The 56,981-nt window shown below is 68.9% G+C and carries 55 protein-coding genes, 2 tRNA genes, 1 other RNA gene and 1 pseudogene (1 of these 59 only partly in view); 32 read left to right on the top strand and 27 right to left on the bottom strand.

The window, feature by feature from the left end:
• Window positions 1-67 precede the first annotated feature (67 nt).
• The 7 genes from rnpA to TR33_RS19260 all read left to right on the top strand — a co-directional run bounded on the left by rnpA (window position 68) and on the right by TR33_RS19260 (window position 5,611).
• The gene (gene rnpA, locus TR33_RS19230; RefSeq protein WP_014911370.1) at window positions 68-541 is read left to right on the top strand and encodes a ribonuclease P protein component; all 474 of its coding nucleotides are present in this window, start codon (window positions 68-70) and stop codon (window positions 539-541) included.
• Window positions 538-852: a membrane protein insertion efficiency factor YidD gene (yidD, locus tag TR33_RS19235; RefSeq protein WP_014909391.1), complete on the top strand. Its 315-nt coding sequence runs from the start codon at window positions 538-540 to the stop codon at window positions 850-852. The genes rnpA and yidD overlap by 4 nt, the downstream gene beginning before the upstream one ends.
• Window positions 853-880: 28 nt before the next feature.
• Window positions 881-1,819, top strand: a complete 939-nt coding sequence (gene yidC, locus TR33_RS19240) for a membrane protein insertase YidC (RefSeq protein WP_014908764.1) — start codon at window positions 881-883, stop codon at window positions 1,817-1,819.
• Between the two features lie 146 nt (window positions 1,820-1,965).
• On the top strand, window positions 1,966-2,454 hold the full coding sequence (locus tag TR33_RS19245; protein ID WP_014910891.1) for a Jag family protein: 489 nt from the start codon (window positions 1,966-1,968) through the stop codon (window positions 2,452-2,454).
• Window positions 2,455-2,789: 335 nt separating this feature from the next.
• Entirely contained in the window at window positions 2,790-3,521 is a 732-nt protein-coding gene (rsmG, locus tag TR33_RS19250) for a 16S rRNA (guanine(527)-N(7))-methyltransferase RsmG (protein WP_017536084.1), read from the top strand.
• 203 nt (window positions 3,522-3,724) lie between these two features.
• Complete coding sequence (locus TR33_RS19255; RefSeq protein ID WP_187294547.1) at window positions 3,725-4,552, top strand: ParA family protein; 828 nt, start codon at window positions 3,725-3,727, stop codon at window positions 4,550-4,552.
• Between the two features lie 75 nt (window positions 4,553-4,627).
• A complete protein-coding gene (locus TR33_RS19260) occupies window positions 4,628-5,611 on the top strand; it encodes a ParB/RepB/Spo0J family partition protein (RefSeq protein ID WP_042284578.1) in 984 nt (327 codons plus the stop codon).
• Between the two features lie 102 nt (window positions 5,612-5,713).
• Here the strand turns inward: TR33_RS19260 and trxA are convergent, their stop codons facing one another.
• The 3 genes from trxA to TR33_RS19275 all read right to left on the bottom strand — a co-directional run bounded on the left by trxA (window position 5,714) and on the right by TR33_RS19275 (window position 7,590).
• Entirely contained in the window at window positions 5,714-6,037 is a 324-nt protein-coding gene (gene trxA / locus TR33_RS19265; protein WP_014912343.1) for a thioredoxin, read from the bottom strand.
• Between the two features lie 45 nt (window positions 6,038-6,082).
• Window positions 6,083-7,015 (bottom strand): thioredoxin-disulfide reductase, encoded by a 933-nt coding sequence (gene trxB, locus TR33_RS19270; RefSeq protein WP_014912754.1) that lies wholly within the window; start codon window positions 7,013-7,015, stop codon window positions 6,083-6,085.
• A gap of 137 nt (window positions 7,016-7,152) precedes the next feature.
• Window positions 7,153-7,590, bottom strand: a complete 438-nt coding sequence (locus TR33_RS19275) for a hypothetical protein (protein ID WP_042284579.1) — start codon at window positions 7,588-7,590, stop codon at window positions 7,153-7,155.
• Between the two features lie 174 nt (window positions 7,591-7,764).
• Between TR33_RS19275 and TR33_RS19280 the strand changes: the two genes are divergently transcribed.
• Window positions 7,765-8,928, top strand: a complete 1,164-nt coding sequence (locus tag TR33_RS19280) for a sensor histidine kinase (RefSeq protein WP_042284581.1) — start codon at window positions 7,765-7,767, stop codon at window positions 8,926-8,928.
• The gene (locus tag TR33_RS19285) at window positions 8,925-9,602 is read left to right on the top strand and encodes a response regulator (RefSeq protein WP_014911357.1); all 678 of its coding nucleotides are present in this window, start codon (window positions 8,925-8,927) and stop codon (window positions 9,600-9,602) included. The genes TR33_RS19280 and TR33_RS19285 overlap by 4 nt, the downstream gene beginning before the upstream one ends.
• On the opposite strand, the gene TR33_RS19290 is transcribed toward TR33_RS19285, so the two are convergent.
• From TR33_RS19290 to TR33_RS19315, 6 genes are all read right to left on the bottom strand, one after another.
• Entirely contained in the window at window positions 9,599-10,453 is an 855-nt protein-coding gene (locus TR33_RS19290; protein ID WP_084570289.1) for an anti-sigma factor, read from the bottom strand. The two genes, TR33_RS19285 and TR33_RS19290, sit on opposite strands and share 4 nt — an antisense overlap.
• Window positions 10,450-11,076: an RNA polymerase sigma factor SigM gene (gene sigM / locus TR33_RS19295; RefSeq protein WP_014912916.1), complete on the bottom strand. Its 627-nt coding sequence runs from the start codon at window positions 11,074-11,076 to the stop codon at window positions 10,450-10,452. Before sigM ends, TR33_RS19290 begins: the two co-directional genes overlap by 4 nt.
• 33 nt (window positions 11,077-11,109) lie before the next feature.
• Window positions 11,110-12,687 carry a protein kinase family protein gene (locus TR33_RS19300; RefSeq protein WP_014910689.1) on the bottom strand — a complete coding sequence of 526 codons (1,578 nt, stop codon included), beginning with the start codon at window positions 12,685-12,687 and terminating at the stop codon, window positions 11,110-11,112.
• A 246-nt stretch (window positions 12,688-12,933) separates the two neighbouring features.
• Window positions 12,934-14,724: a murein biosynthesis integral membrane protein MurJ gene (gene murJ / locus TR33_RS19305; protein ID WP_234305899.1), complete on the bottom strand. Its 1,791-nt coding sequence runs from the start codon at window positions 14,722-14,724 to the stop codon at window positions 12,934-12,936.
• 168 nt (window positions 14,725-14,892) lie between these two features.
• Window positions 14,893-16,776, bottom strand: a complete 1,884-nt coding sequence (gene murJ, locus TR33_RS19310) for a murein biosynthesis integral membrane protein MurJ (RefSeq protein ID WP_014913379.1) — start codon at window positions 16,774-16,776, stop codon at window positions 14,893-14,895.
• A 179-nt stretch (window positions 16,777-16,955) separates the two neighbouring features.
• Complete coding sequence (locus tag TR33_RS19315) at window positions 16,956-19,481, bottom strand: DUF6049 family protein (RefSeq protein ID WP_199806163.1); 2,526 nt, start codon at window positions 19,479-19,481, stop codon at window positions 16,956-16,958.
• A 351-nt stretch (window positions 19,482-19,832) separates the two neighbouring features.
• Between TR33_RS19315 and TR33_RS19320 the strand changes: the two genes are divergently transcribed.
• Window positions 19,833-21,335, top strand: a complete 1,503-nt coding sequence (locus TR33_RS19320) for a CCA tRNA nucleotidyltransferase (protein ID WP_026125280.1) — start codon at window positions 19,833-19,835, stop codon at window positions 21,333-21,335.
• Window positions 21,336-21,344: 9 nt separating this feature from the next.
• Here the strand turns inward: TR33_RS19320 and TR33_RS19325 are convergent, their stop codons facing one another.
• Complete coding sequence (locus TR33_RS19325; RefSeq protein ID WP_014909823.1) at window positions 21,345-22,070, bottom strand: class I SAM-dependent methyltransferase; 726 nt, start codon at window positions 22,068-22,070, stop codon at window positions 21,345-21,347.
• 157 nt (window positions 22,071-22,227) lie between these two features.
• Between TR33_RS19325 and TR33_RS19330 the strand changes: the two genes are divergently transcribed.
• Window positions 22,228-22,743, top strand: coding sequence for a GNAT family N-acetyltransferase (locus tag TR33_RS19330; protein WP_017536075.1), 516 nt, complete (start codon window positions 22,228-22,230; stop codon window positions 22,741-22,743).
• Here TR33_RS19330 and TR33_RS19335 read toward each other — a convergent pair whose 3' ends face one another.
• Complete coding sequence (locus TR33_RS19335; protein WP_036568564.1) at window positions 22,744-24,036, bottom strand: MFS transporter; 1,293 nt, start codon at window positions 24,034-24,036, stop codon at window positions 22,744-22,746.
• 66 nt (window positions 24,037-24,102) lie between these two features.
• Complete coding sequence (locus tag TR33_RS19340; protein ID WP_017536073.1) at window positions 24,103-25,179, bottom strand: inositol-3-phosphate synthase; 1,077 nt, start codon at window positions 25,177-25,179, stop codon at window positions 24,103-24,105.
• A gap of 862 nt (window positions 25,180-26,041) precedes the next feature.
• Here TR33_RS19340 and TR33_RS19345 point away from each other — a divergent pair.
• From TR33_RS19345 to TR33_RS19370, 6 genes are all read left to right on the top strand, one after another.
• Complete coding sequence (locus TR33_RS19345; protein ID WP_042284591.1) at window positions 26,042-28,852, top strand: transglycosylase domain-containing protein; 2,811 nt, start codon at window positions 26,042-26,044, stop codon at window positions 28,850-28,852.
• A 241-nt stretch (window positions 28,853-29,093) separates the two neighbouring features.
• Window positions 29,094-29,384, top strand: coding sequence for a 30S ribosomal protein S6 (rpsF, locus tag TR33_RS19350; protein ID WP_014910833.1), 291 nt, complete (start codon window positions 29,094-29,096; stop codon window positions 29,382-29,384).
• Between the two features lie 108 nt (window positions 29,385-29,492).
• Entirely contained in the window at window positions 29,493-30,077 is a 585-nt protein-coding gene (locus tag TR33_RS19355; RefSeq protein WP_042284593.1) for a single-stranded DNA-binding protein, read from the top strand.
• Between the two features lie 108 nt (window positions 30,078-30,185).
• Complete coding sequence (rpsR, locus tag TR33_RS19360; RefSeq protein WP_013155832.1) at window positions 30,186-30,422, top strand: 30S ribosomal protein S18; 237 nt, start codon at window positions 30,186-30,188, stop codon at window positions 30,420-30,422.
• A 27-nt stretch (window positions 30,423-30,449) separates the two neighbouring features.
• Complete coding sequence (rplI, locus tag TR33_RS19365) at window positions 30,450-30,896, top strand: 50S ribosomal protein L9 (protein WP_014908814.1); 447 nt, start codon at window positions 30,450-30,452, stop codon at window positions 30,894-30,896.
• A gap of 181 nt (window positions 30,897-31,077) precedes the next feature.
• Window positions 31,078-31,911, top strand: a complete 834-nt coding sequence (locus TR33_RS19370) for a peptidoglycan recognition protein family protein (RefSeq protein ID WP_017536070.1) — start codon at window positions 31,078-31,080, stop codon at window positions 31,909-31,911.
• Between the two features lie 44 nt (window positions 31,912-31,955).
• Here TR33_RS19370 and TR33_RS19375 read toward each other — a convergent pair whose 3' ends face one another.
• Complete coding sequence (locus TR33_RS19375) at window positions 31,956-33,305, bottom strand: MATE family efflux transporter (protein WP_017536069.1); 1,350 nt, start codon at window positions 33,303-33,305, stop codon at window positions 31,956-31,958.
• 348 nt (window positions 33,306-33,653) lie between these two features.
• Between TR33_RS19375 and dnaB the strand changes: the two genes are divergently transcribed.
• On the top strand, window positions 33,654-35,006 hold the full coding sequence (gene dnaB, locus TR33_RS19380) for a replicative DNA helicase (protein WP_014911375.1): 1,353 nt from the start codon (window positions 33,654-33,656) through the stop codon (window positions 35,004-35,006).
• Between the two features lie 246 nt (window positions 35,007-35,252).
• Here the strand turns inward: dnaB and TR33_RS19385 are convergent, their stop codons facing one another.
• The 9 genes and pseudogenes from TR33_RS19385 to upp form a co-directional block, all read right to left on the bottom strand.
• The gene (locus tag TR33_RS19385; RefSeq protein WP_017536067.1) at window positions 35,253-35,837 is read right to left on the bottom strand and encodes an NAD(P)H oxidoreductase; all 585 of its coding nucleotides are present in this window, start codon (window positions 35,835-35,837) and stop codon (window positions 35,253-35,255) included.
• Window positions 35,838-35,868: 31 nt separating this feature from the next.
• Window positions 35,869-36,879 (bottom strand): NADP-dependent oxidoreductase, encoded by a 1,011-nt coding sequence (locus tag TR33_RS19390; RefSeq protein ID WP_042284598.1) that lies wholly within the window; start codon window positions 36,877-36,879, stop codon window positions 35,869-35,871.
• Between the two features lie 41 nt (window positions 36,880-36,920).
• Window positions 36,921-37,316, bottom strand: a complete 396-nt coding sequence (locus TR33_RS27285; protein WP_234305900.1) for a helix-turn-helix domain-containing protein — start codon at window positions 37,314-37,316, stop codon at window positions 36,921-36,923.
• Between the two features lie 112 nt (window positions 37,317-37,428).
• Window positions 37,429-37,980: pseudogene (locus tag TR33_RS27290) on the bottom strand (AraC family transcriptional regulator ligand-binding domain-containing protein); the annotation flags it as partial.
• Between the two features lie 665 nt (window positions 37,981-38,645).
• Complete coding sequence (locus TR33_RS19400; protein ID WP_042284600.1) at window positions 38,646-38,876, bottom strand: hypothetical protein; 231 nt, start codon at window positions 38,874-38,876, stop codon at window positions 38,646-38,648.
• A gap of 291 nt (window positions 38,877-39,167) precedes the next feature.
• Window positions 39,168-39,677 (bottom strand): PH domain-containing protein, encoded by a 510-nt coding sequence (locus TR33_RS19405; protein ID WP_014911622.1) that lies wholly within the window; start codon window positions 39,675-39,677, stop codon window positions 39,168-39,170.
• A gap of 19 nt (window positions 39,678-39,696) precedes the next feature.
• Window positions 39,697-39,861, bottom strand: a complete 165-nt coding sequence (locus TR33_RS26955) for a hypothetical protein (protein ID WP_014913358.1) — start codon at window positions 39,859-39,861, stop codon at window positions 39,697-39,699.
• A gap of 364 nt (window positions 39,862-40,225) precedes the next feature.
• The gene (locus TR33_RS19410) at window positions 40,226-40,468 is read right to left on the bottom strand and encodes a three-helix bundle dimerization domain-containing protein (protein WP_017536064.1); all 243 of its coding nucleotides are present in this window, start codon (window positions 40,466-40,468) and stop codon (window positions 40,226-40,228) included.
• Window positions 40,469-40,906: 438 nt separating this feature from the next.
• A complete protein-coding gene (upp, locus tag TR33_RS19415; RefSeq protein WP_014911495.1) occupies window positions 40,907-41,560 on the bottom strand; it encodes a uracil phosphoribosyltransferase in 654 nt (217 codons plus the stop codon).
• A gap of 324 nt (window positions 41,561-41,884) precedes the next feature.
• On the opposite strand from upp, the gene TR33_RS19420 reads away from it, so the two are divergent.
• From TR33_RS19420 to TR33_RS19435, 4 genes are all read left to right on the top strand, one after another.
• Window positions 41,885-42,385 carry a tRNA adenosine deaminase-associated protein gene (locus tag TR33_RS19420; protein WP_036568550.1) on the top strand — a complete coding sequence of 167 codons (501 nt, stop codon included), beginning with the start codon at window positions 41,885-41,887 and terminating at the stop codon, window positions 42,383-42,385.
• A 41-nt stretch (window positions 42,386-42,426) separates the two neighbouring features.
• Window positions 42,427-42,915 (top strand): tRNA adenosine deaminase-associated protein, encoded by a 489-nt coding sequence (locus tag TR33_RS19425; RefSeq protein WP_017536063.1) that lies wholly within the window; start codon window positions 42,427-42,429, stop codon window positions 42,913-42,915.
• A gap of 49 nt (window positions 42,916-42,964) precedes the next feature.
• Complete coding sequence (locus TR33_RS19430; RefSeq protein ID WP_042284730.1) at window positions 42,965-43,417, top strand: nucleoside deaminase; 453 nt, start codon at window positions 42,965-42,967, stop codon at window positions 43,415-43,417.
• Window positions 43,418-43,427: 10 nt separating this feature from the next.
• A tRNA-Ser gene (locus TR33_RS19435) sits at window positions 43,428-43,512 on the top strand.
• A gap of 39 nt (window positions 43,513-43,551) precedes the next feature.
• Here the strand turns inward: TR33_RS19435 and TR33_RS19440 are convergent.
• On the bottom strand, window positions 43,552-44,106 hold the full coding sequence (locus TR33_RS19440) for a PadR family transcriptional regulator (protein WP_042284603.1): 555 nt from the start codon (window positions 44,104-44,106) through the stop codon (window positions 43,552-43,554).
• A gap of 64 nt (window positions 44,107-44,170) precedes the next feature.
• Entirely contained in the window at window positions 44,171-46,186 is a 2,016-nt protein-coding gene (locus TR33_RS19445; protein WP_014910775.1) for an NADPH-dependent 2,4-dienoyl-CoA reductase, read from the bottom strand.
• 188 nt (window positions 46,187-46,374) lie between these two features.
• Here TR33_RS19445 and TR33_RS19450 point away from each other — a divergent pair, with 188 nt between their 5' ends.
• The 3 genes from TR33_RS19450 to TR33_RS19460 all read left to right on the top strand — a co-directional run bounded on the left by TR33_RS19450 (window position 46,375) and on the right by TR33_RS19460 (window position 48,902).
• Window positions 46,375-46,737: a type II toxin-antitoxin system RelE/ParE family toxin gene (locus TR33_RS19450; protein ID WP_014910997.1), complete on the top strand. Its 363-nt coding sequence runs from the start codon at window positions 46,375-46,377 to the stop codon at window positions 46,735-46,737.
• Entirely contained in the window at window positions 46,734-47,060 is a 327-nt protein-coding gene (locus TR33_RS19455; RefSeq protein WP_014908786.1) for a helix-turn-helix domain-containing protein, read from the top strand. The genes TR33_RS19450 and TR33_RS19455 overlap by 4 nt, the downstream gene beginning before the upstream one ends.
• Before the next feature lie 102 nt (window positions 47,061-47,162).
• Entirely contained in the window at window positions 47,163-48,902 is a 1,740-nt protein-coding gene (locus tag TR33_RS19460) for a pyruvate dehydrogenase (protein WP_042284606.1), read from the top strand.
• Between the two features lie 68 nt (window positions 48,903-48,970).
• On the opposite strand, the gene TR33_RS19465 is transcribed toward TR33_RS19460, so the two are convergent.
• Window positions 48,971-49,058, bottom strand: a tRNA-Ser gene (locus TR33_RS19465).
• A 116-nt stretch (window positions 49,059-49,174) separates the two neighbouring features.
• Between TR33_RS19465 and ffs the strand changes: the two genes are divergently transcribed.
• The 3 genes from ffs (at window position 49,175) to TR33_RS19475 (ending at window position 51,963) form a co-directional block, all read left to right on the top strand.
• An RNA gene (gene ffs, locus TR33_RS26145) (signal recognition particle sRNA small type) lies at window positions 49,175-49,270 on the top strand.
• 116 nt (window positions 49,271-49,386) lie between these two features.
• Window positions 49,387-51,549: a DNA polymerase III subunit gamma and tau gene (locus TR33_RS19470; RefSeq protein WP_042284608.1), complete on the top strand. Its 2,163-nt coding sequence runs from the start codon at window positions 49,387-49,389 to the stop codon at window positions 51,547-51,549.
• 219 nt (window positions 51,550-51,768) lie between these two features.
• Window positions 51,769-51,963 carry a DUF6243 family protein gene (locus TR33_RS19475; protein WP_014909422.1) on the top strand — a complete coding sequence of 65 codons (195 nt, stop codon included), beginning with the start codon at window positions 51,769-51,771 and terminating at the stop codon, window positions 51,961-51,963.
• 60 nt (window positions 51,964-52,023) lie between these two features.
• On the opposite strand, the gene TR33_RS19480 is transcribed toward TR33_RS19475, so the two are convergent.
• Together TR33_RS19480 and TR33_RS19485 are read right to left on the bottom strand one after the other, a co-directional pair.
• A complete protein-coding gene (locus TR33_RS19480; RefSeq protein ID WP_026125277.1) occupies window positions 52,024-53,172 on the bottom strand; it encodes a methyltransferase domain-containing protein in 1,149 nt (382 codons plus the stop codon).
• 135 nt (window positions 53,173-53,307) lie between these two features.
• The gene (locus TR33_RS19485; RefSeq protein WP_042284610.1) at window positions 53,308-54,429 is read right to left on the bottom strand and encodes an alkene reductase; all 1,122 of its coding nucleotides are present in this window, start codon (window positions 54,427-54,429) and stop codon (window positions 53,308-53,310) included.
• 85 nt (window positions 54,430-54,514) lie between these two features.
• Between TR33_RS19485 and TR33_RS19490 the strand changes: the two genes are divergently transcribed.
• The 4 genes from TR33_RS19490 to TR33_RS19505 form a co-directional block, all read left to right on the top strand.
• Window positions 54,515-54,922 carry a MerR family transcriptional regulator gene (locus TR33_RS19490; RefSeq protein WP_014910327.1) on the top strand — a complete coding sequence of 136 codons (408 nt, stop codon included), beginning with the start codon at window positions 54,515-54,517 and terminating at the stop codon, window positions 54,920-54,922.
• A 61-nt stretch (window positions 54,923-54,983) separates the two neighbouring features.
• The gene (locus TR33_RS19495; protein ID WP_014910247.1) at window positions 54,984-55,322 is read left to right on the top strand and encodes a YbaB/EbfC family nucleoid-associated protein; all 339 of its coding nucleotides are present in this window, start codon (window positions 54,984-54,986) and stop codon (window positions 55,320-55,322) included.
• 175 nt (window positions 55,323-55,497) lie between these two features.
• Window positions 55,498-56,097, top strand: a complete 600-nt coding sequence (recR, locus tag TR33_RS19500) for a recombination mediator RecR (RefSeq protein WP_014912795.1) — start codon at window positions 55,498-55,500, stop codon at window positions 56,095-56,097.
• Between the two features lie 181 nt (window positions 56,098-56,278).
• Window positions 56,279-56,981 carry the 5' portion of an aspartate kinase gene (locus TR33_RS19505; protein ID WP_014910675.1) on the top strand. The gene runs 569 nt beyond the window's last position, so only the first 703 of its 1,272 coding nucleotides appear in the window; it begins with the start codon at window positions 56,279-56,281; its stop codon lies beyond the right edge, outside the window.

Below are 56,981 nucleotides of genomic sequence, written 5' to 3' on the forward strand. Positions count from 1 at the left end.
TGTCGTGGCATGACGGCGTCGGTCGAGGCGTCCGGCCGTGCCACCTTCCGCTCCCGGAGGAACGCCGATGTTGTCGCCGCGGAATCGGATGCGTCACAGCTCCGAGTTCGGATCGGTCATGCGTTCGGGCAGGCGCGCCTCGCGTGACGCCCTGGGCGTGGTCTATCTCGCTCCGAAGAAGGAGACCGACGCCGCCGACCCGCCACGTATCGGTTTCGTCGTGAGCAAGGCGGTCGGGGGAGCGGTGGTGCGCAAGCGCGTCCAGCGCAGACTGCGTCACCTGATGCGCGCTCGATCGGAGTTTCTGCCAAACGGTAGCCTGCTGGTAGTACGTGCCCGACCCTCCGCCGCGCATCTGCGGCAGGAGGAACTGGCTGTACAACTCGACAGCGCGATCGCCGCGGCCCGACGACCCCGTGGGGCCTCGCGACGCCGACGCGGACGCGGGGGAGACGAACCCGCGCCGACCGAGGCGACGAAGAGCGGAACAGACGGGAACCGCCGCCCCGACGAGGGCGCAGAACGGTGGACGAGCCGATGACCGAGCACAGACCGACGGCGTTCGCGCGGTTGCTGATCCTGCCGATCCGCGGCTACCAACGTTTCATCAGCCCGCTCTTCCCCCCGGTCTGCCGCTTCTATCCTTCGTGCAGCGCGTACGCCGTCGAGGCGCTCCGCGTGCACGGCGCGCTGTACGGGTGGTGGCTCGCCGTCAGGCGCATCGCCCGTTGCCACCCCTTCCATCCGGGGGGTCTTGATCCGGTTCCGCCGCCCAGGGGGCGCCGGAACGAGGAGTCCGAGGAGTCTACGGGCGGAACCGGGTCCACCGGCACCGCTTCCGGGGACCAGTAGCTGAACCGAATCACCGAGGAGTTGGCCGGTGCTGGACTGGCTTTACAACATCATCGGCCACGTGTTGGTCTGGATCCACTCGGGTCTGACCATCGTTGGCCTGAACCCCGACAGCGGGTGGGCGTGGGGCCTGTCCATCGTGCTGCTGACCTGCCTGATGCGTCTGCTGATGGTGCCGCTGTTCGTCAAGCAGATGAACACGCAGCGCAAGATGCAGGAAGTGCAGCCGAAGATCATGAAGCTTCGGGAGCGCTACAAGCACGACAAGGAGCGACTCCAGCGGGAGTCGATGAAGCTCTATCAGGAGAGCGGCACCAACCCGATCATGGGTTGCCTCCCGCTGCTGCTCCAGATGCCGGTCTTCTTCGCTCTGTTCAGCGTGCTGCGCAGCGTCGCCGAGGGCAAGGTGCAGTTCGGCTTCACCCAGGAGTTGGCCGACAGCGCGCGTGAGGCGCTGATCTTCCACGCTCCGATCGCGGCCCAGTTCAACACCTCGCCCGAAGAGCTTCGGGCCCTGGGCGCCACCGACCCGATCATGGCGAAGATCGTCATCGCGATCGCGTGTGTGGTCATGGGAACGACGACGTTCCTGACCATGCGTCAGAGCATCAAGCGCAGCATGGCGCAGCAGCCTGACAACCCGATGATGCAGACCCAGAAGATCATGATGTACATGGCGCCCCTCTTCGGGCTCTTCGGTCTCATGATGCCGATCGGTGTCCTCGTCTACTGGGTCACCTCCAACATCTGGACGATGGTGCAGCAGCACTTCCTCTACCGGAACCAGCCGCTTCCGGGCGAGTCCGACGCCTCCGCCAAGGGCACCCCCTCCAAGGGGCCGGCCAAGGGGATGTTGGGTCGCAAGAAGAGCTCCGAAACCACGCCGGAGCCGCAGGAACAGCCTAAGATCGAACGCAGGCAGCCGAAGAAGCAGTCGCGTTCCAAGCGCGGCGGTGGGTCCAAGTAGGGTCGAATCCGCTTCGTGTCGACGGCGGTGACTTGCGAGTGCGCAGGCGACAATGCCCCTGAGGCGTACGGCGGTCAGGGACTTGACGGATACGAGGAGACGGGATCGCTGTGGGAAGTAGCGCGGAAGAGAGCGGTGGAGTAGCGGTGGCTGAGGCACCTGAGGCCGGAATCGACGTCGAGGCCCTGGAGAACGAGGGTGACATCGCCGCGGACTACATCGAGGGTCTCCTCGACATCGCGGACTTCGACGGCGACATCGACATGGACGTCGAGGGCGACCGGGCGATGGTCTCCGTCGTCGGTGCCACCCTGGACGAGCTCATCGGCGAGGACGGCGAGGTCCTGGAGGCCCTCCAGGAGCTGACCCGGCTGGCGGTCCACCGCGCCACGGGCGAGCGCAGCCGTCTGATGCTGGACATCGGCGGGTACCGGGAGGGGCGCCGCAAGGTGCTCTTCCAGACCGGGACCGAAGCGGCGAACAAGGTCAAGGAGACCGGTGAGGCCCGCGAGTTGGAGCCGATGACCCCCTTCGAGCGCAAGGTCGTGCACGACGCGGTCGCCGCGGCCGGCCTGCGCAGCGAGTCGGAGGGCGAGGAGCCCAACCGCTACGTGGTGGTCCACCCGGCGGACTGACGTCCGCTCTTCGAGCGTCGGGGCGGTGTTTCACGTGGAACACCGCCCCTTTCGTATGCGCTCGATCGGCACGGGGAGGTGTTTCACGTGAAACCCGGGGGCGCCTCACACATAGGATCGAGCCGAGACCCTTCCCTCGTGTCGTCCCGCTCTCGGCAGTGTGAGGGCGACCCTGAACCGCGCACCGCGCGATCCCTCGGTGGGAGAGTCTCTGTGCGCGCGGACTGCCGTGATCCGCCGTGCGCTCCGCTCGTCGTCGACCGATGGACAGGTCGACATGACGACTCAACGGTTCATGGAAGTGACGATGGACGAGTTCCGACAGGTGGTGACCGATGACCTCGGGCGCTGAGGAGACCGGCGCTACGCTCCCCGCACCGCCCCCGCAGGCGGAGGCGGTGTTCGGCGACAGCCTGCCCGTGGCCATCCGCTACGCCGAACTTCTCGCCGACGATGGTGTGCGGCGTGGGCTGATCGGCCCCCGGGAGGTGCCCCGCCTCTGGGGGAGGCACCTCATCAACTGCGCCGTCGTCGAGGAGTTGCTTCCGGAGGGCGCGGAGGTGGTGGACGTCGGATCGGGTGCCGGCCTGCCCGGGCTGGTGCTCGGCCTGGTACGTCCCGACATCCGGATGACCCTCTTGGAGCCTCTGCTGCGACGGACCGTCTTCCTCGACGAGGCGGTCGAACTGCTGGGGCTGAAGAACGTGACGGTGCGTCGAGGGCGTGCGGAAGAGGCCCACGGGGAGCTCCACACCGACTTCGTCACGGCTCGTGCGGTGGCTCCGCTCTCCCGATTGGCCGGTTGGTCGCTACCTCTGTTGCGCAAGGACGGCAGCCTGCTGGCCCTCAAGGGGGAGCAGGCGGAGGCCGAACTCGCGGAGGCCGAGAAAGACGTTTCGAAACTGCGGCCCAGTGCGTGCGATGTGATCAGGGTGGGTCGGGGTAAAGTCGATCCCGCTACCACGGTCGTTCGCGTCACGGTGACATCCGACGGTGGTCCGTCCCGATCCGGAGGTTCCCAGAAGAAGAGACGGGGCGGCAAGAAGAAACGCGGACGGAAGAGGTGAACTCATTCGTGTCCCAGAACCCAGCCGACAACGCCGGTGTTTCACGTGAAACACCGGTAGGCGCCTATGGAGACCTGCTCGATGTTTCCCCTGGAGCACCGGCGGATCCAGCGGTGGGTCAGTCCCCTGTTTCACGTGAAACATGGGGGGCGGCTCACGGTGGCGCTCCCGAAACCCCCCTCGCCCAGGCGGCCCGTTCGGCCATGTCCGGCCGAGGACGCGAGGAGATCTGGCCTCGTCCCCGGTCCTGCCGGGTGATCAGCGTCGCCAACCAGAAGGGCGGCGTCGGTAAGACGACCACGACGGTCAACATCGCCGCGGCCCTGGCCATGCACGGCCAGCGTGTCCTCGTGGTCGACCTCGACCCGCAGGGGAACGCCTCCACCGCTCTCGGTATGGAGCGCGACGATCAGACCCGGTCCATCTACCACTGTCTGGTGGAGGACGAAGAGATCCGGAAGCTGGCCAAGCCGGTCCCGGACATCCCCGACCTGTGGTGCGCCCCCGCCACGATCGACCTGGCCGGCGCCGAGATCGAACTGGTCTCCCTCGTTGCGCGAGAGGCCAGGCTCAAGAGGGCCTTCAGCGCCTACGACACCTCCGACCTCGACTACATCCTCATCGACTGCCCGCCCTCGCTCGGCCTGCTGACGGTCAACGCGATGGTGGCGTGCGACGAGGTCATGATCCCGATCCAGTGCGAGTACTACGCGCTGGAGGGCCTGGGGCAGCTGCTGCGCAACGTGGAGCTGGTCAAGTCCCACCTGAACACGGGGCTCTCGGTCAGCACGATCCTGCTGACGATGTACGACGCGCGGACCCGGCTCTCCCAGCAGGTGGCCGACGAGGTGCGTTCCCACTTCGGCGACCTGGTCCTGAGAACCCAGGTGCCGAGGAGTGTCCGTGTCTCCGAGGCGCCGAGCTACGCCCAGTCGGTCATGACCTACGACCCCATGTCCACCGGGGCGATGGCCTACCTCGAAGCGGCGCGCGAGATCGCGCATCGGGCCGAGGGGCCCGGTGTCGGCTGACGCCGATTGTTTCACGTGGAACACCCGTTCTCCGGTCGGACGGACGGCACGCTAGGAATGTGAAGGGAATTGCCGGTGAGTCAGCAGCGGCGCGGATTGGGCAAGGGACTGGGGGCACTCATCCCGCAGGGGCCGGCGGTCCCCGCGCCGGGGGAGAGTGTTCGAGAGACGGTGAACCCCGCGGTGATCCCGGCGGCCCCGGTGGCTCCGGTGACCGAGCCTCCGAAGACCGAGGGCCCCAAGGAGTTGCCGGACGGCACCTACCTGGAGGAGATCGCCCTCTCCGACATCGTCCCCAACCCCCGACAACCCAGGACGCACTTCGACGACGAGGCCTTGGAGGAACTGCGGGAGTCGATCGTCGAGGTCGGTCTGCTCCAGCCCGTGGTGGTCCGCAAGGTCGAGGGCGGCGACCGGCCGCGCTACGAGCTGATCATGGGCGAGCGTCGGTTCCGCGCGAGCAGGCTCGCCTCGCTCGAACGGATCCCGGCGATCGTCCGTAAGACGGAGGACGACGAACTGCTCCGGGAGGCCCTCCTGGAGAACCTCCATCGGCAGCAGCTCAACCCGTTGGAGGAGGCCGCTGCCTACCAGCAGATGCTGGACGACTTCGGCACGACCCAGGCGGAGCTCGCCCAGCAGGTCGGTAAGTCGCGTCCCTACATCGCCAATATGCTGCGTCTGCTCAACCTTTCACCGAAGGTGCAGACGAGGGTCGCGGCCGGTGTGCTCAGCGCCGGACACGCACGCGCACTCCTGTCGATCGACGATCCCGAGGCTCAGGATCGCCTGGCCCAACGGGTGATCAACGAGGGCCTGTCGGTGCGCTCCCTGGAGGAGATCGTCTCCCTGCGGGAGATCCCGGAGGAGGAGAAGCCGCGCCGGGTCCAGGCGGGGAGGATAGAGAATCCTCCTCAGGTCGAGGAGTGGGCGACCCGGTTCGGCGACCGACTCGACACCACGGTGAAGGTGGACATCGGCCGGCGCAAGGGCAAGATCGTCGTGGAGTTCGCGACGGTCGAGGACCTGGAACGGATCATCCGCCAGATCGAGAACTGAGGACGCGAGGCTCGATGTTTCACGTGGAACATCCGGGCCGAGAACGGCGAAGGGCCCGCGGGGTGATCCCCGCGGGCCCTTCGTGTGCTTCCGGCCTCCCGGTCACAGGAACTCGGCGAGCTCCTTCTCCAGGACGCGCTTGGGCTTGGCGCCGATGAGCTGCTTGACGACCTGGCCGTCCTTGTAGACGTTCATGGTCGGCAGCGACATGACGTTGTACTCACGGGGCGTCTGCGGGTTCTGGTCGGTGTTGAGCTTGACGACCTTGAGCTTGGCGCCGTGCTCCTCGGCCAGCTTGTCCAGAACCGGGGCCATCTGCTTGCAGGGGCCGCACCAGTCGGCCCAGAAGTCCACCAGGACCGGAAGGTCGCTGGAGAGGACCTCTTCCTTGAAGTCGGCATCGGTGACGGTCTTGACGGTCGACACTGCTCGGTTCTCCTTGGATCGACGGAAAAGGGTGGGAGGTGGGGGTCAGTTGCCGTGCTCGGCGAGGAAGCGCTCGGCGTCCAGGGCGGCCGAGCAGCCGGTGCCCGCGGCGGTGATCGCCTGACGGTACTGGTGGTCGACCACGTCGCCGGCGGCGAAGACGCCTTCGAGGTTGGTACGGGTGGACGGGAACTCCACCTGGACGTAGCCCTCCTCGTCGAGGTCGATCTGGTCCTTGAAGAGCTCCACGCGCGGGTCGTGGCCGATCGCGACGAACAGCCCGGTGACGTCCAGGGTGTCGCCCTCGCCGGTACGGGTGTTGCGCAGCTTCAGGCCGCTGACGCGGTCCTCGCCCAGGACCTCGGTGACCTCGGTGTCCCAGAGGAAGGAGATCTTGTCGTTGGCGAAGGCACGGTCGGCCATGATCTTGCTGGCGCGCAGCTCGTCACGGCGGTGGATGACCGTCACGGACTTGGCGAAGCGGGTGAGGAAGAGGGCCTCCTCCATCGCGGTGTCGCCGCCGCCGACGACCGCGATGTCCTGGTCACGGAAGAAGAAACCGTCACAGGTGGCGCACCAGGAGGTGCCGCGGCCGGAGAGCTCCTTCTCGCCGGGCACGCCCAGCTCGCGGTAGCCCGAACCGGTGGCCAGGATGACGGTGTGCGCGAGGAAGGTCTCGTCGCCCGCGGTGACCTCCTTGACCGGCTTGGTCAGGTCCACCGAGGTGACGTCCTCGGGGACGAGCTCGGCACCGAAGCGCTCGGCCTGCTTGCGCATGCTGTCCATGAGGTCGGGGCCCATGATCGCGTCGGGGAAGCCGGGGAAGTTCTCCACCTCGGTGGTGTTCATCAGAGCGCCGCCGGCGGTGATGGACCCTTCGAAGACCAGGGGGCGCAGTTCTGCGCGCGCGGCGTACACGGCGGCGGTGTAACCCGCCGGACCGGAACCGATGATGATCACATTACGGACGTCACTCACGCTCGTAGGCCCTTCACAGTCGTTGCCCTGGCCACGGTGGCGTGACCGGAGGGGAAAGATGGTTAGCACAACCGATGGTAGAGGCCCCGCATTCCCGGTCCGACATCCCCGCGGCTTACCCAGGAGGGGTATACCCCTCAGGGGTGGTGGGCACCGCGGTCGAGCGCCGCGCGCGCCACCAGGGCGAGCGCCCCGGAAAGGGCGCCCCAGAGGGCGTTCACGGCCAGGACCGAGACCGGCGCGAAGGGGTGGGTGAGCGGCCCTTGGAGCTCTCCTTGGAGGAGCGGTGACAGTATGGCGCTCGACACGACGGCGAACACCCCGTAGGCCAGTCCGGCGTGGACGAGGGTGAGAAGGGGGCGGGGGACCCGGGCCACCACCACCGCGGTCACCCATACCGCGGTGATCACCACGGTCGTCACCACGGGGACGGTCGGGCCGGGGGAGAGCACGTCGGCGATCCCCGTGACGTTCAGCAAAGGGCGGATCAGCGCCAAGGCTCCGAGCCCCAGCACGAGCGGCCAGGGGATCTCGGACCACGGGCCTCGCGAAGTGGACGGTGTCCGTTCTCCCACGGCTACCTCCCGGGACGGGCGTCGTGACGACGCGATCGGTTCGACGTCGACGACGCTAGGTCGCGGTCTCGACGTCGGCGTCGGATCCCGGGCGCTCACCATTACGTCCGAACGCGTACCGACGCGCGCTCGAAGGCCGGTGGAGCGGACACCCCCGCTTCGTAGAATCGGCGCATGACGGAGCCGCCGCCGGAGCAGTCCACCCGCCACGCCCTCGTCGTCGACCTGCTGTTCGGTTTCGCGGTCTTCGCCGTGGTGGCGATCGCGGTCGGCGCGGATGTCAGCGGGAGGGGGAACCAGCCGCTCGGATACGGGCTGGCGGTGGTCCTCGGGGTCCTCATGCTCGTCCGACGCCGTCGGCCCCTCTTCGTCCTGGCGGCCACCTGTGTCCTGGTCGTCGCCAACTACGTGATCGACCTGCCCACGATCGGCCTCGCGGTCCCCCTGGCCGGGGCGTTGTACTCGGCGGCGGAGGCCGGGCACACCCGGTGGGCGGTCGGAGGGGCGACGGCGCTCCTGTCGCTCTCCACCCTCATCAGGCTGGGGGAGGGACAGGACCCCGCCTATCTCCTCGGCTACGAACTGGCGTCCACCGTCGCGATCATGGGCGCCGCGATCGCGCTGGGGGACGGAACGCGACAACGGCGCGAGGGCGCGCGGCAACGGCGGCGCATCGCCGTGCTGGACGCCCAGGCGCGGGAGGCGGAGGCCGCGGAACGGACGGCGCGCGAACGCACCCGGATCGCCAGGGATCTGCACGACGCGGTCGGCCACCATCTGTCGGTGGTCTCGTTGCATTCGGCGGTCGCATCGGAGGCGTTGGAGGAGGGCGTGGAGGATCCGTCGGTGGCGAGGGCGGAGCTGGATCACGTCTCCCGGGCCGCCAGAGAGGGGCTGCGGGACCTGCGGGCCACGGTGCGGGCCCTACGCGATCCCGGGGGAGAGGTCGAGCCGGTGGCCGGCCTGGCCCATCTGGAGGCGTTGGCCTCCTCGGTCCGGGACGCCGGGGTCCGGGTGGAGGTGTCCGGTTCCCCGGGAGAGGGGCTGCCGGGGCTGGTCGACGCGGTCGCCTACCGGGTGGTCCAGGAGGCGCTCACCAACACGCTCCGGCACGCGGGGGCCCGTCACGCCCGGGTCCTGATGGCACGGGACGGGGACGGACTCACCGTCACGATCACCGACGACGGAGGATCCGTGCGGACACCGGTACGAGAGGGCAGCGGGTTGACGGGTATGCGGGAGAGGGTGCGCATGGCGGAGGGGACGCTGGAGGTCGGCCCCGATCCGGCCGGCGGGTTCCGGGTACGGGCGCGACTCCCCCTTGGAGGTGGGGCGTGATCCGGGTGCTGTTGGCCGACGATCAGCCTCTGGTCCGCGCCGGTGTGCGGGCCCTGGTGGAACGGGACGGGGACATCGAGGTGGTGGCGGAGGCGTCCGACGGTCGCGCGGCCCTCGTGGAGCTCGACCGCTTCCGTCCCGACGTCCTGTTGCTGGACCTGCAGATGCCGGTCCTGGACGGGTTGGACGTCCTGAGGGAGCTGGAACGCCGACGTACCGATGTGTCGGGTCGCCGACATGTCGACACCCGGGTGGTCGTGCTGACCACCTTCGGCGAGGACGACAACGTGTTCGGGGCGCTGCGTTCGGGGGCCGCCGGTTTCCTGCTCAAGGACGCGGGTCCCGGAGAGCTCAGGGAGGCGGTCCGCACGGTCGCCGCGGGGGAGGCCCTCCTCTCGCCCGGGGTCACCCGCAGGGTCGTCGAACGGCTGGTGGAGGTGGAGCCGCCACCGGGGGCGGACCGGCGACTGGAGGGGATCACCGATCGGGAGCGCGAGGTCCTGGCCCTGGTCGGCCGGGGGAGGTCCAACCAGGAGATCGGCGCCGAGCTGCATCTGAGCCCCGCGACCGCCCGCACCCATGTGGGGCGGTTGCTCACCAAGCTGGGGGTCAGGGACCGTGTGGGGCTCGTGGTGGTCGCCTACGAGAGCGGCCTGATCCGCCCCGGCTCCTAGAGCCGCTCCTCGGCGAGTACCTGTTCGGTGACGTCGCCGACTCGGGCGCAGGTCGGGTCGAGGACCACCACGGAGGCGCCGTCGGCGTCACGGACGAACAGGACCCAGGCGCGTTCGCCGCTCTCGGATCCCCCCTCCCAGAGGGCGTCGTCGAGCAACGTCACACGGGAACCGGTGGCCTCCTCATAGAGGGTCACGCACTCCTGGGCGCCGGCGGGGAGGTCGGAGGAGAGGGTCTGGACACCGGGGCCCGTGCCGCTCTCTCCCTCCTCGGTCATGGCCAGGACCCGGGAGGCCTGTTCGGCGAGCCGCTCCTCGGTGTAGACCGTGCCGCTCTCCAGGGCCTCGGTGGAGTAGGACCGGGTGATGTCGGGGTCGGATTCGCTCTCCTCCGTCAGGGGGGAGGAGGCGACACCCTGGTCGGCCCGGTCCTCGGAGAGCACGTTGGTGAGGACGGCGGTACCGCCACCGATCACGAAGACGGAGGCGGCGGCGACCATCATGAGCCTGGGCAGTCCGAGGCCGCGTCGTTTCGGGGTGAACGGGACCACCGTGGCGGGCCGGTTCTCCTCGACGGGAGGCGCCTCGTGTTCCGTCTCGTCCTTGGCCTCGTTCGCCGCGCGTTCGGCGACGGCACGGGCGATCCCGTCGTCGAGGAGGTCGGCGACGTCCCGCGGCATCGCGGGGGCCGGTGTCCCGGCGAGCGTTCTGGAGACCCCCGCGAGATCGTCGAGGGTGGTCGCGCAGGTCGCGCAGGTCTCTATGTGGTCGGCGACCGAACGTTCCTCGTCGGGGCCCAGAAGGTCCTCGGCGAAGAAGGCGAGTGCCTCCACGTCTGGATGGGACGTCACGATGGGTTGGCACCTCCTCTCTCAGATGTGACGTCTCGGGGAGATGCGGGGTTCCTTAGATGGGCCAGAGACGGAAGAAGTTTCGCGCGACCTCGGGCACACCGGCTCTTGATGGTGCCCGGGGCCACGTCGAGGATCTCGGCGGCCTCGTCCACCCGGTAGCCGAGCATGTCCACCAGGGTCAGCGCCATGCGCTGGTCCAGGGGCAGGAGCTCCAGCGCCGCGTGCACGTCCAGCCGGGCCTCGGTGCGGGAGGCGTGGTCGGGCGCGCCGCCGGTGCGCCCGAGCCGTTCGTTGGAGATGACGTCGAGGGTCTCGTCCTCGGTCGGCGTGGCGGGACGTACCTTCCTGCGTCTGAGCCGGTCGTGGCAGGCGTTCACCACGATCCGGTGCAGCCAGGTGGTGACCTGCGCCTCGCCGCGGAAACGGTCGGCGGCGCGGAAGGCGGACAGGAAGGCGTCCTGGAGGGCGTCGGAGGCCTCCTCCGGATCGCCCATGATCCGGATGGAGACAGCCCAGAGGCGCTCACGGTGTCGGCGAACGAGTACCGCGAACGCCTGTTCGTCACCTTGAGCGTGCCTCGACAACAGCTCCTTGTCGGGAAGCTCCTGGGCCGCTTCCATCAGCGCTGATCACATACCCCGTCACTCGAGAATCTAGAGTCCGCGTACCTCGACTTCGACAATGCTCCCACGGTAGCGACCCTCGTCCGTGGGCAGGGAGGTGAACCAGATCAGGACGTACTGTCCGGAGACGCTCTCGTCGAGGGTGACGACCTGTTCGCCGTTGATCGAACCCTCCCAGGCGACCGGGAGACCGGCGTCCAGGGAGGCGTCGTCGGAGACCGAGTTCGTGTCCCCGACCCTGACCTGGACCCCGTACTCACGGGCGGGCAGGGTCAGGTCCACCTCGTGGACCTCCTGGGAGGAGCCGAGGTCGAGGAGCAGACCGACACCGCTCTTCTCGGTGCCCATGGGGTCGTTGTAGCCCTCGGTGTTCCACTGGGTGGACGGATCGCCATCGTGGGCCCGGGGCGCGTTGGCGTCGTGCTCGGAGCCGTCGCCACCCGGCAACGGGTCGAACCCGGTGGACGAGGAGATCGGCAGGACCTCCAGGTCGGCGCTGTCGACCGTCTCCTCGGTGGTCTCGGATCCGGAGTCGGCCTCGGTCTCGCCCTCGTCGCCGGGGCGCATCATGGAGCCGACGACCCAGGCCCCCGTGACCACGGCGGCGAACAGGAGCAGGGCCAGGGCCCCGATCACCAGTCGCCTGGCGGACGGGCGTCGTTCGCGGTCGGTGTACTCCTCTTCCCGGGCCGGGGCGGGCCGGGAAGAGCTCCGTGCGGGCGCCGAGGCGTTGCGCGAACTGCGTCGGGGGCCGGTGGCGCCGAACTCTCCGGTGCGCCGCGAGGTGCCCTGCTCCGGCGGAGGGGTGGCCTCCGGAGGGGCCACGGGCAGCGGGATGAGCCGCGGTACCTCGGCCAGGGCCGCGCAGAAGTCGGCCGGTGTGGTGATCGGCGGGCCGGGCACCATCTGGCCCGCGAACTGCGGCAGGGCCGCGCGGGTGGTGATGGTGGCGAGCTGGTCGCTGATGCCCTGGCGGAGCTGGCCGGGCGGGTAGGGGCCCATGGGGCCCTGGGGGGCACCGGGCAGACCGCTCTGCGGCCCACCGGGCCAGTGCCCGGTGAGGGCCGCGTAGAGCAGGTTGCCCAGGCCCTGGGTGTCGACGGCCGCGGGGTCGGCGATGTTGCTGCCGAGCAGCGCGGCGTCGACACCGATGCCGGTGACCTTGACGGCCCCGCCGCTGCTCCACATGAGCTTGCCGGGGGTCAGGCACAGGTGGTGGAGACCCCCCGCGTGCGCCGCGGCGATGGCCTCGGCCGCCTCGGCGACCAGACCCGCGGCGCGCTCGGGCTCCATGGGGCCCTGGGCGAGGAGTTCGGCCAGGGAGGAGCCGATGACCCACTCCTCGACCACGTAGGGGACGGGGGTGGTGTCGTCGGCGTCGAAGACCTGGGTGACGCGCGCGTCGGGGATGCGGCTCGTGGCCCTCGCCGCGCGGACGACCTCGGATGTTCGGGGGAAACCCTCGGTGAAGGTCCATACCGCGACAGGACGCGCCAGCGTCTCGTCGGTGGCCTTCCAGCGGGTCGCTCCACCGGTCTCGCTCACCACGTGGTCGAGTCGGTAGCGGTTGGCCAGCTTCGCCCCGGGTTCGATCAGAAAGGTGCTCATGATGGGAGTGACGGGTGCCAGTGCCGTTGGGTCGCGCGTGCTCCTTGCGGGCTCACGCGAGGGGGTCGGCCCTGTCTGCTGTCCCCAGCCTCCCTTCGGGCAGCTCGGATAAACGATGCTCTGGTGGTCAAGCGGTGTCTGTCCATGCTAGGACGCGTGAACAGCCTCTTTGGAGGACATTGGCTACTCATTCACTTTCCGGGGCATATCCGGGTCCGATCGCCCAACGTCGGCCATTCCAGGTGATCAGCGGCGTCGCAGGCGGGTCTTGACCAAATCAAGGAACGCAGTGACTTCGGTCACATTGAGGAACTTGGCGGCAACCACGAACAGTACGGCACCGACCAGCCCCCCGGCCACCATCGCCCCGAGCGCCGGCCACAGCTCACCGGGCAGACCACTGAAGACGAAGATCATCAGGACACCGAACACCGCGGCGGGCACGGCCGCCAGGTGCAGTTTGAACAGGGTCGCCAGGGTGCGGCGCCCGTCCAACCCGTTGAGTCTCTTACGGAGGATGTACCACATGATGATCGAGCCCACGATGTAGTACAGCCCGTAGGGGAGCGGCAGCCACACCACGATGTGCTGCGGACTCTCCGCCAACACGAACAGCAGCGCGATCGCCGTGACCGCGTGAGCGATCTCGGAGGGGATCGAGACCAGCGCGGGCGTCCGCGTGTCGCCCAGCGCGTAGAACACGCGCATCTGGAGCTGGAACAGCGTGAAGGGGATCAACATCACGCAGAAGACCATGAGGATCCGGCCGATCGCGGCCGCGTCCTCGGCGCTGGTGCTGCCCTGCGCGTAGATCATCACGCAGAACGGGACGGCGAAGACGATCATCGCCACCGAGATCGGCACGATCAGGACCGAGGAGAGGCGGAAGCCCCGGGAGAAGTCGCTGCGGACCTGGTCCTTACGGCCGGCGGCGACGTGTTCGCTCATTCGGGGCAGCAGGGCGGTGATCACCGAGACCGCGATGATCGCGTACGGGAGCTGGAACAGCATCGACGCGAACTTGTACGCGGCGATGCCCGAACCGGTGTCGAAGCCCAGCTCGGCCGCCATCGAACCGGCGCGCGTGGCGACGTTGGTGGAGACGAGCGCGCCCACCTGGGCGACCACGATGTAGAGCATCATCCAGGAGGCGGCGCCGGCCGCCTCGCCCAGACCCGAACCGCGCAGGTCCAGGCGGGGACGCCAACGGAAACCGGCCGCCGCGAGCGCCCACACGAGCACGGCGGCCTGGACGACCTGTCCCAGGGCGGTGCCCAGCCCCAGCAGGGCCAGCTCGCTCTGGGTCACCGTGTCGGGGGAGCGTCCCGGGCCCGCGATGGACAGGAACCACACGCAGATGCCGATGATGACGACGTTGTTCAGCACCGGCGCCCACATCGGGGCCCCGAACCTGTTGCGCGCGTTGAGCATCGCGCTGGCCAGACCGCTGGCGCCGATGAAGAAGATCTGGAGCACCAGGTAACGGGCCAGGATCACCGAGACCTCGTACTGAGAGCCGCTGAAGCCGCCCGCGTAGATCCGGATGAACCACTCCGCGATCAGCACGGACACCAGGGTCAGTACGAACAGCGCCAGCAGCATCAAGGTGACGAGCCGCTGCTCTGTCTTGTCGCCGCCGTCGGGGTCCAGCTTGCGCCGCTTGACGAGGAACGGCACGAACACACTGGCCAACAACCCGCCGATGAGCAGGTCGTAGATCATGTACGGGACCATGCCCGCGGTCTGATAGGCGTCGCCCAGGAGCTGGGTGCCGATCGCCGCCGCCAGGACGATGGTCCGGACGAACCCGGTCACGCGGGAGGCGATCGTGCCGACCGCCATGATCGCCGTCGACTTGGCGATGTTGCCCGGCGCGGTGTGGGAGGACCCGCCGATCTCGTCGCCGTCCTCCAGACCGGCACGGTCCGCGGTACCGACGTCACCGATGTCCTCGGGGTTCCGGACGGTCTTCAGACCGGTCTCGGGCGCGGACTCCGGTTCGGAGCGTTCGTAGGCGTCGAGCACGTCCTCCGGCATCACCAACTGGCGACGGGCGGGGTGCTCCGTTCGTTCCGAGGGACCCGGGTAGGGCTCCTCGATCTTCTCACGGGGGTGGTCGCTGGACACCGTCGGGCGGTCCTTTTCTGGGTGGGACGACTACGTGCTCACCGGCGGGGCGGGGCCGGTGGAGGAGAGGGGCGGTGACTAACGACGCAGCCGGCCTCGGATGAGTTCCACCGCGGCGCTCAACTCGGGGACGCGCAGTACGCGCGCGGCGACGAGGAAGAGCAGGGCGCCGACCGCGCAACCGGCGACGGGGGCGCCGATGTAGGTGGCCAGACCGGGACCGACGTAGGTGTCGAAGAGCCAGAGCGCGCCGAAGCCCGCCGCGATGCTCGGGACGACTGCCAGGTGCAGCCGCAACATTGTTCCAATGATGTGCTTCCCGTCAAGCCCCTCGATCCGCCGGCTGAGGACCTGACCGGCGATGGTCAACCCGCTCAGGAACGAGAACATGAAGCCCGCGGCCACACCGACGACCACCATGTCGGGCGGCAGGAGCAGGTAGGCGACCAGCGCCAGACCGCTGTGAACGGCCAGGTTGGCGATACCGATGAGGGCCGGGGTCCTCGTGTCGCCGAGCGCGAAGAAGACCCGCAGCATGAGCTGGAAGACGGTGAACGGCACCAGACCGAGCGACATGACCGCGAGGATCTGGCCGATGGCGGACGCGTCCTCCACCGAGACGGAACCGCGGGCGAAGGCCAGGATCGACAGGGGCTGGGCGAACATCGCGACCGCGAACGCCGTCGGCACCAGCACGAACGCGGAGATCCGCAGTGTGCGGGAGAAGTCCGAGCGGACCGCGTCCCAGTTCCGGTCGTCGGCGTGAGCGCTCATCCGGGGCAGCAGCACGGTGATGAGGGAGACCGCGATGATCGCGTACGGAAGCTGGAAGAGCTGGTAGGCCAGGTTGTAGGCGCTGATACCGGCACCCACGTCCAGGCCCTGCTCGATACCGGCGACGTTGGCGGCGTTGGCGATGTTGGTGGTGATCCACAGACCGGCCTGGGTCAGCAGGGTGTAGAGCATCATCCAGCCGGCCGAGCGCAGCGCCTCGCCGAGCCCGGAGCCGCGCAGGTCGAGGCGGGGCCTCCAGCGGTATCCGGTGCGGGTCAGGGCGACGAACAGCACCACGGCCTGGAGGGCCATGCCGGCGGCGGTTCCGGCGCCGAGCAGGGTCAGCTCGGCGGAGGTGACCGTCTCGGGGGTCCGCCCCGGGCCGGCCACGACCAGGAACATCGCCGCCACACCCATGATCACGATGTTGTTCAGCACCGGGGCCCACACGGCCGCGCCGAATTTGCCTCGGGTGTTGAGCATGGCGCTGAGCAGGCCGCTCAGACCCACGAAGAAGATCTGGGAGAGCAGGAACCGGGCCAGATAGACCGACGTGTCGAACTGGAGGGACGTGAAGCGCGATCCGTACAACCAGATCAGCGCCTCGGCGGCCAGGATCGCGACGGTGGTCACCACCAGTAGCGCGAGCACCATCGAGGTGAAGAGCCGGTCCTCGGTGGCCTTGCCGCCGTCCAGGTCGTTCTTGCGCCGTTTGACCAGGAACGGGATGACCACGGAGGCCATCAGACCACCGATGAGGAGGTCGTTGAGGATGAAGGGGATCGTGTGCGCCGTGTGGTAGGCGTCGCCCAGCAGGTGGGTACCGATGGCGGCGGCCAGCACGATGGTGCGGGCGAACCCGGTCAGGCGGGAGGCCATGGTCCCCACGGCCATGATCGCGCTGGAGCGCATCATGCCGCCGGAGGGCTCCGCTTCGCCCGCGGACTCCTTCACCGGCTCCTCGGCCGTCTCCCGGCGTTCCCCGGCGTCCCGGCGGTCTCCGCCGAGCACGGGGCCGTACGGGTCGGCGGCGGGCTCGGGGAGCTCGCCCTCCTCGAAGGACGGGGTCGGCCCGGGATAGGGCCGGATCGGACCCTCTCCGGGAAGCGGCCCTTCGGAGGCCGGCCTGCGGTGCCTGGGGGCGTAACGAGGCGGATACTCGTCGCCGTTAGGGGAGTCGGTGACCACTGTGGATCAGGGTTCCTTTCGTCCGGCAGGGAAGGAGATCGGTACCGCGGCTCCGTGCGGGGATACGCGGAAAGGGCGGAAAGCCCGGGTCCGGGGACCCGGGGAGGGAAAAGGGGTGTGACACGGCCGACGGGGCGACATGTCGGAACGTCGCCCCGTCGGCCGCGGTGCCGGCGAGATCACTTGCGCGCGTCGCCGTCGTCGTCGGGCCGGTCCTCGGCCTCTTCGGAACCGTCGTCCCGGGAAGTCGACCCCTCGGTCCCGTCGGACCGTTCGTCGGTCTCGGACCCGGCGGCCTCGCCGTCACCGGCTTCGGCGCCCTCGTCCCGGGGGGTCTCGGCGGAGGGGGACTCGCCGTCCTCGTTCTTCTCGGCCTTGGCCGCCTGGCGGCGGGCCCACTTGCGCAGCGCCCGAGGGGCGAGCGCCGCGATCAGGATCAACAGGCCGATCCCGCTGATGAGCAGAGCCTGGGTCCCCAGGCCGGTGGCGTTCACCTGGAGCATGGTGTCCTGCGGGCTGATCGGCTCGCCGTCCGCGTTCTGGAGGCTCACGTGCACGGTGGTGCTGCCGTTGATCCGGGCCGAGAGCGGAACGTAGACCGTCGTCTTCGCTCCCGGGGCGATCTCGAAGGAGGACGTGTAGTCGCCGATGCTGAGCCGCTCGGAGTTCTCCGAGAAGATCGACAGGTGCACGTAGACGGACTCGTCCTCCAGGTCGTTGGCGACGAGCACACCGGTGATCCCGGTCCGGCTGGCCAGGGTGACCGGCTCGCCCGGGATGATGCGCACGTCCTCCATGCGGCTCTGGACGGCCTGGCTGACGAGGGAACGGGTCGCCCCCGCCAGGGCCTCGCGCTCACGCCAGTACACCGACTCCAGCCGCACCAGTGAGGGGCGGAAGGGGTCGCTGTCCCCGACGAGGATGCTGTTGAACAGTCGGACGTCCCGGCTCACGTCCTCGATCTGGCCGAGGTAGGTCGAGCTGAGCTCCTGCCCGTAGGACTCCTGGGGGTAGTTCAGGTCCTGCCGGGTGTCCTCCCACTCGTCGGGATCGGGGGTCTTCACCCGGTCCAGCCGCTCGGGCGACAGCCAGGGCAGGTCGTCGGTGGCCTTGAGCACCCCGGCGGCGAGTTCGGCGCTGGGGTCCCAGTCCCGTGAGGGGGCGGCGACCACCACGCGGTCCTTCCCACCGTCCTCGCCGGCGATCATCGCGGTCTCGGCGGCGAACCGTTGGAGCGCCAGCGCGGATTCCCCGGGGCCGTGCGAGGGCATGGACAGCACCTCGGTCAGACCGGCGTCGGCGACCAGGGCGAAGGGATCCACGCCCTCCTCCTCGGCCCCGGTGGCGGGCAGCGGTGCCTCGGCGGTCAGGGTCGTGTCGATCCACGGCTCCGGCGGGAGGGCCTCCTCCGTCAACAGGAAGCGGTCGGCGCCGTCCGAGGAGAACAACTCCTGCACGCCCTCGTCCATCAACCCCTCGGCGGGCAGGGCGAAGCGCTCATCGGCCTCCAGCGCCAGAGAACGTCGCAGAGCCTCCCTGGAGATGCTCAGCGAGGCCTCGGCGTCCGTGCGCATGTCGTTGCGCAGCAGGGACGCCAGGTCCGTGTCGGCGTAGGAGGACGCCACCACGGCGTCGGCCGCGAGCACACCGCGGGCCTCCCGCAGCCATACCTGCGCCGCCTGGTCCGCGGCGCGTTCGTTCCGCTCGGGGTCACTGCCGGCCGGAACCTCCGAGAGGTCCTCGACCACCGTGTGGTCGGCGGCGGCCATCCTGAGGATGTCGTCCATGGTCCCCGGGTCGACGGCCCAGGTCACCGGGATGCCCTCGGTGCGTTCGGGCGAACGTTCCTTCTCGCCGCCGTCCTGATCCTCGTCCTCATCGGACTCCTCGTCCTCCGGCGACGCGGAGGCCTCGTCCCGAGGCTCACCGCTCTCCTCGGGAGAGGGGGAGGAGTCGCTCGGCTCCTCGTCGGGAGAGGGTGATCCGGCCTCGGGGGACGGATCCTCCGCCTCCTCGGACGGGTCCTCGTTCAGCCCGAGCTCCTTGACGAGGTCCTCGTCCCCGACGTCGAAAGAGAGCGGAACCTGGGCCCCGGCCTCCAAGAGTCGACCGAGACGCCCCTCCGCGGTCACGGAGTCGTGGAGCCCCTCCCCGAGGAAGGTGTCGTCGTCCGCCCGACCCGGATCGTCCATCAACGGCCAGACCCACGCCAGGTCGACGGGTTCCACGTCCTTGTCGTCCTCGCCCACGTAGGGGAGGAAGGTGTACTGAGCGCCCAGCGGCTCTCCGTCACCGCCGACGGCCTCCACCACCAAGGGGTAGACGCCGTAGGACCCCAGCTCGAGATCCTCCACCGGGGTGCTGAGCGAGTACTCGATGGTGCCGTCGGGCTTCAGCTCGCCCTCGAACTCCTTCTTCAGACCCCGTGAATCGGGTTGGAGGCCCTCGCCCGAGGCGAACCCGTCGAGTTCGTCACGTGAGGTGAAGGCGTTCTTGGAGTAGCGGATCCGGACGGTGACGTCCTCCACGGAGACGCCCGTGGTGTTGGTCACCTCACCCGAGACGCGCAGGGTGCTGTCCTCGTCGAGCGAGGAAGGGGTGATCCGTTCCACGGCGACCGGAGGGGCCGACTCCTCGTTCTCGGGCTCCGCGGAGGCGGGCGAGAGCGTGGCCGGTATCGGGAGCAGCGCGGCGGCCATGGTCATGACCGCGGCCACGGGAGCAGTTCGACGCAACGCTTGACCGGTTTCCTGATTCGGGGCCAGATGTCCATCCCGCCGGGGATGTGGATGTGACAGGGCGGGGACGGAGCGGGGTGCCCGCACGGCGCGCTCGGCGGAAGCGGGGCAGGTGGCCTCGGGCTGACCGTGACAAGCCACCACTGCACCCGAAGATACCGCGTTCCCCGAACCCCGGTCCTGGCGCGGCCCTCGCCCTGGCGTGTGGTGAGGCCAGCCTTTCATCCGCCACGGGGTCCACGCCAGGGTCTCCACACCCTCCGCCGAAGGTCGGAGACGATTCGCGGTTTGCCCGCGCGGCCACTTAATCTGCGTTGTGTGCCGAACACAGAGTTTTCGAGTAACGACACCGCACGTGACGAGCGCATCGGAAGGAGCTCGGTCGTGGACGAGCCGACCGGTGAGCAGCGCGCCGCGATCACCGCGCTGATCGACTCGATGCGTACGGTCTCAGAGGAACTCGGCGACCGGTTCGCCGCGCACGACCAACAGCTCGCCCTCGTCGGCGGTCCGGTCCGTGACGCTCTGCTCGGCCGCGCCTCCAACGACATCGACCTCACCACCGACGCCGTCCCCCAGCGCATCCTCGAACTGGTCGACGGCTGGGCCGACTCGGTGTGGACGGTCGGCATCGAGTTCGGCACCGTCGGTCTGCGCAAGCGCGGCGACCAGTTGGAGATCACCACCTATCGCAGCGAGGCCTACTCGCCCAAGTCGCGCAAGCCCGAGGTGTCCTACGGCACCGACATCCGCGACGACCTGCTGCGCCGGGACTTCACCGTGAACGCGATGGCGGTCCGGTTGCCGAGCGGAGAGTTCGTCGACCCCTTCGGGGGTCTGGCCGATCTGCGCGCCAAGGTGCTGCGCACCCCCGGAAGGCCGGAGGACTCCTTCAGCGACGACCCGCTGCGCATCATGCGCGCGGTCCGTTTCGCCGCCCAGCTCGACTTCACGCTCGCCCCCGAGGTGGCCGAGGCCGCGCGCGACATGGCCGACCGGCTCACCATCGTCTCGGCCGAGCGTGTCCGCGACGAGCTCACCAAGCTCCTGCTCAGCCCGAACCCGCGCCGGGGCATCGAACTCATGGTGGACCTCGGCATCGCCGAGCACGTCCTCCCGGAGATCCCCAAGATGCGGTTGGAGATCGACGAGCACCACCGGCACAAGGACGTCTACGAGCATTCGCTCACCGTTCTCGACCAGGCCATCGATCTGGAGCGTTCGCGCGGACACGAGCCCGACCTGGTGCTGCGTCTGGCCGCGCTCCTGCACGACATCGGCAAACCCAAGACCCGCGCCTTCGAAGGCGGCAACCGGGTGACCTTCCACCACCACGAGGTGGTCGGCGCCTCCATGAGCCGTAAGCGGCTCACCGCGCTGCGCTTCCCCAAGGACGTCGTCGGTCAGGTGGGCCACCTGGTCGCCCTGCACTTGAGGTTCCACGGCTACGGCAAGGGGGAGTGGACCGACTCCGCGGTGCGCCGCTACGCCCGTGACGCCGGAGACCAGCTGGAGCGGCTGCACATCCTCACCCGCGCCGACTGCACCACTCGCAACCGGCGCAAGGCGGCGGCCCTCGCCCGCTCCTACGACGACATCGAACGTCGCATCGAGACCCTCGCCGAACAGGAGGAACTGGACCGTATCCGTCCCGACCTCGACGGCAACGAGATCCAGGAGATCCTCGGCGTCGGCCCCGGCCCCCTGGTCGGCAAGGCCTACCGCTTCCTTCTCGAACTGCGCCTGGAACACGGTCCGATGGAGAAGGAGACGGCCGAACGCGAGCTGCGCTCCTGGGCCGCCGACCACCTGGAGCGTTAGCCCCCCTCACTACAGCCCGGGTTTGACCGCGGTGACGGCCATGGCCATGCCGAAGACCCGGAGCGGGGTGCCCTCCAGCCCGTCCGCCACGTGCTGGAGGGCACGGGGGCGGCGGTCGAAGGGCGGCATCAGATAGTCGATGGCGCGTACGCGAAGGCCCGCGCCGCGCAACAGCCCGCCCATCTCCTGCGTGGTGAAGGCGCGGGCGTCCGACATCCTGTCGTGCAGGGGGCGCACCCAGGGCAGGAAGGGCGCGGTCAGGGCCGAACGGCGCCGCGCGCCCCACAGCACCCCGTGGGTCTCGAAGGGGAACCAGCGGTTGGGGGTGGTGAGGGAGAGGGCGCCTCCCGGTTTGAGCACCCGGCGGATCTCGGAGAGTCCCTCCTCCAGGTGGTCGAGGTGTTCCACGACCTCGAAAGCGGTGACCCGGTCGAAGGTGTTGGCGTCGAAGGCCAGGGAGTCCACGGACATCTTGTGCACGCCGACCCGGTCCTCCAGTTCGGTTCCGGCGATGCGGTCGGAGAAGGACTCCAACCGTCCGGGTTCGACGTCCACCGCGTCGACCCGCACGTATCCTCCGGCGAGTTCGACGGTGTAGGTGCCGTCTCCGCAGCCGACGTCGAGCAGTCGATCGCCGCGGACGGGGAGTTGTCGGCGCACCGTCTCGATCCGCTTGGCGACCCCGCGTTCCCCGAAGGAGCTCGAAGGGGCGCCGAGTCCGTGGTCACCGGTCATGGCCACCGTTCCCGCTCGTGGATGGGTTCTCCCGGGGGACACTACATCAGGTGACGCTCCGGTCACCGAACGATGGGGCGATATGTCGACCCATGGCGGGGGTCTCCCCGTCGACCCCGGTCTCGGCCGATCACGCGGGGATCGGGAGAATACCCCGGTGAGCACCACCATCTGGTATCTGGAGACCACCGACCCCGACGAGTTGCGTCCGGGGCGCGATCCGGGGGGTCACGTCGCCCTCGTCCACGCGGAGCTCCCCTCCGCCGAGCTCTCCCGTTTCCTCTACTCCGAGGTCGGCCGCGACTACCAATGGGTGGATCGCGGCTCCTGGGGGATCGACGAGTGGCGTGCCCGGACGGAGGATCTCCGTGTGGAGACCTGGGTCCTGTACGAACGGGGGACCCCGGCGGGCTACGTCGAGCTGGAGGGGCAGGACGCCGGGGACGTCGAGATCGTCTACTTCGGTCTCCTGCCCGGGTTCCTCGGACGCGGCCTCGGCGGCCACATGCTCACCGAGGCGCTGCGACGCGCCTGGTCGATGGGGGAGCGGCCGGCCGGTCACGAGGCGACCCGCCGGGTGTGGTTGCACACGTGCTCCCTCGACGGGGAGCACGCCCTGGCCAACTACCGGGCACGAGGCCTGCGGCTGTACCGGGAGACGACCGAGCCCTGATCAGGGGATCCGGGTCACCTCGTGGCGGTTCTCGCGGCGGGCGCGTACCGTCCAGGCCGCGCCCATCGACAGGAAGGCGATCACCATCGCCGCGACCACGGGAGCACTGGTCCCCGACGGGGGGATCAGAGCGGCGGCCAGCGCCGCGCCCAGGACGAAGGTCGCGTTGAACAGGACGTCGTAGACGGAGAAGACCCGGCCTCGGAAGGCGTCGTCGACGTGGCGCTGCACCAGGGTGTCGACGGTGACCTTCACCCCCTGGGACACGAACCCCAGGACGAAGGCGGCCACCGGGAACAGGGCGGGGGAGAAGGGCAGCCCGAACACCAGCAGTGCCGTCCCGGCGGCGAAGAGCAGGGAGGCGATCCAGGCGTTCTCCCCGATCCGTGAGGTCGCCGACGGGGTGGCCACGGCCCCGAGGAAGAACCCGAGGGCGAGCAGTCCGGCCGCCACGGAGAAACCGGCCATCCCGGCGACCCCGCCACCGGTGAAGGTGTTGTTGTACAGCAGCAGTGTGATCAGGGTGGAGATCCCGAACAGGACCCGGTGGCCGCCGATGGTGAGCAGCCCGACCCGGGCGGGCACCCGCTCCCAGACGTGCCGGACCCCCGAGGTCATACCGACCACCACGTTGCGCAGGGCGGCACGGACCTCCTCCGGCTCCTCGTCCAGGTGCGGACCCAGTTCCCCATAGCGCAGGGTGAGCGAGACCAGGGCGGCCCCGACGAAGCCCAACGCGGCGACGAACAGGATCATCCCGGTGCCCAGGGCCCGTTCCCCGCCGATCATCCCGATGGCCAACCCGACCCCGGTGCCCAGGGAACTGGCGACGGTGCCGCAGGTGGGGGTGACGGCGTTGGCCATCATCAACCGGTCGCGCGGGACCACGTAGGGCAGGCCGGCGGAGAGCCCGGAGAGCAGGAAACGATTGACGCTCAACACCAGGAGCGCGGCGATGAAGAACGCGGGTCCCTCGCCGTGGGCGATCAGGAGCGCGGTCACCGTGGCCAGGGCCGCTTTGATCAGCGAGGACAGGAAGAGGACCTGACGCCTCGGCATGCGGTCGATGAGCACCCCGGCGAACGGGGCGACCACGGAGAAGGGGAGGAGCAGCACGGCGAACGCCATGGCGACCTCGCCCGCGCCGGTGTGCTGCTCGGGGTTGAAGAAGACGAAACCGGCCAGACCGGCCTGGTAGATCCCGTCGGAGAACTGCGAGACCAACCGGGTACCGAACAACCGGCGGAAACGTGGGCCCCGCAGGACCTCGCGCAGATCACCGAAGAAGGACACCGACACAGGGTAGAGCGTGCGCCGGATGAGGAACGCCCGGGGCCGGAGACGGCCCCGGGCGGAGGATCAGACGTTCTCGCCCTCGATGAAGCGCTCGACACGGTCGTGCGCCTCGGCGTCGCTGTACTGCTCGGGCGGCGACTTCATGAAGTAGGAGGAGGGGGCCAGGATCGGTCCGCCGATACCGCGGTCCTTGGCGATCTTCGCGGCGCGGACCGCGTCGATGATGATGCCCGCGGAGTTCGGGGAGTCCCAGACCTCCAGCTTGTACTCCAGGTTCAGCGGGACGTCGCCGAAGGCGCGACCCTCCAGACGGATGTAGGCCCACTTGCGGTCGTCCAGCCACGGCACGTGGTCCGAGGGGCCGATGTGCACGGAACCGGCGTTGAGCTCGTGCGGGATCTGCGAGGTGACCGACTGGGTCTTGGAGATCTTCTTGGACTCCAGGCGCTCGCGCTCCAACATGTTCTTGAAGTCCATGTTGCCGCCGAAGTTGAGCTGGTAGGTGCGGTCGACGACGACGCCGCGGTCCTCGAACAGCTTGGACAGCACACGGTGGGTGATGGTCGCGCCGATCTGCGACTTGATGTCGTCGCCGATGATCGGCACCCCGGCCTTGGTGAACTTCTCGGCCCACTCGGGGTCGGAGGCGATGAAGACGGGGAGCGCGTTGACGAAGGCGACACCCGCGTCGATGGCGCACTGGGCGTAGAACTTGTCGGCCTCCTCGGAACCCACCGGGAGGTAGGAGACGAGGACGTCGGCCTTCGAGGCCTTGAGCGCGGCGACCACGTCGACGGCGTCCTCGGAGGACTCCTGGATGGTCTCGCGGTAGTACCGGCCCAGACCGTCGTAGGTCGGGCCCCGCATGACGGTCACACCGGTCGGCGGGACGTCGCAGATCTTGACGGTGTTGTTCTCGCTCGCGACGATGGCGTCGGACAGGTCATGGCCGACCTTCTTGGCGTCCACGTCGAAGGCCGCGACGAACTCGATGTCGCGCACGTGGTACGGGCCGAATCGGACATGCATCAGACCGGGCACCCGGGACTCCGGGTCGGCGTCCTTGTAATAGTGCACGCCCTGGACGAGCGACGCCGCACAGTTGCCGACGCCCACGACGGCTACACGTACCGAACCCATTGGTCCTTGCTCCTTCTTCTTGGTGAACATGGATTCCACAGCGCATGGCGACGGGCCCGCGCCGAAGCGGTCCGGGGCTCGTCGTCCTGCGTCCGTATCCCGTATGTGGTCAGCAGCGCACACGGCGGTTCTGTTCCCCCTCATGGTGGTCGACCACGGGGGGTGAACTGTGAATGTCCGGCTGGTTTGTTCTGCTATGACTCTATCTTTGCCTGTCATGTGAGCCGTCTCCGGCGGGGTGCGGCGGAAACGTGATGTTCACACGAGGGTAAGAATCCCCGCGGTCTCCCGGCCGGCGCGCGGCACCGGTCCCGACCTCGCCGGTCACCGAAGGCCCCGCCCCCTCTCGGGTAACGGGAGTGTCCGCGATCACAACGGCGCCCGCGAAAGTTCGCACCACCTCTGAGCAGCGGGGATGTGTGTATTCCGGTGCAAGGTGACGATCACGGTGAAAGCACGCGATACTCTCGCGCGTGGGTTGTGCTCTACCGTTCGGTCGCTCTAACGTGACCTTTGCTTTGCGTGTGCGGCCGGTAGGAACCCGGAACGAAGCCACCGCCGCGGCGACGTTCACGTCGGCTCGAAGCGCCGATGACAGGGGCAAACGCACCCGCAGGCCAACGACCAGGAGGAAGTAGCGGCCAACGTCTTCGCGACCTGTTGAAAACCTTCGACCTCAAGTGGGCGTCTCTTTATCAAGCCTTGAACGACAGGCGTAGCGGTGGAGACAGGCCACACCGGCCCGGACCCTCGCCGGTATACCGCGACAGGTCGCGAACCACCGATCCCCCAGGGGGACCGTCCCCCGTTTCCACCAAGGAATCGTCAGGCCGACCGGCCGTGAGAGGCAATCGAGGACCACGTGAGTACCGAACGACGACGGAGTGCCGACGGCGGCCGTCGCCGGGCCAACGGCCCGGACGACGGTCCGCGCGGTAACGGCGGAAGGCGCAGGGCCGACGGCCCGCCACGGGAAGAACGTGCCGGTGGGCGTCGCCGTCCCGACCCCGAGGACGAAGGCGGCTTCTGGGGGAACGACGAAGCCGAACCCCGGCGCAGGGCCCGCCCTCCCGAGGCCGGCGCCCGCTCCGAAGGACGCCCGCGCCCCGAGGGCGGACGCCGCCGCGCCGACGGCGAACGGCCCCGTGACCCCGAGGGTCGGCGCCGTCGTCCCGACGACGGGGACCGGCCGCGCCGCCGTCCCGACGGACAGCGCCCGCGCCGCCCCGAGGACGGCGACCGCCCCCGCCGCCGTCCCGACGACCCCCGGGCGGGAGGCCGCCGGCGTGCCGGTTCCGGGCCCCGTGACCCTCGCGACCGTGAGCACGGTGCCCGCTCCGAAGGAGGCCGGGGTTCCGGCAGAGGCGGACGCGGCTCCGGTGGTGGAGGCGGCGGACGGCGACGCCCCCGCGACAAGGAACCGGACGACCGCCCCTGGATCAAGCGCTTCCTGTCCAAGGCCTGGAAACCCGCGCTGGCCTTCTGCGGCCTGATGATCATCGGCGGCGTGGCCGCCTTCGTCATCCTCTACGCGATGGCGCCCGATGAAAGGGACCTGACCGAGAACGCGGAGAAGACCGCCTCGGCCACCCAGATCTACTGGGCCGGCGAGGAGGGCGAGGAGGAACTCGCCGTCACCACCGGTGAGGTCAAGCGCGTCTCCATCACCCGCGACGACATCCCCGAGGAGGTCGTCAACGGTGTGCTCGCCGCCGAGCAGCGCACCTTCTACGAGGACCCGGGCATCAATATCCGCGGTATCGGCCGCGCCATCCTCAGCCGAGGCGAGGACGGTGGCGGTTCGACCATCACCCAGCAGATGGCCCGTAACTACTACAGCGACCTCGACGGGCAGCCCCCCCTGACCCGGAAGATCCGCGAGATCTTCATCGCGATCAAGCTGAACCAGCAGCTCACCCACGATGAGATTCTCACGACCTACCTCAACACGATCTACTTCGGTCGCGGCGCCTCCGGTATCGAGATGGCCTCCCAGGAGTACTTCGGCAAGAGCGTGAGCGAGCTCGACGAGGCCCAGGGCGCCTACCTCGGCATCATCATCCAGATGCCCAGCAACTTCGAGGGCACCGAACTCGGCCCCTGGACCCAGAACTACCTGGAGAACGAGCGCTGGCCCTACGTCCAGAACCAGCTCGCCCAGATGTACGAGGAGACCGGCGGCGAACGCGGCCTTCCCGAGTCCGAGGCCCAGAACCTGGAGATCCCCGAGACCCTGGAGTACAACCCGGAGGAGGCGGCCGATCCCCAACAGGGCTACGTCCGTCAGGCCGTGATCGAAGAGGTCGAACGGCGCTACACCGAGGAAGGCGTGACCGGCGCCAAGATCGCCACCGAGGGTCTGGTCATCAAGACCTCCCTGGACAAGGAGCTGATGGACGCGGCCGAGGAGGCCTTCAGCGTCCTGCCCGAGGGTGCCGCCGACGACACCATGCGGAGCCTGACCTCGGTGGACCCCTCCACCGGTGAGATCGTCGCCTTCAACGGCGGCCCCGACGTCGCCACGGTGATCAACAACTCCCTGGTCCACCAGACCCAGGCGGGTTCGGCCTACAAGCCCTACGTCCTGGCGCGCGCGCTGATGGACGGCATCGGCCTGCGCAGCCAGTTCGACGGCGACAACGCGCGCGAGTTCCCCGGACTGGCCAGCCCGGTGCACAACTCCAACAACGTCGACTACGGTCCGGTCGACCTCATCCAGTCCACCGCCGACTCGGTGAACACGAGCTTCGTGGAACTGGCGATCGAGGTCGGCGAGACCCGCGTCGACGAGCTCGCGATCGAGATGGGCGTCGATCCGGCCCGGAGCACCACCTCCACGGTCGGTCCGCTCGTCGCCCTGGGCACCCACCAGGTGAACTCCCTCGACATGGCCAGCAGCTACGCGACCTTCGCGGCTCAAGGGCGCCACTTCCCGGCGCACATGGTCACCGAGGTCCAGACGGCCGACGGCAAGGTCCTCGAACCGGACGACAAGACCGAGCTGGAGACCGGGACCGAGGTCCTCCCCGAGGGGGTCGCGGCCGACGCCACCTACGCCATGCAGGAGGCCGTGCTCAACGGTGGTGCGAGCAGAGCCGCGCTCGACGACGGACGGCCGGTGGCCGGTAAGACCGGTACCTCCTCCGACGCGGTCTCGGCCTGGTTCTCCGGGTACACCCCCCAGCTCTCCACGGCCGTGGGGCTGAGCCGCCACAGCGGCCAGCCGCTGGACTTCGGCACCGATTTCGGCGATGTCTACGGCGGTACCACCTCCGCGATGGTCTGGAAGGCCTACATGGAGGTCGCCATGGCCGGCCAGGAGCACCAGCAGTTCCCGCCGCCCCAGTGGGTCGGCGAGGACCAGAGCTTCCTGCCCACGCCGCCGCCGAGCGAGGAGCCCAGCGACGAGCCCAGCGACGAGCCCAGCGAAGAGGTGAGCGAGGAGCCCAGCGACGAGCCGAGCGACGAGCCCAGCGACGAGCCGGAGGAGTGCGATCCCTGGGAGGTCGGTTGCGAGGACGGCGGGGAGACCGACAACCCCGATGACTGTGGAAACTGGCCTTGGACCCCGCCCTGTGAGGAAGAGGACGACGGCGGTGACAACGGTGGCGAAAACGGCGGCCCCGGACAGCCGGGGAACGGCCCCGCGGGGCTGATCCGACCGCGCGAGTGATCCGGCGGACCCGGCGATGATGAGGGCCGGTGCCTGAGGGGAGACCCTCCGGCACCGGCCCTTCGCCGTTCCCAACGGGGGCAACACCGGTGGTACGCCGCTGCTGGTAATCTTGGCTCCCGTATGGCTCAGAGCCTGTGCGGCCGCCCCACTCCGAACGGGGCGGTGAAAACCCCGGGCTCCTGCCCTCCTGCCATGGAGATTCCATGGCCGCGACAGTCCAGAGGAGGAACGTACGCCTATGCGTCGTTACGAAATCATGATCATCCTCGACCCGAACCTCGACGAGCGCACCGTCGCCCCGTCGCTGGAGAACTTCCTCGGCGTCGTCCGCAACGACGGCGGCTCGGTCGAGAAGACGGAGATCTGGGGCAAGCGTCGTCTCGCCTACGACATCGAGAAGAACTCCGAAGGCATCTACGCGGTCATCGACCTGACCGCCGAGCCCGCCACGGTCAAGGAGCTCGAGCGTCAGCTCGGCATCGCCGAGGCCGTGCTCCGCACCAAGGTTCTGCGTCCCGAGGTTCACTAGGCACCCCGGTGCCCGTCCCCCCTGTCCCTGTTTCTGTCCTCGGTGACGAGGATGATGCGGGGACAGGCGTAACCGCCTGAACCGAACTATCTCGAACCGGAGCCGATCATGGCAGGCGAAACCCAGATCACGCTCGTCGGCAACCTCGTCGACGACCCTGAACTGCGCTTCACGAACAGTGGAGCCGCGGTCGCCAGCTTCCGTGTGGCCTCGACGCCCCGCACCTTCGACCGTCAGTCGGGGGAGTGGAAGGACGGCGAGTCCATGTTCCTCACCTGCTCGGTGTGGCGACAGTACGCGGAGAACGTGGCCGAAAGCCTTCAGCGCGGCATGCGCGTCATCGTGCAGGGCCGTCTGCGGCAGCGTTCCTATGAGACCCGCGAGGGCGAGAAGCGCACCGTTTTCGAGGTCGACGTCGAAGAGGTCGGTCCGGCCCTGCGCAGCGCCACCGCCAAGGTGACCAAGACGCAGCGCCAGGGCGGCGGCTTCGGCGGCGGCGGTGGCGGTTTCGGTGGCGGCCAGCCCCAGGGCGGCGGCTACGGGAACCAGGGCGGCGGCTTCGGCGGCCCGCAGGGTGGCCAGGGCGGCCGCAGCGGTCCCCCGGCCGACGACCCGTGGGCGACCAACGGTGGTGGCGGCGGAGGCTTCGGCGGCGGTGGCGGCGGAGGCTTCTCCGACGAACCGCCGTTCTAGACCGGTACCACCACACCCGACCCGGCGGTCCGGAACCGCCGAGTCATCTCTTCCATGTCCCAGCCCATCCCCGGGAGGACCCCGGGGCTCTTGCGAAGGAGCACCACGATGGCTAAGCCGGCAGCGCGCAAGCCCAAGAAGAAGGTTTGCCTCTTCTGCCAGGAGAAGCAGTCCTACATCGACTACAAGGACACCACGCTTCTCCGCAAGTTCATCTCCGAGCGCGGCAAGATCCGTGCCCGCCGCGTCACGGGTAACTGCACCCAGCACCAGCGCGACGTCGCGACCGCGATCAAGAACGCGCGCGAGGTGGCCCTGCTGCCCTACACCAGCACCGCTCGCTAGCGGCGATATCCGAGGGAGGTTTTAGTCGTGAAGCTGATTTTGACCCACGAGGTCAACGGTCTCGGAGCCCCCGGCGATGTCGTCGAGGTGAAGAACGGTTACGGTCGCAACTACCTGCTGCCCCGAGGGTTCGCCATTCGGTGGACCCGTGGCGGTCAGAAGCAGATCGACCTGATCCAGCGTGCCCGCAAGGCGCGTGACATCCGCACCCTGGACGAGGCCCAGCAGGTCGCCGGCCAGGTCGGTGCCCTGACCGTGCGCCTGAAGCAGCGCGCCGGCGAAGGCGGCCGTCTGTTCGGTTCGGTCACGCCCGCGGACGTCGCCGAGGCCGTCAAGGTCGCCGGCGGTCCCGAGCTGGACAAGCGTCGTATCGAGATCAAGAACCCGATCAAGTCGGTCGGCGCCCACAAGGTCCAGGTCCGCCTGCACCCCGAGGTCGTCGCCACGATCAAGCTGGACATCGCCGGCGTCTGACCACGGACCCGGTGACCGGCCACGGTCTCGCGGCCCCGTCCCTCCTCTGGAGGGGCGGGGCCTTCGTCGTTCACGGGACACGCCCGGTCGTACATCCTCTTTGATTACTGTTTGTAACCTATCGTGTTCTCTGTGTCGTGTCGCCTTCCGCGACGCTCCGCACGGAGAGGACAACATACCGATGGCCGTTGAGAAACGATCCGAGACCGACCACCCCCTGGCGGTGGACCGAAGGACGATGCTGCGCGGCACGGCCCTGGCCACCGGAGGCGTACTCCTCGGTGGCGCGCTGGGGATCTCCGCGGTGGGATCGGCGGCCGCCGCGGCCGAACCCAGGCTGTACACCCGATCCGACTGGAAGGCGCGCGCGCCCAAGTCGCCGATCTCGATCCAGTCGCAGGCCCCGACCCACATCGTCGTCCACCACACCGCGACCGGGAACGCATCGGACACCTCCGCGAGCCACGCCGCCGCACTGTCGCGCTCGATCCAACGCCACCACATGGACAACAACGGCTGGACCGACACCGGACAGCAACTGACGATCAGCCGAGGCGGCCACATCATGGAGGGCCGCGACAACTCCTTCAAGGCGATCCGCGACGGTGGCCACGTCATCGGCGCGCACACCGCGAACCACAACTCGCACACCATCGGTATCGAGAACGAGGGCACGTACTCGTCGGAGACCCCGCCCGCCGCCCTGATGTCCTCCCTGGTGGAGACCTGTGTCTGGCTGTGCGCCGTCTACGGGTTGGACCCCCGGGAGGCGATCGTGGGCCACCGCGACTACAACTCCACGAACTGCCCGGGCGACAAGCTCTACTCGATGCTCCCCAAGCTGCGCGACGACGTCGGAAGCAGGCTCAGGAAGCAACTCGGGGACATGAGCCGCCAGGCTACGCGGGGCATCGACCCGTCCCGCCTCCCGGGCTTCCCGGAGGCGCCCTCCAACGAACGCGTCGCCGCCTTCTACCACGGTCCCACGCTCGGGGACCTCGACACCGGGCGCTGAGTCGCGGGGGCCGGGAGACCGGCCCCTCCCCACGCCTCAGGGCGTCAGCCCCGGGTGGCCCCGGTCACCAGCCAGGCGGTACCGCGGGCCCGCAGGCCCAGGGTGACCGCCCGCGCCACGATCCATACCGAGAAGGCGACCCAGAGACCGACCAGCCCCCAGGTCTGGGAGGTCGCCAACGACGGCAGGACCAGGGCGAACGGGAGGAAGATCAGCATCGTCCACAGAGAGGCCCAGGCCAGGTAACGCTGGTCGCCGGCACCCATCAGAACCCCGTCGAGCACCATCGTCACCCCGCTGAGCGGTTGGATCAGCGCCACGACCACCAACGAGGCCGTGATCAACGAGGCCACCTTCGGATCCGAGGTGAAGGGAAGGTGGGCCCAGGGCAGGACCAGGAACACCACCACGGTGAAGGCCAGTCCCGCCAGTACACCCCACTCGACCATGCGACGGGTGGCGGCCCGCGTGCCGCGCACGTCCCCCGCCCCCAGATAACGCCCCACGATCGACTGCCCCGCGATGGCGATGGCGTCCATCGCGAACACCAGAAGCGCCCACAGGTTGTAGCTCACCTGGTGCGCCGCGATCGACTCGTCGCCCAGCCGGGCCGCCACCGCCGTGGTCACCAGCGCCACCACACGCATGGACACACTGCGCAGGAACAACGCGAACCCGGCCGAGGCCGAGGCGCGCAGCCCCGCCACGCTCGGAGCCAGGGAGACACCCTCCCGCCGGGCCGACCGGGCGATGGACGCCACGTACCAGAACGCCCCCGCGCCCTGGGCCAGCACCGTCGACCACGCGGAACCGGCGATGCCCCAGTCCAGCACCAGTACGAAGGTCGCGCAGAGCACCGCGTTGCCGATATAGGAGGCGACCGCCACCACCAACGGGGTACGGGCGTCCTGAAGGCCGCGCAGCACACCGGTCCCGGCCATGATGATCAGCAGGAACGGCGTGCTCAACAGACTGATCCGCAGATAGGTCAGCGCGTAGGGCGCCACCTCGGGGGAGGCCCCGAGGAGGTCGATCATCCAGGGGCCCAGTGGCCAGCCGATGCCGATCGCGACGACACCGAGGATCACGGCGAGCCAGAGGCCGTCGATCCCGTCACGCATACCGCCGGGGATGTCGCCCGCGCCGAACTTGCGGGACACGGCCGCGGTGGTCCCATAGGCGAGGAAGATGCACACCGCCGCGAGGGTCAGCAGGACCTGGCCCGCGACGCCGAGTCCGCCGATCGCCTGGGTTCCGAGACTGCCGACGATCGCGGTGTCGGTCAGGAGGAAGAGCGGTTCGGCGATGAGGGCGAAGAAGGTGGGGACGGCGAGAGCGAAGATCTCGCGGTCGTGGCGATGCCGGAACGGAGCGGCGGAGAGCAGAGTGGCCATGACGGGGCAACAGTACCGGACAGACGTTCGATCGGGTGGGTGAAGTTTTCCACAGGAGGTCGTAAGCCTGTGGATAACCTGTGGAAAGCCCCTCTGTGAGACATCTTGCGCGTCTTGGCCGGGAACTGCGTTTTCGCAGTTCAAAGCGGGTATAGCCGGCACAGGGAAAAGTTATCCACAGGTGATGTGCACAACCTGTCCGCACAATGCCCCACAGGGCTCCGGATGTGATGGTAAAGGGCTTTCCACAGGGTGCCTCCACGGCCTCCTCCGTCTTCGGGATGGGGCATCCTGGAGAGGACGGCCCGAACCGGGGTCGGCGCACGTTGCCGGTGTGGGGGAGAGTTCGTGAGTGTCGCTGAGCAACCACCTGAAGAAGGCGGATACGAGCGCACCCCACCCCATGACATCCAGGCGGAACAGAGCGTCCTGGGCGGCATGCTCCTGTCCAAGGACGCCATCAGCCAGGTCGTGGAGATCATCCGCTCCGCGGACTTCTACCGCCCGGCCCACCAGATCATCTACGAGAGCGTCGTCGACCTCTTCTCCCGCGGCGAACCGGTCGACGCCATCTCGGTCAACGCCGAACTGACCAAACGCGGCGAGGCCGCCCGCGTCGGCGGGGCCCCCTACCTGCACACCCTGACCGAGGCCATCCCCACAGCGGCCAACGCCGGTTACTACGCCAAGATCGTCTCCGACCGCGCCGTCCTGCGACGCCTGGTCGAGGTGGGCACCCGTATCGCGCAGATCGGCTACTCCGGCGACGGCGAGGTGGACGACCTGGTCGACCACGCCCAGGCCGAGATCTACAAGGTCGCCGAGAAACGCACGGGCGAGGACTACGTCGTCCTCGGCGACATCATGCCGGGCGCCCTGGACGAGATCGAGGCGATCGGCGCCAACGACGGCAGCATGACCGGTGTGCCCACCGGCTTCGCCGACTTCGACGCCCTCACCAACGGCCTCCACCCCGGTCAGATGGTCATCATCGCCGCCCGCCCGGCTGTAGGTAAATCGACCCTGGCCTTGGATTTCGCGCGTGCGGCGTCCATCAAGCACGAGATGACCTCGGTCTTCTTCAGCCTGGAGATGGGGCGCAACGAGATCGTCATGCGTCTGCTCTCGGCGGAGGCGAGGGTGCCGCTGCACACCATGCGGTCGGGGTTGATGACCGATGACGACTGGGCCCGCCTGGCCAGACGCATGGGCGAGGTGGCGAGCGCGCCACTGTTCATCGACGACTCCCCGAACATGTCGATGATGGAGATCCGGGCCAAGTGCCGACGGCTCAAGCAGCAGCACGACCTCAAGCTCGTGATCGTCGACTACCTCCAGCTGATGAGCTCGCCGGGCAGGGTGGAGAGCCGTCAGCAGGAGGTCTCGGAGATGTCGCGTTCGCTCAAGCTCCTGGCCAAGGAGCTGGAGGTGCCGGTGGTGGCGCTCTCCCAGCTCAACCGTGGTCCCGAGCAGCGTACCGATAAGCGCCCCCAGGTCTCCGACCTGCGTGAGTCCGGATCGATCGAGCAGGACGCGGACATGGTGATCCTGCTCTACCGCGAGGACGTGCACGATAAGGAGTCGCCGCGCGCGGGCGAGGCGGACATCATCGTGGCCAAGCACCGTAACGGCCCGACCGCCGACGTGACGGTGGCCTTCCAGGGTCACTACAGCCGTTTCGTGGACATGGCGCCGAGCTGATCCCGATCTCGTGACGAGTCGTTCTTCTGGGGCGGCTCGATGAGGGTGTTTCGACCGAAGATGGACACCATGCCTTCAAGCGGATGATTCACCCTTCTTGATCTGGGATGATGTGATGTGAACGTATGCGGGGCGCGGCCTGTCCAGGCCACGCCCCGCAATATTGGTCGCTCTGTAATTCTGTTTATGTGATGGCCGAAAAGTCGACAAAGAGATTTGTCGATGCGGTGCTCCCTGTCTTCGAGGTCAGGACACCGGGAGTCGTTCCGCCGGCTCTCGAACGAGCATCCGGTTCAGGCTCCGGTCCACGGCCTCCAGGTCGGGGGAGCCGAGACTGTCGTACATCAGGTGCACGAACGCGTCGGAGATTCCGCAGAACCGGGAGATCCCGTCCCCGAGCTGGATCTCCAGGGACCGGTCGAATCCGTGCTCGGCGTAGGAGCTCGCGGATCCGCCGGCCAGGCCGATCCAGAGCATCCGTTTGCCGTGGAGGGTGCTCGGTTCGTAGGCGAACCCCCGGTTCCACACCCGGTCGATCCAGCCCTTGGCCATGGCGGGGAGGGAGAACCACCAGACCGGGAAGACGACCACGATCAGGTCGGCGGCGGACACGCGGGCCATGTGCTCCCGGGTTTCGGGCGTGTACGCCTTGTTCGGGTCGGTCCAGTCGGGTTCGTCCTCAGGAGGCAGGACCGGGTCGAAACCCTCTCCGTGAAGGTCGAGGGGGTCCACGGTGTATCCCTCGTCGGTCAGCCGTTCGGTGACGCGTTCCGCGACCGCGGTGGTGAGGGAGTCGGTTCTCGGGTGGGACCGGACGACGAGTGCGTGCATGACGGGGCTCCTTCGAGTCGCCGGGGCGGGGTCAGAGACGGACGAGCATCTTTCCGGTGTTGGCACCGTCCAGAACTCCGAAGAACGCCTTCGTGGCGTTCTCGAGGCCGTCGAGCACGGTCTCCCGGGTGCGCAGGGTGCCGTCGAGCAGCCACGGCATGGCCTTGGCGTGGAATTCGGGGAACCGGTCCAGGTAGTGGCCGACGATCATGCCCCGCAGGCTCAACTCCTTGGTGGCGGCCCGGTACAGGTCGGGTCCGGCGAGAGGGCCGGTCGCGTTGTAGCCGCTGATCGCGCCGACCAGGGCCACGCGGCCACGCGGGTTCATCGCCTCCAGGGCGGCGTCGAGGTGGTCGCCTCCCACGGAGTCGAGGTAGACGTCGATCCCGTCGGGGGCGGCCTCGCCCAGGCTCTTCGCGAGATCGCCCTCTCGGCGGTCGATCGCCGCGTCATAGCCGAACTCGGTGGTCAGAAGGGCCGTCTTCTCCGGGCCGCCGGCCGAACCCACGACACGGGCGGCGCCCAGACGGCGGGCGATCTGTCCCGCGACGCTTCCCACGGCGCCCGCGGCGGCGGAGACATAGACGGTGTCGCCCTCGTTGACGGGGGCGATCTCGGTGAGTGCCAGGTAGGCGGTCAAGCCGGTGGTACCGAGCGGCCCCAGATAGGCGGAGGAGGGGACCGGGTCGATGTCCACCACCACGGCGCCCGTCGCGTCGACCACGGAGTGCTCGCGCCAGCCGAGGAAATGGGAGACGTGCGCGCCCACCGGGATCGAGTCCGCTCGGGAGGCGATGACCTCGCCGATCGCGCTGCCCTCCAGTGGGGCGCCGAGTTCGAAGGGAGGGATGTAGGAGGGAGCGTCGTCCATGCGGCCCCGCATGTAGGGGTCGACCGACATCCAGGTGTTGCGGACCAGGATCTGTCCCTCGGCGAGTTCGGGGATACGGACCTCGGTGAGGGTGAAGTGCTCGTCGCCGGGGGCGCCGACGGGGCGGGCGACCAGGTGGATCTCGCGGGTGGTGGTGGGCAGGGAGTGCATGGTGTGCGCCTTTCTCGGGTGTCCTGTCGACACCTTCGAATCTAGGAGCGCACGATCTCCCGTCCCAGGTCCGCGGGCGCCACGAACCGGTCCGTACGTGTCAGGCGTCGTCGTTCCCGGCCGGGGGAGTGGCCGCTCCAACGGTGGAAGGCCTTGCGCAGCGCGCGGTCGTCGGTGAATCCCAGTCGGGCGGCGATCGTGTCGACGGGGAGGTCCTGGGCCAGGAGGCGGCGGGCCCGTTGGTATCGGGCCGTGTCCACCTCCGCCCGCCAGGTCGTCCCGTGCTCGGAGAGTTTGCGTTGGAGGGTGCGCGGGCTCAGGACGAGTCGGGCGGCCACGGCGTCCAGGGTCGGAGCACCCAGGTCGAGCTCGCTCTCCAAGGCGATGCGGAAGTGCTCCCGCCAATCGGGGAGGGGGCGTGAGGTCTCCAACAGCATTCCGGCGTGGTCGCGGAGCAGCGCGGCCAGGCGGGGGTCGGAGTCGGGCAGGGGGGACGTGCGCGTCCTCTGCGGCGAAGAGGATGGTGTCCCTCTCGGCCTCGAACTCGATGCGGTCGGTGCCGAAGGAGCGGACGAGAGGTCCGTGGTGCGGAGGGGCGGCGTGGCCGAAGGTGACCTTGGCGGGCACGATGTCCCGGCGGGTGGCCTCGCGTGCCCGACGTAGGTAGTAGGCGAGGACGTACTCGTGGACGGCGGCCGAGGTACGGGGGTCGTCGATGGTCGTGCGGTATTCGATCTCGACGGCACCGTCGCGGTCATGGACCTCGAAGTGCTCCTCGGCGGCGGTGACGACACGGTGGTAGGGGAGGCTTTCGGAGAGGGCGTCACCGAGGTCGACCCCGTTGACCAGGAGGTAGTCCCAGGCGGGCATGCTGCCCAATCGGGCGGACTCGGCGACGCGTAGCCCCGCGGTCCCTTCGGGGAGGGAGTAGGCCAGCAGCTCCCACAGGCGGCCCAGAGTGGTCAGGGGGATGCGGAGACGGTCGTCGTCGAGTGATGTCGCGCCGGGTAACGCGGTGATGAGCGGTGCGGACACCCCGGAGGCCAGCGCGGTGTCGCGGACCAGACGGACCAGGGCGGTCGAGGACGTTCCATCGATCATGGAAGCATCCTATTCTTGCCTTTATCGTGCGGTTTTGTCCTTGGGGGTGCGTCTTTCGTGGACTGCTTTCCCAGGTATCGGTCGCTCTATTTTCTGATTTATGTGTAGACCGAAAAGTCGACAAGGGGATTTGTCGATGAGACATCCGTGAGGGCCCGCTTCCTGCGCGGCGCGTGCCCGGTGAGGCTCCGCCGCGTTGTCCGGCCGGACCGCGTCGATCCGATGTCGCTGTCCTCCCATGGGCGAGACGGCGTCCTGGCCTAGGGGGCGGGGGTCGGTTTCGGACAGTGGATCGCGGATTCATGGGTGTCCGAAAGGGGTCGGTCGCCGTGGGAAGGCGAGGGTCGTCCTGGCCGCGAGGTGGGGGCACCGGCCGAGGGCGGCGCCCCGTGAGGGCGTGGGCCGGGCCGAGGGCGATGGGCGGGTGTCCCGTATGTCGGCTTCAGGGAGAGTCGGTGCTCCATAAATAAGACGATACGGTTCGTTTATTTATCATTCAGGGAGGAGGGATGAGACGGGTATCACCCTTGATGTCACTTCAAGAGGGGTGATCTGGACGTCCGTATTCGTCATTCATGTCGCGCCGATTGGTCGATGCGAGTGGAGTCGGGCATGACGAAGGGCCGCCCGCGCGATGCGGACGGCCCTTCGGGGATCGTTGCGATCTAGAGCCAGCGCGCCTCGGGGCGCGTGCGGCCGTTCTCGTCGGTGATCAGAACCCAGTGCACGATCGGGTGCTCCGTGGTGGTGGCGTCGGCGTCCTCGCGCGGTCGGGGGACCAGCGCGGGCTCGGGAGCCAGGCCGGAGAGGCGGCGGCTCGCAGCGGCGGAGCGGGTGCGCCGACGGTCGGTGGACGTGCGAGAGAGGTGCGGCGCGTGCTCGGTCCTGCGTGCCATGTAGCCCTCCTCGTTTCCTGTGTGGATGACCCATGTTAACCATCTGTTCACCTTTGAGTCAATTGGATTCGGGGCGATGTGCCCGATCTCGCAGGTGTGCCGGGAGGGTGTGGAGTTCAAGGTGAACAGAAGGTGAACAACCGGGTAACCAAGGCGTACCCGTGGAGCGGTGATCCGAACCCGGGTCCGTTCGGTGCCCGGTTCCCGGAGGGGGACGGAGCGCATACGAAAGAGCACCCGTCGACATGACGGGTGCTCTTCGACGACTGTCGTATCGGGTGCCGTACTCGGCTACTCCTTGAAGATCAACCCCACGACCTCGAGGTAGAGCTGCTCGGGATAGGGAATGAAGTCGATCCGACTGAGCGCCTGATCCTGACCGGCGGACTCCATGACGAAGGTGCCGTACCCGAGGAAGCGTCCGATCAGGGTGCGCTCGAACCTCATGTCCGTCACCTTGCCCAACGGCATCATGTTCACCTGGCGGGTGATCAGTCCGGTGGTCAACAGCAACCGCGCCGAGGTGATGACGAAATAGTCCACGGACCACTCCGCCACCCGCCAGACGAACCACACCAGCACCAGCAGCCAGAGCCACCAGATGACGGCGAGGGTGGCGGTGCTGTTGCCGCCGATCGTCCGACTCAGGATCCCGGCGAGGATCAACGCGGCCAACACCGTGGCCACCGGGCCGATGAGGACCGCGGGGTGGCGTCGGATGGTCACCACGTCCTGCTCGTGCGGCAGGAGGTAGCGGTTGACCGACGCCGGTGCCGCGTTGCTGGACGCTACGAGCCTCATGGCACCCGCTCTCTCACGCCTACGGCAGTAGTGCGTTGACGAAGCGGGACATCGACTCCGCGCCGCCCATCAGGCCGCCCAGGGCGCCCTGGATGACCCCGGCCGCGCTTTCCGGTTGCGTGAGCAGATAAAAAGCCACGAAACCGATGAGCGCGTAACCGCCCCATTTCTTCAACTTCGCCACGACTGACTCCCCTTGGAATCCACCTGACCCACCGACCCAGCAGTGATTGTTCCATCGACCATCATGCCCGTAAAGCCTCGGGCGCACCCTCGGCGTGGCGTTATGTCGGACCTTCCACGCTTGTGGTCTGTGTCCGGTTTCGGTGATGTTGTTAACCCTGGTAATGGCAGCCCGGAAAGGATCCCTCTCGCGACCCAGGTCAGGTGTGGTGTCGAGGAGCGGGAGGGTGATTCCGGAAGGGCGAGTCGGTACCGCACCGCGGACCCGGAACTCGGGAAGAGGGGTGTCGGGCGCGTGCGCGCCGGGTCATCCCGGTCTTCCGAAGTTCCGGGGTGGTGCAGGGCCGAAAAGGAAACGCCTGGGGTCAGTGTTGTTCGGCGAAGGCCAGGGCCAGCACCTGGAGGTGCTGTCGGGCGATCCGCTCGACGAGGTCGGGGGTGGCCCGCCCGGTCACGTCCTTGGCGCCGTGGTGCGCGGCGTCCACGCAACGGGACACGGTGGAGGAGTGGTGGACGTTCGAGAACTCCGAGGCGAGGCGGCTGACGACTCGGCTGAAATGAGGGTCGTGGGCGGCCTGGGTGGTCGAGGTGGAGGGGGTCTCGGGCATCTCACTCCTTCGAGGGCTGTGCGGCGGGTCGGCACGTTGCGTGCGCGCTCGGGGGCTTTGCGTAGCGACCGAGGGGTCGCCTGAGTGCCGCTCCGAAAGCGGGCGGCTGGGTGCTGATATCGGTGGCGGATCCCCTGGGGGCGGTTTCGGTCTGGCTGATCTACCCGGTTACGGGTGGCCAAGAACTATGATCACCCTAATCTGTTACGTTCCAATCTCGAAATGAATTCGGCTAATGCGGCATCGTGTCTCCCGGTGACCGGACGAGCGGGCTCGACCTGGAGGGACGTCGGTCGGGGAGGCGGTCATGAGGGACCAATGCCCGATTTTCGGACGATCATTCACCCCGAGCCGAAAAGAACCGAAAAAGCGTCCAGCCGGTGATCCGGCTGGACGCTCAGGGAAGGGTTCGGCGGGGGCGCCGCGCCTCGGTGGGGTTCAGGAGCAGCCGTACAGGCGGTCTCCGGCGTCTCCCAGGCCGGGGAGGATGAAGCCGTTCTCGTCGAGGCGTTCGTCCACGGCCGCGGTCACCACGCGCAACGTGGCCCCGTGGTCCTCCGGGAGGCTCTCGGCCAGCTTCCGCTCCACGGCGGTCAGGCCCTCGGGGGCCGCCAGCAGACAGATCGCGGTGATGTGGTCGGCGCCGCGCTCGACCAGAAGCTTCAGGGCGGCGGCCAGGGTGCCGCCGGTGGCCAGCATCGGGTCCAGTACGTAGCACTGGCGACCCGACAGGTCCTGCGGCAGCCGGTCGGCGTAGGTGGCGGGCTGAAGGGTCTCCTCGTCACGGGCCATGCCGAGGAAGCCCACCTCGGCGGTGGGCAGCAGACGGGTCATGCCGTCGAGCATGCCCAGGCCGGCGCGCAGGATCGGCACGACCAACGGCGTCGGCCGGGAGAGCTGGGTGCCGGTGGCCTCCACGAGCGGGGTCCGGATGGTGACCTCTGTCACTCGAACATCGCGGGTCGCCTCGTAGGCGAGCAGGGTCACCAGCTCGTCGGTCAGCCTCCGGAAGGTGGGGGAGTCGGTCCGCACGTCGCGCAGGGTGGTCAGTTTGTGCGCGACCAAGGGGTGGTCGACGACCAGGGTTTCCAAAACGTTCTCCGGGTGAGCTGGGACAACAGGACGTTGAGCGTGTGGAGGGGGCGCTTCGAGTCTAACCGCGCGTATCCCCCGAACCGGGGATTCTCGACGCGGTCGGAGGAAGGGTGAGGAGGTATCGGCTCTCGGAGGAGAGATACAGGTGGGAAACGGGTTCGCTGGTGGGGGCGCGGAGGAACGGCCTGTCGTGAGAACGTGGGTCCGGTCCACGTTGGACGAGCGGCGGCGGTGGCGCACGGGTGATCGTTACGATGGCATTCGCGCGGGCGTTCCGGATCCTCTCGTCCGCGCCGATATACCGTCCGGGTTGGGGTGACGATGACAGTGCTCGATCATGGTGACGACGACTCGGGTGACTTCGCGGCCGTCGCGTACAGGGAAGAGGAGTACTGGGATGTCGATCTTCTCCCCGTCGCGCTGACACACGATCTCAAGGGCCTGATCCACGCCCTGCGCCAGCAGCCGAGCATCAGCGGTTCCCTCGGTCTGGTCTCCGTCGGAGACGACTTCTTCATCATCGTTCGGGTGTACGGCGAGGAGGTCTCCCTCTTCCTGTCCGATGTGACCGCGTCCGTGGACTGGCAGGTGGCCCGGGACGTCCTCGACCACCTGGACATCGACCTTCCCGACGATGACGACCTCGACCAGGTGCTGCCGGCGGGGGATCTGTCCGTCGTCGCCGACCTGGGTCTGGACGAGATGGAACTGGGCGCCCTGGCGGGCGATCTGGACCTTTACCCGGACGAAGTGCTCGCCAGCGTCTCCGAGCGTCTGGGATTCGCCCAGGCCTTTCAGCGTGTCCTCGACGGGATGGGGTAAGGACGCCTCGGAAGCGACCTGGAGAGACGGGAGGGTGCGCGGTGTCGACCTTCGCAGCGGTCTTCGCTCCCGATGGCGGGACGTGGCGGGGAACCGAGGTCGATCTCGGCGATGCGGATGCCATCGACGACATCACCGACCTCATGTTGGACTTCGGGACGGAGTCGGGCAGTGACATGACCCTGCTCCTGATCGAGGCGGACGACGAGTGGTTCGCCGTCGTCAGAGTGGACGAGACGGGATCGGATCCGAGGGTCTACCTCTCCGACGAACGGGTCGTCCACGACCATCCGGTGGCCGGGATATTGTCCGAGGCCGGCGGGCTGGGCTCTCCGGCCCCGGTCGAGAGCGCGGGGGCCCGCCCGGACCCCCGTCCGGACGGCGACGACGACCTGTTGAGCGATCTGGGGGTGGACGGGGAGGAACTGCGGTCCCTCTCCGTCGGCGGCGGGGTGCTGCCCGGCGATGTGCTCGCCGTGGTGGCGGAACGCTCCGGTTTCGCCGACCTCCTCGACACGATGCGGCTGTGATCGGGTGAGCGGCCTGCCCGAACTCGACCGTGAGGCCGCGGACGAGGCGATGCGCGAGGCTCTGGCCGAGGCCGAGCTGGCCTTGAGGACCGGCGACGTTCCGGTCGGAGCCGTCGTGCTGGGTCCCGACGGGGCGATCCTCGGGCGAGGGCACAACGAACGCGAGGCCACAGGGGACCCGACCGGACACGCCGAGGTGATGGCGTTGCGCGCGGCCGCCGAACGTCGCGGCGAGTGGCGACTGTCCGGATGTTCCCTGGTGGTCACCCTGGAGCCCTGTGTGATGTGCGCCGGCGCCACGGTGCTCTCACGCGTGGATCGCCTGGTCTACGGGGCCCGGGACGACAAGGCGGGGGCGGTCGGTTCCCGGTGGGATCTGGTCCGCGACCCGCGCCAGAACCATCGTCCCGAAGTCGTTCCCCCGGATCTGATCAGCGAGGACGTCGCCTTCAGGTGCTCGGATCTGCTCAGCCGGTTTTTCGCACGGCGACGTATCCGGTAGAGTACCTCTCGGTGGATTCGCCTAGTGGCCGATGGCGCCCGCCTCGAAAGCGGGTAAGGGGCAACCCTTCGAGGGTTCAAATCCCTCATCCACCGCATGTGGCCGCCTCCGGTTCGTTCCGGAGGCGGCCTTTCTCATGTCCGGGGCCGGCCGGTGTCCCGGTCCAGTTCGTCGATGGCCTTGTCGAGCCAATCCACCCAGAACAGTTCCAGATCGATGCCGCCCTGGAGCACCAGCCCTTGGGCCCGGTCGCGTTCGGTCCCACGGTCCCGGGCGGTGTCGCGCCTTTGGAACTCGCGGTACTCGGCGAGCCGGGCGGCGTGCAGTTCCCGATGCCTGCGCAGTTCGGCCACGAAGTCGGGTCCCACGCCCACGACGCCGGTCGCGCGCAGGCGCAGCATCAGGGGGTCGCGGAGGGCGCGCGGCTCCTCGGTCTCGGCTACCCAGCGTTCGAGTTCGCCCCGTCCGGCGGCCAGCACCTCGTACTCCTTGCGACCGCCCCGGGCGGGGACGTCGGTCGGCAGCGCGCGGATGAGCCCGGCCTTCTCCAGCTTGCCCAGTTCGCGATAGATCTGCTGGTGGGTGGCGGACCAGAAGTAGCCGATGGAACGGTCGAACCGTCTGGTCAGCTCCAGCCCCGACGAGGGCTTCTCCAGCAGGGCGGTGAGGATCGCGTGGGGCAGGGACATGAGCGCATTCTAGGAAGGATCGGCGCGGCCGGACCGGTTCTCGGCCCGACCGCGCCGACGACGGCTACAGGGCGGCGGCGAGTTCGGTGCCCTGCTTGATGGCGCGCTTGGCGTCCAGTTCGGCGGCCACGTCGGCGCCTCCGATCAGGCGCACGGTGTGCCCGGCCGCGATGAGCCGGTCGGCGAGGTCGCGTCGGGGGTCCTGGCCGGCGCACACGACGATGGTGTCGACGTCGAGCACGCGCTCCTCGCCGTTCACGGTCAGGTGCAGGCCCTCGTCGTCGATCCGCCGGTAGTCGGCCCCCGCGACCATCTCGACGCCGCGGTGACGCAGTTCGAGACGGTGGATCCAACCGGTGGTCTTGCCGAGGTCCTTGCCGACCTTGGTCTCCCTGCGCTGGAGCAGGTGGACCCGGCGGGGCGGGGCGACCCGGGAGGGGCCGGTCAGACCGCCGCGCTCCCGGTAGTCGGTGTCCACGCCCCACTGGCGGAAGAAGGCCTCGGGGTCCTCCCCGGCGTTCTCCCCGGTGTCGGTGAGGAACTCGGCGACGTCGAAGCCGATCCCGCCGGCGCCGATGATCGCGACCTTCTCGCCGACCGGGGCCCCGCCGCGGAGCACGTCGACGTAGCCGACCACGCTGGGGTGGTCGATGCCGGGGATGTCGGGGGTGCGCGGGCTCACCCCGGTGGCGAGGACGATCTCGTCGTAGCCGCCGAGGTCGTACTCGGTGACGGTGGTGTTCAGCCGCACGTCCACACCGTGCTTGTCGAGCTGGACCCGGTAGTAGCGGAGGGTCTCGTCGAACTCGCCCTTGCCGGGGACCCGGCGGGCCATGTTGAGCTGGCCGCCGATCTCGGACGCGGAGTCGAACAGGGTCACGCTGTGGCCGATGGAGGCGGCGGAGACCGAGAAGGCGAGCCCGGCGGGTCCGGCGCCGACCACGGCCACGTTCTTACGGACCCTGGTGGGGGACAGGATCAGTTCGGTCTCGTGGCAGGCGCGCGGGTTGACCAGGCAGGAGGTGATCTTGAGGCTGAAGGTGTGGTCCAGGCAGGCCTGGTTGCAGCCGATGCAGGTGTTGATCTCCTCCGGGGTGCCGGCGGCGGCCTTGGCCACGAAGTCGGCGTCGGCGAGCATCGGACGGGCCAGGGAGACCATGTCGGCCTCGCCCTCGGCGAGGATGCGCTCGGCGACCTCGGGGGTGTTGATGCGGTTGACCGCCACCACCGGGACCGACAGTTCCTTGCGCAGTCGGGCGGTGATCCAGGTGTAGGCGCCGCGCGGGACGGAGGTGGCGATGGTGGGGACGCGGGCCTCGTGCCATCCGATTCCGGTGTTGACGATGTCGGCGCCGGCGGTCTCCACTCGGCGGCCGAGCTCGACGACCTCGTCATAGGTGGAGCCGTCGGGGACGAGGTCGAGCATGGACAGGCGGTAGACGATGATGAAGTCGGTGCCCACGCGTTCACGGACCCGGCGGAGGATCTCCAGGGGGAGCCGGACGCGGTTGTCGAAGGAGCCGCCCCAGCGGTCCTCGCGCTTGTTGGTGGCGGGCGCGATGAACTGGTTGATGAGGTAGCCCTCGGAGCCCATGATCTCGACGCCGTCGTAGCCGGCGGCGCGGGCGAGTTCGGCGCAGCGGGCGAAGTCCTCGATGGTGCGCTCGATCTCCTCCTCGGTCAGGGCGTGGGGGACGAAGGGGCTGATCGGGGCCTGGAGGGCGCTGGCGGAGACGGACTCCTCGCTGAAGGCGTAGCGGCCGGTGTGCAGGATCTGCATGGCGATGCGGCCGCCTTCCCGGTGGACGGCCTCGGTGATGAGGCGGTGCTGTTCGACCTCTTCGCCGGTGGTGAGCTTGGCGCTGCCGGTGAAGGTGGCCCCCTCGGGGTTGGGGGCGATGCCTCCGGTGACGATCAGGCCGACGCCGCCGCGTGCGCGTTCGGCGTAGAAGGCGGCCATCCGCTCGAAGCCGTTGGGGGCCTCCTCCAGACCCACGTGCATGGATCCCATGATCACGCGGTTCTTGAGGGTGGTGAAGCCCAGGTCCAGGGGTTCCAGAAGGTGCGGGTAGTCGCTCATCGTCTCTCCTCGCGCGGTGCCTCTCGGTCGGTGTCCGGCCGACCTCATCTCATTATGCAACAAGTTGCAAAACACAGGAAAGGGCGCCTCTCAAGGAACGGAGGTCCACCGTGTCGGTGTGAGGGATCTCGGTGATTAGAACCTTGGCGTTCTATGATGCCTGTAGCATAATGACTGTGTCATGGAACGTGATTCTGCTTGACGAGGTGCACGACTGGCTCATGATTCTGGCCAAGGAGGATCCGAGAACGGCCGATGGCGTCGTCGCGGCGATCGACACGTTGGCGGAGGTGGGGCCGACGCTCGGCCGCCCCTTCGTCGACGTCATCAATCACTCTCGAATCCACAACCTGAAGGAGCTGCGCCCCCGATCCACCGGGAACGCGGTGGTTCGGGTGTTGTTCGTCTTCGACCCGGACAGACAGGCCGTCCTGTTGGTCGCGGGGGACAAGACGGGGCGTTGGAAGCAGTGGTACGACAGGAACATCCCTCTGGCGGAGATCCGTTATCAGAGGTGGTTGGCCGGCGGCTACTCGGAAGAGAGGGGATGAGCGCCTTGGCGAGAACCTGGGGTGAGAGTCGTGCGGAGGTCATCGCGGCCGGTGGGCTCGATGAGGAACGCATCACCGAACTCGGGCGGAGGATGCGGGCGGCGGAGCGTGCCTATCGCCTGGCCGAGATCAGGCGTCGGCATGGCATCGACCAGACGACACTGGCGGAGAAGCTGGGGGTTTCGCAGTCGAGGGTGTCCCGTATCGAACGGGGAGAGATCGACCGTTCCGAGCTTGCCACCATCAAGAGCTATGTCGAAGCCCTCGGTGGAACGGTGGAGATCGTGGCCCGGTTCGGGGACGAGGCGCTGCGCGTGGGATGAGCCCGGTGTGGCGATGCGGGTGCTGACGGCGAGGCGCTCCTAGCGTTGACCCGGGGCGACGCAGAGTCCCCCGGCCGCCTCACGCTCCCGGGAGGGTTCGTCTTGAGTAGGAACACCGTCGCCGAACAGCTCGTCCGCACCCTGATCTCCGCCGGGGTCACCCGGATCTACGGGGTGGTGGGGGACAGCCTCAACCCGGTGGTCGACGCCGTACACGAGATCGACGGCATCGAGTGGATCCACGTCCGCAACGAGGAGACCGCCGCGTTCGCCGCATCCGCCCAGGCCCAGGTCGACGGCGGGCTCGCGGTGTGCGCCGGATCCTGCGGCCCCGGCAACACCCACCTGGTCCAAGGCCTCTACGACGCGCAGCGCAGCGGCGCCCCCGTTCTGGCCCTGGCCTCGCACATCCCCTCCCACCAGATCGGCACCGGCTTCTTCCAGGAGACCCACCCCGAACGGCTCTTCGCCGACGTCACCGAGTTCCGTGAACTCGTCGCCCACCCGAAGCAGATGCCCCGGTTGGCCCGGATCGCGATCCAGCACGCCCTGGGCGCCCCCGGAGTGGCGGTCCTCGTCCTGCCCGGTGACATCGCCGGGGAGAAGGCCGTGGGTCCGGCCGACACCACCCCCGTCACCGCGGGGAACGCCGTCTCCCAGCCCGCGGAGGAGGACGTGGAGGCGCTCGCCCGCCGGATCGAGAGCGCCGACCGGATCTCCCTGTTCTGCGGGGCCGGCGTCCGAGACGCCCACCCCGAGGTGATGGACCTCGCCGAGAGGCTCAAGGCACCGGTCGGGCACACACTGCGCGGCAAGGAGTGGATCCAGTACGACAACCCCTACGACGTCGGCATGATCGGCCTGCTCGGCTACGGGGCCTGTTACGACGCGCTCCAAGGGGCCGACCTCACGATCCTGTTGGGTTGCGACTTCCCCTACGACGACTTCCTGCCCAAGAGGAACGTCGTCCAGGTGGACCACGATCCGCGCCGGCTCGGCCGCCGCGTCCCCCTCGAACTGGGGGTCCAAGGCGACGTCGGCGCCACCCTGCGCGCCCTCCAGGGGAGGATCCGGGAACGGACCGACGTCCGCTTCCTCGACGAGATGCTGCGGCGCCACGAGCGGGCCCTGACCAAGGTCGTGGACGCCTACACCAGGAACATCGAACACCACACGCCGATCCACCCCGAGTACGTGGCCGGGATCCTGGACGACGTGGCGCCCGACGACACCGTGTTCACCGTCGACACCGGCATGAACAACGTCTGGGCGGCCCGCTACCTCACCCCGAACGGGCGCCGTCGCGTGATCGGGTCCTTCACCCACGGCACCATGGCCAACGCCCTGCCGCACGCCATCGGCGCCGCCTACGCCGCCCCCGAACGTCGGATCGTGTCGATGTCGGGCGACGGAGGTCTGAGCATGCTCCTGGGCGAGCTCATCACGGTCGTCCAGCACCGTCTGCCCATCACCACGGTGGTGTTCGACAACTCCTCGCTCGGCATGGTCCGCCTGGAGATGATGGTGGACGGCATGCCCGCGTTCCAGACCGACCATCCGCCGGTGGACTACGCGGCGATCGCCGAGGCCATCGGTATGCGGTCGATCCGGGTGGAGCGCCCCACCGACGTGCGCGCCGCCTTCGAGGACGCCCTGTCCGCGGACGAGCCGGTGCTGGTGGACGTGGTCACCGACCCCAACGCGCTCTCGGTGCCCTCCCGGATCACCGCCGGGCAGGTGACGGGCTTCGCCCTGTCGGCCGGACGCACCGTCCTCCAGGGCGGGGTCGGGACCATGATCGACATGGCCCGCTCCAACCTCCGCAACATCCCCCGCCCCTGAGAGGCGTGGGCGGGGTGCGGAAACGACGAAGGCCCCGACCGGTCTCCCGGTCGGGGCCTTCGCTCCTGTGGCGGAGGATAGGGGATTCGAACCCCTGAGAGGTTGCCCTCAACACGCTTTCCAAGCGTGCGCCCTAGGCCACTAGGCGAATCCTCCACGGACAACTCTACAGGCTTCCGGGGAGTGCTTCGAACGGGTTCCGTCGATGGGAGGGGCGGCGCGGGGTACACGGCGCCGGGGTTGCGGGGGTCCCCGGTTCGGATACACTCGAGGCAGACCCCTCGTGCGGCGTCACCCTATGAACCTCCCCAGGGCCGGAAGGCAGCAAGGATAAGTAGGCTCTGGCGGGTGCGCGGGGGGTCCTTTCTGTTTTCGGGGGTGCTCATCCCGAATCCACCCCTTCCGGTTTCCCGGACCTGGCGTGAGTTGTCACCGCCGGCGGGTTGAATGGGACCGTGGCAGGGACCAGGGGAGTGATCACACCGTGAGCATCGCGCTGTACCGCAAGTACCGTCCCGCGACGTTCGGCGAGGTGCGCGGGCAGGAGCACGTGACCGACCCGCTGCGCCAGGCGCTGCGGAGCGGACGTATCAACCACGCCTACCTCTTCAGCGGGCCGCGTGGTTGTGGCAAGACCACCAGCGCGCGGATCCTCGCGCGTTCCCTCAACTGCGCGGAGGGTCCCACCCCGGACCCGTGCGGCACCTGTGACTCGTGTGTGTCGTTGGCCCCCGACGGCGGCGGCAGCATCGACGTGATCGAGATCGACGCCGCCTCCCACGGTGGTGTCGACGACGCTCGTGACCTGCGTGAACGTGCCTTCTTCTCGCCGGTCAACTCGCGCTACAAGATCTACATCATCGATGAGGCGCACATGGTGACCCGTGAGGGTTTCAACGCGCTGCTCAAGCTCGTCGAGGAGCCCCCGCCGCACCTGAAGTTCGTGTTCGCGACCACCGAGCCCGAGAAGGTCATCGGGACGATCCGTTCGCGCACCCACCACTACCCCTTCCGGTTGATCCCGCCGAGCACCCTCAAGGAGCTCATGGAGGACCTCCTCAAGGAGGAGGAGGTGACCTACGACCCGGCCGCGCTTCCCCTGGTGGTGCGCGCGGGGGCGGGGTCGGCGCGCGACACCCTGTCGGTCCTGGACCAGCTCATCGCCGGTTCGGACGAGGGCGGCATCACCCGTGAGGGCGCCGTCTCCCTGCTCGGCTACACCGACTCCAGCCTTCTGGGCGAGATGGTCGACGCCCTGGGCGCCCGGGACGGCGCGGCGGCGTTCGGCCTGGTGGACCGGGTGGTGGAGGGCGGTCACGATCCGCGTCGCTTCACCACCGATCTGCTGGAGCGCTTCCGCGACCTGGTGGTGCTCTCGGCGGTGCCGGACGCCATCGACAAGGGTCTGGTGAACGTCTCTCCGGAGTCGGTGGACCAGATGAAGGAGCAGGCCGCCCGGTTGGGTCCGGCCGAGCTGTCCCGAGCCGCCGAGGTGCTCAACCAGGGGCTCACCGAGATGCGCGGTGCGACCGCGCCGCGTCTGCTCCTCGAACTGCTGTGCTCGCGGATCCTGCTGCCGGCCACCGACGGGGACCAGGGTGTCGCGCTGTTGGCCCGGTTGGAGCAGATGGAACGTCGAGTGGCCTCGGGCGCGATCGCCCCGCAGGCCTCGGCTCCCGCCCCGGCCCCGGCGGCTCCGGCCCCCGTGCGTCAGCCCTCTCCGCCTCAGCCCGCGGCTCCCGCCCCTCAGGCCGCGCCGCCTCAGCGGCCGGCCCGCACGGAGGCCCCCGAACCCGCGCCGCGGCAGGCCCCCCGGCCTTCGCAGCCCGCCTCTCGGAACGAGCCGTCGGGGTGGGACGCCCCGGCCCCGGCTCCGGCCGAGCCCCGTCCGGCGGCGCCCGCCTCCGGTGGCCCGTTGGACCTGGGACGTCTCCAGGGGGCCTGGCATCAGGTGATGGAGGCGGTCAAGGGCCGTCGCCGGTTCACCTGGATGATGCTGCACGGCGGCGACGTGCAGCCGGTGGGCGTCGAGGGCAACACGGTGCTGCTCGGTTTCTCCAAGCCGAACGAGGCCAAGGGCTTCACCACCAGCGGCAGCGATCAGGTGGTGGCGGGCGCGATCCAGCAGGTGCTGGGCGCCGAGGTCCGTGTGGCCCCGGCGGGTGTGGGTGGTCCGCCGGCTCCGCCCCGCCGCCCCGAACCGGCCCCGCGCCCGGCGGAGCCCTCGGGGTGGGACGCGCCTCCGGTACGGAACGAACCCGCCCCGGTCCAGGCCCGTCCGGAACCGGCTCCGGAGCCCGAGCGTCCTGCGGGGCCGCCGCCGGAACGGCTGCTCAGCGACCGTCCGGAGCCTCCGCCGGACCCCTATGAGGACGCCGCGGCCGCCCCGCCGCCCGAGGACCACGGGCCCCCGGCCCCCGTTCGGAACGCCGGCCCCGGGAACGGGCGTCCCGAGGAGAGCGCGCCCCGTGAGGAGCGGCCCGCGAACGCTCCGGCCCCTCGTCCGGCCTCCGCCGGCGCGGCCTCGGCCGGCCCCTCCTCTTCCGGTGGGTCCGGGAACGGGGGCGGGGGTGTCTCCCTCATCGAGACCGAGCTGGGCGGCAAGTTGATCGAGGAGATCGAGCACGAGCCTTCCGAAGGGTTCTAGAAACCTCGGGGCGGGGCCGGGCCGACCGCGTGGATATACGTGGCCGACCCGGCCCCGCTTCTTTATCGGAGGGTGTTCCCCCTGGTGGGGGTGGCTCGAGCGGTGTTCACGGAGCGGACCCGGAAAAGGAGGGGACGTTTCGTTCCATCCGGGCTAGGATCAAGATGTTCCGCTAAAACAAGACGAGACGACTCGTTTCTTTATCTTGAGGGGGTCGTGTTGGCGAAGAACAACAGCCTGCTCGGCGTGGGCGGTCAACGCTCCACCGTTTCCCGTTCCGCACTGCGCGGTGGTCAGGCCGGAGGCAGGGGCGGCGCCGACGGCGACGCCCGCGAACGCAAGCAGGACCTCCTGCGCCGGCTTCGGGAGAAGCAGGAACAGCGCACGGACGAAGGCGCCGATAAGCAGGCCTGAACACGTCGCGACGGCCCCCGCGCCTTTCGGGACGGGGGCCGTCGTCGTTCCACGGGCCGCTCAGGCCGGCGAGTCGACCGGCCAGGAACGACCCTCGGGGGAGTCCAGCCACACCCGCTGTCCGCCCGAAGGCGTCACGGTCAGCCCGAACCGCTCCGGTTCCGGTTCGCCCAGGTCGCCCCAGAGCTCCAGGGCCTCCTCCACCTCGTCCCAGATGCTCCTGGGACCGCCCTGCTCGACCATCCACGAGGTGCCGTACGGGTAGATCCGGACCCAGGATTCGCCCTCCCGGTCGCACAGCCACATGCCCGAACCGGTGCCGATCCAGCGTCTGCGCATCCGCCAGTCCGGGACCAGCACCGACAGGGCGAAGGCCGAGGGGAAGGCCATGAGCGGGGCCACCGGGTCGGCCTGGGTGAGTCGGTACTCGTCCGGCTGCCGGCCCGTGTCCCGGATCGGAGGCCGGATCGAATCGGGGGTGCGCAGCGGGACGAAACCCACCCCGGAGCGGAAGCGACCCGAAGCCGCTCCCTCCTCGTCGAACTCCAGACGCATCAGTACGCCCGCGTTCTCCAACAACCCCCACGGGCACACCACCAGGCCGCCCGGACGGATCTGCTCGGCCCAGGCCCGGGGCACCCGTTCGATCCCGCAGACGCTGATGATCCGGTCGTAGGGCGCGCCCGCCGGGTAGCCGTGCAGGCCGTCGGCCAGATGGGTCGTGGGGGAGAGCCCGGCCCCGCGCAGCGCCTTGCGCGCGGTCTCCAACAGCCGTTCGTCGATCTCCACGGAGGTCACCGCGTGGCCTCCGAGCCGGTGGGAGAGCAGGGCGGTGTTCCAGCCCGTGCCGGTCCCCACCTCCAGGACCTCCAGACCCTCGGAGAGGTCGGCCATCTCCAGGACGCGGGCGAGCACGGTCGGCGCCGAGCTGGACGAGGTGCCGCCCTCCTTGACCGCCTTGCTCCGGCTCCGTGTCCCGGAGTCGTCCACCCGGGTGACGATGGCGTTGTCCGCGTAGACGGCGGCCAGCCACCGGTCGGGGTCGGTCTCGGCGTTCAACGTGTCGCCCCGGGTGGTCGACACACCGCTCTCCGGGATGAACAGATGGCGGGGCACGGCACGGAAGGTCTCGACGAGCGCGGTGTCCGTCAGCGTGCCGTCCGCGATTATCGCCTCGATCAGAGCCGAGTTGCGCTCCTTGGCGGTCAACACGTCCTCAGTCCCCCGGTCTTCGCTGGTCGGGGGCGGTGTCGATGACACCGCCGGGAGTGATCTCCTCTTGCCGACCATTATTTCAACCCGTGTCCCGCCGTGCCCCGTTCTTCGTCCTTGCGGCTGGTGAAATCAGGACAACGGTGCCACCAAGTCCGCCCGACGGGAGAAGCGGTCGGGGTAGTCGACGTAGCCGTGGGGGCCGGACGTGTAGTGGAAGTCCTTCTCCGCGATGGGCTCCCAGGGGAACCCGTCGGCGATCCGCTCGACCACGTCGGGGTTGGAGATGTAGGGGCGGCCGATCGAGACCAGGTCGGCCCTCCCCTCGGCGATCAGCGCCGCGGCGCCCTCCTGCGTGGTCTCCACGTGTTCCCCCGTGTTGCCGACGAGGGTGCCGTTCCAGTGGCGGCGGGCCTCGTCCAAGGCCGGGTGGTCCCGGACGTCGGCCACGTGCAGGTAGGCCAGGCCGAGCGGGGACAGGGCGGAGAGCAGGGAACGGTACACCGGGGTCGGGTCCGACTCCACCATCTCGGCCTCCGGGTTTCCGGGCGAGAGCCGGATCCCCACCCGGTCGGCCCCGACGGCGTCGGCGGTCGCCTCGGCCACCTCCACCGCGAACCGGATGCGTCCGGCGACGTCGCCGCCGTAGCGGTCGGTGCGCAGGTTGGTGTTGTCGGCCAGGAACTGGTGGATCAGGTACCCGTTGGCGCCGTGGAGCTCGACCCCGTCGAACCCGGCGCGGACGGCCGCCCGCGCCGCCTCGGCGTGGTCCTCCACGGTCCTCTCGACCTCCTCGAGGGTCATGGCCCGGGGGACGACCGGTTCGACCTTGCCGTCCAGGGTGTGCACGAGGGCGGTCCTGCCCACGGCGGAGGGCGCCGTGGGGACACCGTGGTCGGGCCGGTTGTCGGGGTGGCCGCCGCGTCCGGCGTGCATGATCTGCGCGAAGATCCGCCCCCCGGCCTCGTGCACGGCGGTGGTGACCCGGCGCCAGCCCTCGACCTGGGCCTCGGTGTGCAGTCCGGGTTCGGTGAGATACTGGCGGCCCTCGACGCTGGGCGTGATGCCCTCGGAGACGATCAGCCCGGCCCCGGCCCGCTGGGCGTAGTAGGAGACCATGAGGTCGCCGGGCACCCCGTCGCGGTCGGCGCGAAGACGGGTCATCGGGGCCATGAGGACCCGGTTGGGAAGGTGGATCGGGCCGAGCTCGTAGGCGGTCAACAGCGGGTTCGTGAGATTCCGTGCGGTGCTCATGGCAGGAGCGTAGAATCTGACACCCATGTGAGATTCAAGCCTTTGTGGCCGGTGTCACCCGGTCGGGCGAGACGGGGAGGCGCCTATGCGGATCGGGGAACTGTCCAGACGGACCGGGGCCAGCCCCCGCTCCCTGCGCCATTACGAGGACCAGGGGTTGATCTCCTCCCGGCGGACCCCGGGCGGACACCGCGAGTACGGCGAGGAGACCTTGGAAAGGGTCGACCGTGTACGCGGGCTCCTCGGCGCCGGCCTCAACCTCGCCACCATCCGCGACCTTCTGCCCTGCCTGTACGCGCGAGAACGCGGAGAGCCCGCCCCCGACCTCCTCGACCACCTGTGCGCCGAACGCGAACGGGTGACCCGCTCCATCCACGAGTTGGAGCACATGAGGGAGGCCCTGGACAGCGTCATCCACCGGAGCGCGGACGTCGGAGGGACACTCGTCGGAGGATCGCGGGTGGAGGCAGCGGCTACCCTCGCAGACAAGTGACACCAGCATCGACACCCAGCACCACGCGTGTGACGAGGAGACGGCCGTGAACCCTGGCGGAATGGACATGCAGGCCCTGCTCCAGCAGGCCCAGCAGATGCAGCAGCAGCTCGTGGAGGCCCAGCAGGCCCTGGAGGAGAGCGAGGTCGAGGGCACCTCCGGTGGCGGCCTGGTCAAGGTCAAGCTGAGCGGGCGCGGTCAGGTCGAGGACATCACCGTCGACCCCAAGGCCGTGGACCCCGAGGACGCCGAGGAGACCGCCCAGACCATCGCCGACCTGGTCCTGGCGGCCATCCGTGACGCGGAGGCCCAGGTCGAGCGTCTCCAGCAGGAGAAGATGGGCCCGCTGACCCAGGGCATGCCCGGTGGCGGCGGCATCCCCGGTCTCCCCGGGTTCTAGTCGATACCCGAGGCCGCCCGGTACGCGTCGTCCCGGTGGGAGAGAACCGGGACGACGCGGACACGACACGCGCACCCTCGGCCCAAGAGGTCGCCGGCCCCCGATACGGTGGAGGGCGAGGGGCGGAGAACGCCCCGCCGGGGCCCTCGCCCCGGCTTCGACCAGGCGGGTAGGCATGTACGAAGGCGCGGTACAGAATCTGATCGACGAGCTCGGGCGGCTGCCCGGCGTCGGTCCGAAAAGCGCGCAACGCATCGCCTTCCACCTGCTGTCCGCCGAACATGCGGACGTCAAACGCCTGGTCAACGCGCTCGTGGAGGTCAAGGAGCGAGTCCGCTTCTGCTCCATCTGCGGCAACGTCGCCGAAGAGTCCGAGTGCCGTATCTGCCGTGACCCCCGCCGCGACGCCGCCGTCATCTGCGTCGTGGAGGAGTCCAAGGACGTCGTCGCCATCGAGCGGACCCGGGAGTTCCGGGGCCGTTACCACGTGCTCGGGGGCGCCATCAGCCCCATCGAGGGCGTCGGCCCGGACGACCTGCGGGTCAAGGAACTCATGACCCGTCTCGCCGACGGCACGGTGACCGAGCTGATCCTGGCGACCGACCCGAACCTGGAAGGGGAGGCCACCGCGACCTACCTGGCGCGGCTGGTCAAACCGATGGGTCTGAAAGTCACCCGCCTCGCCAGCGGGCTGCCCGTCGGCGGCGATCTGGAGTACGCCGACGAGGTCACTCTCGGACGGGCCTTCGAAGGCCGCCGAAGCCTGGAGTTCTAGGTCACATTTCCCCGTGATACGGGCGAAATATGAGTAACCTCCGCCTTAACGGGTAGGTCCGAGCGCTGGCGTGTCAAGACGCCACGCCCCTTCCATCGCAGGTCGGAGCGGGTGCGGTGTGCGTCCCTGATTACACTCCATTGTTAATTGTCTTGATCCCAACTCCTCAGGAGCATCGATCGTGGCCCTAATCGTGCAGAAGTACGGTGGGTCTTCCGTGGCCGACGCGGAAGCCATCAAGCGAGTAGCCCAAAGGATCGTGGCTCAGAAAAAGGCGGGACATGACGTCGTGGTCGTCGTCTCCGCGATGGGCGACACGACCGACGAACTGTTGGACCTGGCGGAGAAGGTCTCCCCGATGCCCCCGGCGCGCGAGCTCGACATGCTCGTCACCGCCGGAGAGCGCATGTCGATGGCGCTGGTGGCGATGGCCATCGAGAACCTCGGCTACGAGGCGCGCTCCTTCACCGGCTCCCAGGCCGGTGTCATCACCACGTCGTTGCACGGCAACGCCAAGATCATCGACGTGACGCCCGGGCGCATCCAGGAGGCCATCTCCGAGGGTTCGATCTGTATCGTCGCCGGGTTCCAGGGTGTCTCCCAGGACACCAAGGACATCACCTCCCTGGGTCGTGGCGGTTCGGACACCACCGCCGTCGCCCTCGCGGGCGCGCTCAACGCCGACGCCTGCGAGATCTACAGCGATGTGGACGGCGTGTTCACCGCCGACCCGCGTGTCGTGCCGACCGCGCGGCGCATCCCCCAGGTCTCCTACGAGGAGATGCTGGAGATGGCCGCCAGCGGCACCAAGATCCTGCATCTGCGCTGCGTCGAGTACGCGCGTCAGTACAACATCCCCCTGCACGTCCGTTCGTCCTTCAGCC

The sequence above is a fragment of the Nocardiopsis alba genome (assembly GCF_000710955.1).
GTDB classification, from domain to species: domain Bacteria; phylum Actinomycetota; class Actinomycetes; order Streptosporangiales; family Streptosporangiaceae; genus Nocardiopsis; species Nocardiopsis alba.

Bases quoted from the DNA above. Each gene is read 5' to 3' on its own strand.
- rnpA (WP_014911370.1), top strand. From the start codon at position 68: ATGTTGTCGCCGCGGAATCGGATGCGTCACAGCTCCGAGTTCGGATCG.
- yidD (WP_014909391.1), top strand. From the start codon at position 538: ATGACCGAGCACAGACCGACGGCGTTCGCGCGGTTGCTGATCCTGCCG.
- rsmG (WP_017536084.1), top strand. From the start codon at position 2,790: ATGACCTCGGGCGCTGAGGAGACCGGCGCTACGCTCCCCGCACCGCCC.
- TR33_RS19255 (WP_187294547.1), top strand. From the start codon at position 3,725: ATGTCCGGCCGAGGACGCGAGGAGATCTGGCCTCGTCCCCGGTCCTGC.
- TR33_RS19280 (WP_042284581.1), top strand. From the start codon at position 7,765: ATGACGGAGCCGCCGCCGGAGCAGTCCACCCGCCACGCCCTCGTCGTC.
- sigM (WP_014912916.1), bottom strand. From the start codon at position 11,076: ATGGAAGCGGCCCAGGAGCTTCCCGACAAGGAGCTGTTGTCGAGGCAC.
- TR33_RS19300 (WP_014910689.1), bottom strand. From the start codon at position 12,687: ATGAGCACCTTTCTGATCGAACCCGGGGCGAAGCTGGCCAACCGCTAC.
- murJ (WP_234305899.1), bottom strand. From the start codon at position 14,724: ATGCCGGAGGACGTGCTCGACGCCTACGAACGCTCCGAACCGGAGTCC.
- TR33_RS19315 (WP_199806163.1), bottom strand. From the start codon at position 19,481: ATGACCATGGCCGCCGCGCTGCTCCCGATACCGGCCACGCTCTCGCCC.
- TR33_RS19325 (WP_014909823.1), bottom strand. From the start codon at position 22,070: ATGACCGGTGACCACGGACTCGGCGCCCCTTCGAGCTCCTTCGGGGAA.
- TR33_RS19340 (WP_017536073.1), bottom strand. From the start codon at position 25,179: ATGGGTTCGGTACGTGTAGCCGTCGTGGGCGTCGGCAACTGTGCGGCG.
- rpsF (WP_014910833.1), top strand. From the start codon at position 29,094: ATGCGTCGTTACGAAATCATGATCATCCTCGACCCGAACCTCGACGAG.
- TR33_RS19355 (WP_042284593.1), top strand. From the start codon at position 29,493: ATGGCAGGCGAAACCCAGATCACGCTCGTCGGCAACCTCGTCGACGAC.
- rpsR (WP_013155832.1), top strand. From the start codon at position 30,186: ATGGCTAAGCCGGCAGCGCGCAAGCCCAAGAAGAAGGTTTGCCTCTTC.
- TR33_RS19370 (WP_017536070.1), top strand. From the start codon at position 31,078: ATGGCCGTTGAGAAACGATCCGAGACCGACCACCCCCTGGCGGTGGAC.
- TR33_RS19375 (WP_017536069.1), bottom strand. From the start codon at position 33,305: ATGGCCACTCTGCTCTCCGCCGCTCCGTTCCGGCATCGCCACGACCGC.
- TR33_RS19385 (WP_017536067.1), bottom strand. From the start codon at position 35,837: ATGCACGCACTCGTCGTCCGGTCCCACCCGAGAACCGACTCCCTCACC.
- TR33_RS19390 (WP_042284598.1), bottom strand. From the start codon at position 36,879: ATGCACTCCCTGCCCACCACCACCCGCGAGATCCACCTGGTCGCCCGC.
- TR33_RS27285 (WP_234305900.1), bottom strand. From the start codon at position 37,316: ATGCTGTTGGAGACCTCACGCCCCCTCCCCGATTGGCGGGAGCACTTC.
- TR33_RS19400 (WP_042284600.1), bottom strand. From the start codon at position 38,876: ATGGCACGCAGGACCGAGCACGCGCCGCACCTCTCTCGCACGTCCACC.
- TR33_RS19405 (WP_014911622.1), bottom strand. From the start codon at position 39,677: ATGAGGCTCGTAGCGTCCAGCAACGCGGCACCGGCGTCGGTCAACCGC.
- TR33_RS19410 (WP_017536064.1), bottom strand. From the start codon at position 40,468: ATGCCCGAGACCCCCTCCACCTCGACCACCCAGGCCGCCCACGACCCT.
- TR33_RS19420 (WP_036568550.1), top strand. From the start codon at position 41,885: ATGACAGTGCTCGATCATGGTGACGACGACTCGGGTGACTTCGCGGCC.
- TR33_RS19430 (WP_042284730.1), top strand. From the start codon at position 42,965: ATGCGCGAGGCTCTGGCCGAGGCCGAGCTGGCCTTGAGGACCGGCGAC.
- TR33_RS19440 (WP_042284603.1), bottom strand. From the start codon at position 44,106: ATGTCCCTGCCCCACGCGATCCTCACCGCCCTGCTGGAGAAGCCCTCG.
- TR33_RS19445 (WP_014910775.1), bottom strand. From the start codon at position 46,186: ATGAGCGACTACCCGCACCTTCTGGAACCCCTGGACCTGGGCTTCACC.
- TR33_RS19455 (WP_014908786.1), top strand. From the start codon at position 46,734: ATGAGCGCCTTGGCGAGAACCTGGGGTGAGAGTCGTGCGGAGGTCATC.
- TR33_RS19485 (WP_042284610.1), bottom strand. From the start codon at position 54,429: ATGAGCACCGCACGGAATCTCACGAACCCGCTGTTGACCGCCTACGAG.
- TR33_RS19490 (WP_014910327.1), top strand. From the start codon at position 54,515: ATGCGGATCGGGGAACTGTCCAGACGGACCGGGGCCAGCCCCCGCTCC.
- TR33_RS19495 (WP_014910247.1), top strand. From the start codon at position 54,984: ATGGACATGCAGGCCCTGCTCCAGCAGGCCCAGCAGATGCAGCAGCAG.
- recR (WP_014912795.1), top strand. From the start codon at position 55,498: ATGTACGAAGGCGCGGTACAGAATCTGATCGACGAGCTCGGGCGGCTG.